The following is a 55,634-nucleotide window of genomic DNA, read 5'->3' as shown; positions in this document are numbered from 1 at the left end:
ATCGTGTCGATGAAGTCGACAGTCTTGGGGCGTTTGTACCCGGCCAGCCGCTCGGCGCAGTGGGTGAGGATCTCGGCGGCCAGCCCGTCGCCCGGGGGGTGTCCTTCGGCCGGTTCGACGACTGCCTTGACCTCCTCGCCCCAGTCGGCGTGCGGGATGCCGAAGACGGCGGCATCGGCGACCGCGGGGTGGCTGAGGAGCGCGGCCTCGATCTCGGCGGGGTAGATGTTCACCCCTCCCGAGATGATCATGTCGATCTTGCGGTCGCGGAGGAAGAGATAGCCGTCCTCGTCGAGGACGCCCAGATCACCGACGGTGAAGAAGTCCCCGATGCGGTTCTTCTCCGTCTTGGTCCGGTCCTTGTGGTAGCTGAAGCCGCCGGTGCTCATCTTCATGTAGACGGTGCCGAGCTCGCCCGGCGGGAGGCGGTTGCCGTCGTCGTCGAAGACGGCGAGTTCACTGATCGGCCAGGCCTTCCCGACCGTGCCGGGCTTCTTCAGCCAGTCCTCGGCGGTCGCGAACGCGCCGCCGCCCTCGCTGGCCGCGTAGTACTCCTCGACGCACCGGCCCCACCAGTCGATCATGGCGCGTTTGACGTGGTCGGGGCAGGGGGCCGCGCCATGGATGGCATGCCGCATCGAGGTGACGTCGTACCGCTCCTTCACCTCGTCGGGCAGGGCGAGGAGGCGGTGGAACTGGGTGGGGACCATGTGCGTGTGGGTGCAGCGGTGCGCGTCGATGACCCGCAGCATCTCCTGCGGCGCCCACTTGTCCATCAGGACGAGGCGGTGCCCGATGTGGAGGGCGGCGCCCGCGAACTGGAGCACGGCGGTGTGGTAGAGCGGCGAGCAGACCAGATGGACGTTGTCGTCGAACGGCCTGATGCCGAAGATGCCGAGGAACCCGCCGAGGTGGCTCTCCTCGGGGAGCTTGCCGGAGAGCGGGCGGCGGATACCGCGCGGGCGTCCTGTGGTGCCCGAGGTGTAGTTCATGACCCAGCCGAGGCTGCGGTCCTCGGGCGGTGCGTCGGACTGCTCCGCGAGCAGTTCCGCGTACGGGCGGAAGCCGTCGACCGCGCCGACGGCGTAGCGGTGGCTCACGGGCAGTTCCGCCTCGTCGGCGGCGGAGGTCGCCGCGTCGGTGAACCGCTCGTGCGCGATCAGCACCTTGGCGCCGGAGTCGGAGACGATCCAGGCGATCTCGGGGCCGACGAGGTGGTGGTTGACGGGGACGAGATAGAACCCTGCCTGGGAGGCGGCGAGGTACGCGGTGAAGAATTCGACGCCATTGGAGAGGACCACGGCGAACGCGTCGCCCTGACGGAGCCCGGCCGCGCGCAGCCCGTGGACCAGGCGGTTAGCCGCGGCGTGCAGCCGGCCCGCGGTCCAGGCCTCGCCGTCGGGGGCGACGAGGATCGTACGGTCGGGGTCGGCGGTGGCCTGGGCCCAGAAGCCGTTGGGCGGCTGGTTCATGCGGCGCTCCGTCCGGCGATGCGGTTGATCCGGTCCACGGCGCGTTCGAAACCGCGGGTCAGGTCGTCGAAGACGGCCTGCACGCTGCGTTCGGTGTTCATCCTTCCGACGATCTGGCCGACGGGGGTGCCCAGCAGTGCGCCGGTCTCGTACTTCTGGATACGGGAGACGGCCTCGGCGACCAGCAGTCCCTGGAGCGGCATGGGCAGGGGGCCGGGGCCGGACGGGTCGTCCCAGGCGTCGGTCCATTCGGTACGGAGCTGGCGTGCGGGTTTGCCGGTGAGGGCGCGCGAACGGACGGTGTCGCCGGAGCCCGCGGCGAGGAGCTTGCGGGTCAGTGCGCGGGAGTGGAGGTCGGCCTCCTCGGTGGTCAGCCAGAGCGAGCCGAGCCAGACGCCCTGGGCGCCGAGGGCGAGTCCGGCGGCGATCTGCTGTCCGCTGCCGATGCCTCCGGCGGCGAGGACGGGAAGAGGTCCCACGGCGTCGACGACGTCGGGGACGAGGACCATGGAGGCGATCTCTCCCGTGTGACCGCCCGCTTCGTATCCCTGGGCGACGACGATGTCGATGCCCGCGTCGGCATGGTGCCGGGCGTGTTTGGCGCTTCCGGCGAGGGCGGCCACGAGGACGTTCCGGTCGTGGGCACGTTGCACGACGTCCGCCGGGGGCGAGCCGAGGGCGTTGGCGAGGAGCCTGATGGGGTAGTCGAAGGCGACGTCGAGCTGGTTGCGGGCGACCTCCTCCATCCACCCGGTGATGCGCCAGCCGGATGCCTCGCCCTCGGCGAGTTCGGGGACGCCGTACTTGGCGAGGGTGTCCTGGACGAACTGGCGGTGTCCGGCCGGGATCATCGCCTCCACATCGGCCTCCGTCACCCCTTCCACCTTCTTCGCGGGCATGACGACGTCGAGGCCGTACGGCTTGCCGTCGGTGTGCTCCTGCATCCAGTCGAGGTCACGCGCCAAGTCGTCGGGGGTCGCGTAGCGGACAGCGCCGAGTACGCCGAATCCGCCGGCCCGGGTGATCGCCGCGGCCACCGCCGGGAAGGGCGTGAAGCCGAAGATGGCGTGTTCCACTCCCAGTTTCTTGCTCAGCTCCGTCTCCATGGGCGGCAGGATGCCGCAGTCGGACATCCGAAGGAAGAGCTTTTCTGATGCAGTGTCAGATTCTTTGTGGCGCCGGAGGGCCTCCGGGACGGCGGGGGGGACAGTAATCTCTGCGGCGGCAGGAAGTTTCATCGTAGGACTGGATGACGAAAGTTACTTTCAACCGGTAGGAAGGGGTTCCGGATGACCGAGGACGCGACCGGCAGAGGGATCAGCCGACGCAGGCTGAGTGGTGGGATGCTCGCACTGGGCGGAGCACTCGCCCTGGCACCGATTCCCTTCGCGGAGACGGCATCGGCCATGGAATCGGGGGCGGGAACGTCGGGGACGTCGGGAGCAAGCGCCGTGGACGCTTGGGATGCGGCTGCTGACGGGCAGCCGACGCTGCGGCGCGGTTCCGCCGCCCGCGCCGGACTGTTGCAGGGACCGCTGGACCAACTGGTCGCAGAGGCGGAACGGTTCCTCTCCGCGTCCCCCAAACACCCGTGGTACGCGGGCGCGGTGCTGCTCGCCGGGCGCGGTGGCACGGTGGCGCTGCACCGGCCGATCGGCAAGGCGGTGCGGTACGCGGCCTACGACGAGAAGACCGACACCGGGGTGGAATTCCCGGCCGACCAGCAGATCGCGATGGCCGAGGACACCGTCTTCGACCTGGCGTCGGTGTCGAAGCTGTTCACTTCGATCCTGGCCGTGCAGCAGATCGAGCGCGGGGCACTGGAACTGGAGGCGAAGGTCGCCTCGTATCTGCCCGACTTTGCGGGAGGCGGCAAGCAGGACGTCACGATCCGTCAGCTGCTCACGCACACCTCGGGATTCCGTGCCTGGATCCCGCTCTACAAGGAGCCGACCCGGGAGGGGAAGCTGCGGCTGCTGTGGAACGAGGTACCGGCCAATCCGCCTGGCACGGTGTATCTCTACTCCGACCTCAATCTCATCTCGCTGCAGCTGGTCTTGGAGAAAGTCACCGGACGCACCCAGGATGTGCTGCTCCGCGAGGAGATCACCGCGCCGCTCGGGATGCACCGCACTCGTTACAACCCGCCCGCCGCCTGGAAGCCGAAGATCGCGGCCACCGAGGACGCCCGGCTGCCCTGGTCCGGCCTGGACCGCGGGCTGGTCTGGGGCGAGGTGCACGACGAGAACGCGTACAGCCTGGAGGGGGTGGCGGGTCACGCCGGAGTGTTCTCCTGCGCCTGGGACCTCGCGGTCCTCGCCCGTACGCTGCTCAACGGCGGCGTCTACGGACGCGCGAGGATCCTCTCCGAGGAGTCGGTGGATCTCCTGTTCACCGACTTCAACACCGCGTTCCCCGGAGATGCCCACGGGCTCGGCTTCGAGCTCTACCAGCACTGGTACATGGGGGCGATGGCCACTCCGAGCTCAGCGGGCCATACCGGCTTCACCGGGACAAGCCTGGTCCTCGATCCGACGACCGACTCGTTCCTGATCGTGCTCGGCAACTCCGTTCATCCGGTGCGCACATGGCGCTCCGGAAGCGCACCTCGGGTCGCCACCGCGAACCAGATGGCGCGGGCGGTGGCGGTGCGCCCCGCCCGGGGCCGTACCGCCTGGTTCTCGGGCATGGCGAGCGCCACCTCTGCCACGCTCACGCTGCCCGCTCTGCGTCCGGCGTCCTCGCGTGCCGCGCTGAGCTGCGCGGTGTGGTGGGACACCGAGCCGGGCTCCGACTCCCTCTCCCTGGAGGCCTCGTCGGACGCCGGGACGACCTGGCAGCCGGTGCCCTTCACCACCGTACCGACGGCGTCCGGATCCCACCGGGCGGAGCCGGAACCGCATCCGGGGGGTTCTGTCTCCGGCTGGTCGGGCCGGGTCTGGCACCGTCTCGACGCGGACCTGGCCGCCTGGCGGGGCAAGGAAGTGCGGCTGCGGTGGCGGTACACCACCGATCGGCTGTACGTCGGGCGCGGGGCGTACGTGGACGGCATCCGGGTCGAGGACGACGGCCGGACCGTCTTCCACGACGGCAAGTCGGGCGACGCCGGGCGCATCGAGGCGAACGGGTGGACGGTGTCCGCGGACTGAGAACGGCTGCCGGCCGGTTCGGACCGGCCGGCAGCCGCTGGTTCGACGGGTTGGTTGCGCGTCAGGATGCCGGTACGAGCAGATGGACGGCGAGCGCGGTGATGAGCAGGGAGGACGCCAGGGCGGTGACGAGCCGCCCCCGGCCGCCGGTGAGTACCCGACCGAGCAGCGCTCCCCCGCCGGCCAGCAGCAACTGCCAGCCGGCGGACGCGGCGAAGGCCGCGAGGACGAACACGGCCTGTTCCGGTCGGTCCGGGGCGGCGTCGGTCGCCCGGCTGCCCAGCACCAGCGCCGTGAAGTAGACGACGGTGGTGGGGTTCAGCAGGGTCATCCCGGTCACCCCCAGATAGGCGCGCGCGGGGCTGAGCGGGGTCCGGTCGGACCCGGACACCGAATGCTGCCTGCGGTACTGGCCGATCGCAGTAGTGGCGCTCCGTAGCGCCAGGACGACGAGCACCATCGCCGAGGCCCAGCGCAGCGGCAGGGCGACCGGCTCGATGACACGGGTGAGTGAGGAACCTCCGACGACCGCGGCCAGCGCATAGAGGCCGTCGGCCGTCGCGACTCCGAGCGCGGCGGCGACACCGGTTCCGAGGGAGGTCCGGGCGGTGAGAGCCACCAGATAGGTCGCGACCGCTCCGACCGGCATGGCAATGCCGAAGCCGGCCAGCAGCCCCGCGACCAGGGCGGCGCTCACGCGGGGAGGGGAATCGGCCTCCGTGGTCGGCCGGACTGCTGCTGGACCCGCACCGGTCGAGTGGCAGGGGTCGTCGGCAGGGCGGCGGTGATCGAGTTCATGAGCAGATGGTGGGGCCGCGCGGGAGAGCGAGCAACACATTTTTTCGGGCGTGCGGCCGCATCGACATGGGATCTCCGGACTGCGATCCCGTTGATGTGGGACCGCTACCGAGCCACTACGCTCCTCGGCCATGACCGAACCCACCTACGTACGCACCACCCGGGCGTCCTACGACGCCGTCGCGGCCGACTACGCCGAGCTCTTGAGGACGGAACTCGGGCGCAGGCCGCTCGACCGGGCGATGCTCGCCGCGTTCGTCGAACTCGTGCAGGCCTCCGATGCCGGACCGGTCGCCGACATCGGATGCGGTCCCGGGCGGGTGACCGGACACCTGCAGTCCCTGGGACTGACCGCACGCGGCATCGACCTGTCGCCGGAGATGATCGCGGTGGCCCGCAAGACGTACCCGGACCTGCGTTTCGACGTGGGTTCGATGAATGCCCTGGACCTGGAGGACGGCAGTCTCGGCGGCATCGTCGCCTGGTACTCCATCATCCACACCCCGCCCGAGCTGTTGCCCGAGGTGTTCGCCGAATTCCACCGGGTGCTGGCCCCGGGCGGCCATCTGCTGCTGGCCTTCAAGGCCGGGAACGAGGTCCGGCATCTGGAGCACGCGTACGGCCATGCGCTGTCGCTCGACGTCTACTGGCTGGAACCCGAGCGTGTGGCCGAGCTCCTGAGTCGGGCCGGACTCCTCGTGGACGCCAGGCTCGTGCGCGAGGCGGGCTGGAAGGACGCAGGCCCCCAGGCGTTCCTCATGGTCCGTAGGCCAGTGCATCCGTAGTCGTCGCCCGGCCCGTCCCCCATTTCCAACCGGCGCCATGGGGATGGGCCCCCTCGCGGGGCCGACGAAGAATCTCAGCAGTACCTGTTTGTAGCCCGGCAGCGGTCAATGCGGGCCGCGCCATGGGGCGTTCCACCGCTTCGGCGGCAAGAAAAGGGGGAAGTCGGCCGTCCTGCGACTGCCCTGGACGGGCCGGCCGATCCAGGCCTCCGCTCCCCCGCCGTCCGCGCTCCAGGCGCCGGACGGTTGCTCCGACAACTGGGGACCACGGGTCACCGGCCCAGCGCCGCCATCGCGGCGTTGTGGCCGGGGACCCCGCTGACCCCGCCGCCGCGCACCGCGCCCGCCCCGCACAGCAGGACGTTGGCGTGCGCCGTCTCGACGCCCCACCGGCCGGTGGACTCCGTGGCGAACGGGAAGGCGAGGTCCCGGTGGAAGATATGGCCGCCGGGCAGCCGCAGATCCCGTTCGAGGTCGAGCGGGGTCTTCGCCTCGATGCACGGTTCACCGTTCCCGTCGACGGCCAGACAGTCGGCGATCGGCTCGTCGAGATGCGCGTCAAGTTCTGCGAGCGTGGCCTTGAGGAGGGCGGCGCGCGCCGCCTCGTTGTCCGCGGCGAAGAGCCGGGCGGGCGTATGCAGACCGAAGAGGGTGAGGGTCTGGTAGCCGCGGGCGGCGAGGTCGGGGCCGAGGATCGACGGGTCGGTCAGCGAGTGGCAGTAGATCTCCGACGGCGGGGCCGTGGGCAGCCGGCCCGCAGCCGCGTCCCGGTAGGCGCCGGCCAGCTGCCCGTACCCCTCCGCGATGTGGAACGTTCCGGCGAACGCCTGGCGAGGCTCGACGGAGCGGTCACGCAGCCGGGGCAACCGGCGCAGCAGCATGTTCACCTTCAGCTGGGCGCCCTCGGCGGGAGCCGGCGGTTCGTCGCCGAGAAGTGCGGCCAGGGCCTGGGGCGAGGCGTTCACGAGGACCCGGCGGGCGGCGACCGTCCGCTCGCCTTCGGGTGAGCAGACGGCGACCTCGGCCCGCGTCCCGTCGGTCTCGATCCGGGTCGCCTCGTGGTGGACCCGGATCTCGGCCCCCGCCGTCCGGGCAGCCTGCGCGAGGGCGTCGGTGAGCGCGCCCATGCCGCCGACGGGGACGTCCCAGTCGCCCGTGCCGCCGCCGATCACGTGGTAGAGGAAGCAGCGGTTCTGGAGCAGCGACGGGTCTTGCGCGTCGGCGAAGGTACCGATCAGTGCGTCGGTGAGCACGACGCCGCGCACGAGATCGTCGGTGAAGTTCTCCTCGATGGCCGCACCGATCGGCTCCTCGAAGAGCATGCGCCAGGCGTCCGCGTCCCCGATCCGGTCGCGGAGCGCGTCCCGGGTGGGCAGCGGTTCGGTGAGGGTCGGGAAGACCCTCTCGGCGGCCTGCTGTGTCATGCCGTAGAAGCGCTGCCAGGCCTCGTACTCGCGCTCCCCACCGGTGAGGGCGGCGAAGGACTCCCGGGTGCGGTCCCCGCCGACGAGCAGTCCGGTGGCTCGCCCGCCCCGGACGGTCGGGGTGTACGAGGAGACGGTCCGCTTCCGTACGGCGAAGTCCAGCCCGAGATCGCGGACGATCTTCTGTGGCAGCAGGGACACCAGATAGGAGTAGCGCGAAAGCCGTGCGTCGATCCCGTCGAAGGGACGTGTCGAGACGGCCGCTCCCCCGGTGGTGCCCAGGCGTTCGAGGACCAGGACGGACTGTCCGGCGCGGGCGAGGTAGGCGGCGGCGACCAGACCGTTGTGGCCGCCGCCCACGATCACTGCGTCATAGGTGTCAGGTGCGGGCATGGCCCTTGGTAACACAGGATGATCGCCGTCGGCCAGAGGCGGTGGCCCAGGATTCCCCAGTCAGTGCGGGGGCATGCCCCGCTGCTGACGCAGCGCCGCGACCCTGCGGTACAGCTCGACCGCCTCGGTGCCCCGGCCGAGCTGTTCGAGGCAGTGCGCCTCGTCGTTGCGGCTGGCGAGCGCGTCGGGGTGGTCGGCTCCGAGGACGCGTTCGCGAGCCTCCGCAACCGTCCGGTAGACGGTGAGGGCTTCGGCCCAGCGGCCGAGCCAGCCGAGGCCGACGGCGACCTCGCGGCGGCTGATGAGGGTGTCGGGGTGGTCGGGGCCAAGGGCCCGTTCCCGGATCGCGCACACGTCGCGTGCTTCGGTGAGGGCTTCCTCCCAGCGGGCCAGCCGCCCCAGGTTGACGCCGAGGCCGTGGCGGGCCCGGAGCGTCTCGGGGTCGGCGGGGCCGTTCACCCGGGTCCGGTCGGCGACGAGCGCACGGTAGAGCTCCAAGGCCTCCGCGCTGCGGCCGAGTCTGCCGAGACTGATGCCGACCTCGTAGCGGGCCGAAAGCGTGTCGGGGTGGTCGGCGCCAAGGGTTCGCGCGCGGCCCTGAGTGACTTCCCGGTAGGTCTGCAGGGCGTCCGTCCAGCGCCCCAGCCGGCCCAGGGTGTATGCGACTTCATAGAGGGTGACCAGAGTGTCGGGGTGGCTTGCGCCGAGCAACCGGGCGCGGGCGTGCGCCACGTCGCGGGCCATCCGGTACGAGTCCTCCAGGCGCCCGAGCCTGCTGAGGTTGAACGCGAGGTTGTGGCGGCAGCGGAGGGTGTCGGGATGGTCGGGGCCCATCGTCCGTTCCCGGGAGGCGAGCACCGCGGCGTACACCTGGTGGGCCTCGAAGTGGCGGCCGAGCTGGCCGAGTACGTAGGCCATTTCCTGCCGGGCGGCGAGGGTCTCCGGGTGGTCGGGGCCGAGAATGCGTTCGCGGCCCTCGGCGACGCGCCCGAATTCGCGCAGCGCGTCGGCGGCGCGCCCGGTGCGGCTGAGGGTGAACCCCACCTCGTACCGGCTGGAGAGGGTGTCGGGGTGGTCGGGGCCAAGGGCGTGCTCGCGTTCGGCGGCGACCGCGCGGTGCACCTCACCGGCCTCCTCCCAGTGACCGAGCCGTCCCAGGTTGAGGCCCGCGCTGTGCCGGTTGGCGAGGGTGGAGAGCAGCTCCGGGGACGGGGTGGGCCGCTCGGGCCGGGCGGGCGGCAGCCCGCCGGTCAGGGCCCTCAGGTCGGTGCCCGTGGTCCACTCGCCGGTCAGGCCCGCGGAGTGGTCGGGCGGGGCGAGACCGAGCTGCATGGCGCCGGATGCCTTGTGTCCGGTGGTCATGCCCCGGGTCCAGGACGGCAGCCGCGGTTCGCCGTCGGGTGGCTGCTGTCCCGGGCGTACGACGGGGACCGGCGGGGCGAGCCGGACACGCCCCGTCGGCCGTGGGGGTCCGGACGCCGGAAGATGCTGCTGTTCACCGGTGCGTCCGACGGCGATCCGCTGCCGCAGGTCGCCCGCGTCGGCGGGCCGCTCCTCCGGGGTCTTCGCCAGCAGCTCCAGGACGACGCGGTCGAAGAAGCCGGGGAGTTCGGCTCGGTGGGTACGGAGCGGTTCCGGCTGGGTGTCGCGGTGTCCGACGAGGACGGCCCAGGCGTCGTCGAGGTCGAACGGCGGAACACCTGTGGCGATCTCGTAGAGAACGCAGCCCAGCGAGTAGAGGTCGCTGCGGTGGTCGACCTGGCCGCCGCTGATCTGCTCGGGCGACATGTAGTGCGGGGTGCCCATGGCGATGCCCGTACCGGTCAGTCGGGAGGTGAAGCCGATGTCGTGGCCGAGCCGGGCGATGCCGAAGTCGCAGATCTTCACCGTGCCGTCGGCCAGCCGCATGATGTTGGCGGGCTTGAGGTCGCGGTGCACGATGCCCTGCTGGTGGGTGTAGCCGAGGGCGTCGGCGACCTGCTCGGCGATGTCGACGATGTCCGGGACCGGCAGCGGATGCTGCTTGTTGTCCTCCAGGAGCTGGCTGAGGTTGCGGCCGTCGAGGAGCTCCATCACCAGGTAGAGGACGCCTTCGTACTCGCCGAAGTCATGGACGACGGTGACACCGCGGTGCTGGAGGGCGGCGGCCACCCGTGCCTCTCGGCGGAACCGTTCGCGCAGGATCCGGGTGAACGACTGGTCGTGCTGGGGCCCTACAGGCTTGAGGCATTTGACGGCCACGTGGCGGCCCAGCGACTCGTCGCGGGCGCGCCACACCTCGCCCATGCCTCCGCGCCCGATCAGATCGAGCAGCCGGTACCGGCTCTGGATCAGCCTGGTGTCCGCCATCGCGTGCTGTCGCCCCCGTCGCCTCGCCTACTGCTGCGCCCTCCCCGGCCCGTCCAGTATGGCTGTCCGGCTACGGAGTTTGGAGGGGGTGGGGCGGCTGCCGGGACCGAGTCGTTCCATCGCCTTCACAATGTGGCGGGGCGGGAGTTGCCAGCGCAGCCGTGAGGGGATGCAGCGCAGGGCCGTGCCGGTGGCGCGCAGCCGCCGGTCGACGGTGTGCGGGGGCGGCGCGGCCCTGCCGTAGAGCTCATGGGCATAAGGGGGCAGTGACTGGTAGGCGAGTGCTGCGACACACCGCCAGAAGAGTTCGCGCGCCGGTACCAACAGCGCGGGGACGGGCGGGCGGCGGAGGAAGGAGTCGACATCGAACGCCTCGGCTCCTGCGGCGAGCTCGGGGCGCACCCGGTCGAAGTAGGCGGCGAGCTGGTCGGTGGTCGCGGGTACGCCGTCGGGGTCGAGGCCCACCAGGCGGGCGCTGGTTCGGTGTTCGTCGATGTAACGGTCGGCCTGGGCGGCGCTGATCCTCTGGCCGGAGCGTTGCTGCACCTGGAGGTAGGAGTCGACCTCGGCGCAGTGCACCCAGAGCAGCAGCTCCGGTTCGTCGACGCCGTACGTCTCGCCGGTCGCCGGGTCGGTGGCCTTGAGCAGCCGGTGGAGCCGACGGACGCGGGCGCCCGCCTTCTCGGCGGCTTCGGTGGTGCCGTAGGTGAGGGTGCCGACGAAGCCGGCGGTGCGCATCAGCCGTCCCCAGGCGTCCTTGCGGAAATCGGAGTTCTGCATGACGCCGCGGACGGCGCGCGGGTGCAGCGCCTGGAGGTAGAGGGCACGCACCCCGGCGATCCACATCATCGGGTCGCCGTGCAACTGCCAGGTGACGGATTCCGGACCGAAGAGTCCCGGGTCGGCTTCCACCATGACTGCTCGTACCTCCCCGCTCGGCCGCGTACGCAGGTATGGCGTATGCACCCACAGGATGCGCTGTGACCGGGCTCATGCTCCAGGCCCCGCTCCGGCGCTGACCCCGACTTCGGCACTCTTTTCGACCCAGTCGCCAGCTACGCCATGGTCACCGCCACCGCCTTCGCCCTTCCGCTGCTGCCCGCGACCATCCGAGCGACCACCCACGCACCCGCCGACGCCCAGCTCTCCGCCACCGTCCTCGGCCTTCTGCCGTCCGCTCTCGGCTCCGCGATCCGGGGCTATGCCGTCGCCCGCCTGCCGCCGGCCCCCGCCGCGGCCCTCTGTTCGGTGCCGCGCATGGCACCCGTGTGGCGGCGCTGTTCACCGCTGTTCACGCAGCACCGTGAGGCGGCGTTTGTACTCGTCCTCGTCGATTTCCCCGCGGGCGAACCGTTCTGCGAGCAGGTCTTCGGCTCGTCGGCTTCCCCATGCTGCCTCACCGGGGCGCGGACCGGGCTGGTAGCTGCGGCGGGTGCGGGTGAGGTAGTGGATGAGGGCGACGACCCCGACGATCAGCAGCGACCAGAAGACAACCATGATCACGGCCATGAAGAGCCATCCACCCCAGCCCCAGCGGCCGTCGTACCACATCATGCCGATCACCTTCTTTCGGACGGCCGAGCGCCAACAGGTCCAGGGTGGCGCGGCGCGGCGCCGTTGAGGAGAGGAAATATGGGCCCTGCCGGGGGCTGAACGGCCCGCACCGATCTGTACGGGGGCGGTCGCTGACGACAAGACGATCAAGGCGTGGGCGACACGTGCCTCGGCACGTGGGAGCGAGCGGCACATCGACGGCTCCCCCCACGTGGCCGGCCCGATGTGTCAACGCGTCGGCCCTGTGTGGTTCCTCGCGTCAGTCGTGGGGGACGACGGCGACCGGACAGCGCGCGTGATGAACGGCGGCCTGCGCCACGGGGCCGAGGTGTGGTGCCAGAGGGCGGCGGTGCCGGCGTCGGCCGACGACCAGCAGATCGGCACCCTCGGCGGCCCGTACGACAGCCTTGGCAGGGCTTACAAGTGCCGTGCTGTTGGTGACGTCCACCTGCGGGAACCTGTCGCGCCAGGGGTGGAGGGTCTGGCTGAGGAGCTTGTGTGCGTCCTGAACGATTCCTTCCGCCACGTCATGGTCCACGCCCCAGGGCACGTATGCGTCCACCGGCAGGCTCCGGCCGTGGGCAACCCGAAGAGGCATGCCTCGCGCAGCAGCGGTCTCGAAGGCGAATTGGAGCAGGTCGTCGCAGGGCCCGTGCAGTTTGAGCGCCACCACCACGCCGCCTGTCGCTGTTCGAGTGGGCTGTGGGCCGTCTTCGCCCGTACTGGCTCGCACCAGGACCACCGGCCGCTCGGCGTGTGCCACGACAGGCATGCTGATATCGCCGAGGAAATAGCTCTCGACGGGCGTCAGCCCCCGCGAACCGAGCACGATCATCTCGGACTCCGATGCCGCTCGCAGAAGCGCGTGCTCGGCATCGTCGGCGACCAGGCTGCCGACGACGGGGAGGCCCGGGTGGTGTGCCTGGAGCTCCGTCCGCGTGTTGCGCACGATCCGCCTCGCCCAGTAATTCTGATCCATCTCGGCGGGAATGCGGGTCGGTTCCGGCACCAGCAGAGGCCACGCGTGCAGCAGGCGCAGCGTGAGCTTGCGCCGCTCGGCTTCGTCGGCGGCCCAACGAGCAGCGGCCAGGCTCTCGGGTGACCCGTCGAGGCCAACGGTGACGCATGGCTCCATGACGACTGCCTCCGTCTCGTAAGAAGCCGGAACGAGGGTGTGGGAGCCGCATTTCCGCACTGCTGTGACCCCTGCGCCCCGGTCCAGGGCGTGGAGGACGACGGCAGGGGACCGACGGGGTGAGCACCTACGCAGGTGCCCCGGGCACGGGTTCCCTTGACGATAAGTACCCCAGATCCTCCGGTGGCGCATGCCGAACCCGGCGGGGGAAGGAACCCGGTCCGCGCGCGGCGGACACCGGATCCCCGGTGTCGTCGGCCGCCGGGATCCGCGGCGCTCGCGGGGGCTCACGCCCACACGGCCGAGAGTGGCCGACGAGATGCTGAAACCGATCCGCTCGCCGGCCTGGCTCATCGATCACGTCGTTCCGAATCTGCGCAGAGAGGCCCGTTCGGCCCTGACGCTTGACTTCGACCACGGTCTCCTCCGTAACGTCATCCCATGTCGGACGAGAAAGACTCGGGCGGGCCCGGAAAGCTGCCACGCCCGATGTACGAGCGTGAGCTGTACCGGCTCCAGACCGAGCTCGTAAAGCTCCAGGAATGGGTTCGGGCCGAAGGCGCACGGCTCGTCGTGGTGTTCGAGGGGCGTGATGCGGCGGGCAAGGGCAGCACGATCAAGCGCGTCACCGAGCTCCTCAATCCCCGGGTAGCACGAATCGTCGCGCTGCCGCAGCCCACTGAGCGCGAGCGCAGCCAGTGGTATTTCCAGCGCTACGTCGAGCATCTTCCAGCCGCAGGGGAAGTGGTCCTGCTCGACCGAAGCTGGTACAACCGCGCGGGCGTCGAGCGCGTCATGGGTTTTTGCACCATGGAGGAACACCAGCGGTTCCTTCGTCAGTGCCCGATCTTCGAGCGGATGCTGGTGGAGGACGGCATCCTGTTGCGTAAGTACTGGTTCTCGGTGAGTGACGCGGTGCAGGAGCAGCGATTCCGGCGTCGGCTGGAAGACCCCACCCGTCGGTGGAAGCTCTCGCCGCTGGACGTGGAATCGATCAGCCGCTGGGAGGCCTATTCGCGGGCGAAGGACGAGATGTTCGTCCATACGGACATCTCGGAAGCTCCCTGGTACGTGGTCGAGAGCGACAACAAGCGCCGGGCACGACTGAACATGATCGCCCATCTGCTGTCGACCGTGCCGTACGAAGAGGTCACTTGGCCGGCGATCGAACTGCCTCGACGCCCGCCGGCCACGGGATACCAACGTCCGCCGAGGGACCTTCAGACGTACGTCCCCGACCATGCGTCAGAACTGTGCGAATGAGGCGGGCACGTCTCGTACGGTCAAGTCGCCAGAGGCACGACAGCCACTGGACAGTCGGACCGGTGAAGCAGGGTACGAGCGTCCCGGCCGAGGCGGGTGCCGAGGTGACTGCGGCGACGATGCGCTCCAACGATGATCAGATCCGCAGCGGCCGAGCGCTGGGCCAGTAACCTGGAGTGTGGCCATGCTCACCGGTCGTGTCCGCGACCTACCCTCATTCCCGTCGCCGCCCGGCTCGCTCAGTCCGCGGAAGGCGTGGGACTGCCCCCGCCGAGGAGCCCATCCGGTCCGATCAAGGGACGAACGGCCCATACGCACCGGGCAACGGTCCACTCCATGCTGAAGACATCAACCATTCCCGCCTCCCCGGGAGACCCGCGATGCCAACCGAAGCGCTCGACGACACGACGCTGAACGGCCTCGTCGCTGATGCCACCGCCGCCCCGTCCATGCACAACGCCCAGCCCTGGCAGTTCCGCTACGGGCGCGGCAGCCGGACGCTCACCCTGTTGGCGGACCTCGACCGCGCGATGCCTGAGGCCGACCCCGACACCCGAGCACTGCACGTGGGCTGCGGCGCGGCCCTGCTGAATCTGCGGGTTTCCGCTGCTCACCGCAGCCTGGAGGCGGTCACCGCACTGCTGCCCGTCCCCTCGGCCCCGACCGTACTGGCTCACATCCGGCTCGACAATCACCCCGACGCCCCACGGAAGCCCGAGGGTGAAGCCCTAGCCGCTCTCCACCCCGCGATACGGGAACGGCACACCAGCCGCTACCCGTTCGACGAACAGACGATCCCCGAGGACATCCGCGGGCGCTTCGCCGACGCGGCCCGCGCCGAGGGCGCGGACTTCGCGTTCCTGACCCCGATACATCTGGAGACCGTGCTCGAACTGATCCGGGACGCCGAGGGATACGACCGCAGGGACCCGGCACGCGAAGCCGAGCAACGGCGCTGGACCCGGGACACGAACACCGAGGCGCCCATCGATGGAATCCCGGACTACGCCTTCGGCCCCCGCGACGCCGCCGAACGGGCGACCGTGCGCGATTTCGCGGGCACCGCCGTCTTCGAAGGCCGAGCCCGCGTCCTGTTCGAGAACCGGCCCCAACTCGCTCTGCTGAGCACTCCGGGCGACCGTCCCGAAGACTGGCTGCGCGCCGGTCAGGCCCTGGAACGCGTCCTGCTCACCGCCACACTCCACGCGGTGTCCACCTCCTTCGCGACACAGCCCCTCGAATGGCCGGACCTGCGATGGATCCTGCGCGACCCCGTCTTCGGCACGGGACACGCGCAGATGATCGTCCGCCTGGGATACGGCCCCACAGGACCGCGTACGCCACGTCGCCCCCTCGAACAGGTACTGACGATCGAACCGTAAGAAGGACCGCGCTCCCGATGAATCGCCTCCCAGGCAGCCTGGAGTACTCAGCGGAAGGAAGTACCTGGCCATGACCCGGCACACCAGCACCGAGAAGCCTCGCACCAAGCAGTGGAGCGTGCGCCTGGACCTCTTCGAGGAAGGTGACCTCACCAAGGTTCATGCCATCCTCGACACCGGTGACAGCACCCTTCAGAGCCGCGCCTCCGCCCAGCGCAACCCTCACGACGTACCCGTCCCCGAGATCGGCGACGAGTACGCTGCCGGCCGGGCCCTGATCGACCTCGGCAATCAGCTGCTCCTCGCCGGAAGCAGGGACACGGCGCCGAGCGACCGCGCCACCCCCGGGTGACAGGTGTCCGAGTCCTCAGCGGGGGCGTCAGCAGCCGTTTCGGGTTCGCTCGACGGTGAGGTCGAAGAAGTGGGCCGAGCATGAGATGCACGGGTCGTGATTGCGCATCGCCCGTTCGCACAGGGCGGTCAGCTCCGCATCGGTGGGGTCGCCGTCTCCCAATCGTTCCTTCACGATGCGACGGAGGTCCTCCTCACCACCTACGTGCCCGCCGAGACCACTTCCCGCCGAGCCGACGCTCGGATTCCACGAACCCGGTGGTTTCCGCACACCACGAGAAGGAAGGACCCGAACACCGGTGACTCGGCCTGCCCGACGGCAAAGGTTCCACCTTCATCCGACGGTGTAGGGCCGCATCATTTCGTTGTCCTCGTGTTCGAGCATGTGGCAGTGCCAGACATACCGGCCCGCCCGGTCGAATGTCGCCTTCAGCCTCGTCACGGCACCCGGGTAAGCGACTACCGTGTCCTTGAACCCGCTCTCCCACGGCTCGGCAGGCCGGGCGGCACGGCCGCCCTGTTGCCGGTCAAGGACCTGGAACTGGACCTCGTGGATATGGATCGGGTGGGCATCCTTCGTGAGATTGTGAATCTCCCACATCTCGGTCGCGCCCAGGGCCGGATTCTCCGTGACGGGGTCGTCCCAGCGCATCGGCACAGCGGCTCCGTTTCGGTCCAGGGTGCCGAGCAGCAGTTGTCGGGGTCCGACGTGCGGGAGTGACGTGGAGTTCTGCTCACTGAGGGAAAGCCGTCGGATGCGGCTCGCCTTCCCCAACGGCTCGAACGACGGCAGCGACAGCTGGGCGGGTGGGACGGTCGTGTCCGGTGCGGTGAGTGCTCCGACCGTGAGCTTCATGACCTGCCCGGTGGTGGCCGGGTCCGCCGGGGAGAAGTCCGTACCCGCCTTCCCGCCCTGGAATGCTTTGTCGGGGCCCTCGTTGATGAGATACAACTCGGTCCCGACCGGGAATGACGCGAAGTCGACGATCACGTCGGCGCGCTCGGCGGGAGCGATAAGCACCTGGTCGCACCGTACCGCCGCGGAGAGGAAACCCCCCTCGCTGCCAATCTGCCAGAAGGGGAGGGCAGGAGCCGCGGGCCTGTGGGCGAGTGGGCGGGTGACGATCTTCAGGATCAGGTACCGCGAATTGCATCCGTTGAGCATCCGGAACCGGTAGCGGCGCGGTTCGACGTGAAGGGCCGGCCAGGTTCTCCCGTTGGTCACCATCGTGTTGCCGAAAAATTCGGGGTTCCAGATCGGAGGGATGTCGCTGCCCGGAATGTAGGGGCCCCTGAATCCGTCGAACGCAGCGCGTCCGGCCGGGTAGAAGAGGCTGCCGTCGACGTGGAACGAGCGGTCCTGGATGGCGAGAGGGATCTCGTAATACTTCCGGCCGGGCGGATCACCGGGCCGGGGTGCGGGACCGGGCAACACTCCACCGGGAAGGTCCGCAGGTCCGCCTCGCAGAAGGTAGAACCCCGCCAGCCCGGCGTAAACATTCAGCCGCGTGACACCCAGGGCGTGATCGTGGAACCAGAAGGTCGAGGCTCTCTCCGCGTTGGCATACTGGAATACGGCGTCCCCCCGGCCCCAGGTGTCGCCGAACCCGTCTCCGAACTTTTCCTTGAACTCCTCGTAGAACGAGCCGACTTCAGCGTATCCCGCGGGAATGTCAAGCGCGTCGGGAAGATACCAGGCTTCGGTGTAGCCATCGCTCTCCTCCGAGTTCCGCCCGCCATGCAGATGCGTCACGATCGGCACCGGACCCGAGTACGGTCCGGGTGTCGAGCGGAATCCGGGACGTGCGTCCCGGGCCGACGCTCCGCCCGGAGGGTTCGCCCAGTGCAGGGTGGGGTCGACCGGCAGCAGGTGCGGCAGGTAACGGCCTGTGCGATCCCGCAGTTGGTTTTTCCACCTCACCCGCACAGGCGTTCCGAAGCGGGCCTCGACGGTGAACGCGGGGTAGTGGAAGCTGCGCGGATGCAGCGTTGAGCCGTACCCCCACACGGTCGTCGCCGGCAGGCCGGAGGGCAGCACCTGCTGCTGGAACTGTCGCACGCCGATCACGTAGTGGTCGATGCGATCAGCGACGCCGCCCCCGGCCTGCGGCATGACGGGCGGGACGACGAGCGGCGTGACGTACTTGTCCACCTTTCCGGGATCCAGAAGGCCCCCACCGGCCGGCGCCCAGAGCCGCGAAGCCCCGTAACCGGCCGGAAGGAGCGCGAGCATTCCGCCGGCCGCTGCCTGCACTACACGCCGCCTCGTGACCACCCGCACCCTCCAGCACTCGCAGGGCTGACCCCAGCCCTGCTGTCTGCTCCAGCTCTGCTCGGCGGTCAGACCGCCTATACGTACCGGGCATCATCAGGTTGCCGCAGACGGTGAATCAGCGCGTTGCTGGATTACTCCGGACGAGGTCGGCCACCGCCGACGGCAGCCGAGTCGCCACCGGCGGATCTGGACGTGCTGGGACCACAACCGCTCAGCGGCGTACGCGCGGCATCCCCAGGCCGAGCCACGAGATGATTTCCCGCTGTATCTCGTTGTTGCCACCGCCGAAAGTGAAGATGACGGCGGACCGGTATCCCCGTTCGAGTTCGCCGTGCAGGACGGCGCCCGCCGAGCCTTCCTTGAGCGGTCCGGCCGAGCCGAGGATCTGCATCAGCCAGGCGTAGGCGTCGCGGCGCGCCTCGGAGCCGTAGACCTTGACGGCGGAGGCGTCCTGCGGGGTGAGGGTGGAGCACTGGACAGCGGAGACCATCTGCCAGTTGAGGAGCTTCATGGCGTCGAGCCGGGTGTGGGTCCGGGCGAGGAGGGCGCGGACCCAGGAGATGTCGATGACCCGGCGCCCGTCGGCGAGCTCGGTGCCGGCGGCCCAGCGCTGCACGTTGTGGAGGGCGCGGATGGCCATGGTGCCGTGGGCGGCGAGGGTGACGCGCTCATGATTGAGCTGGTTGGTGATGAGCCGCCATCCCTTGTTCTCGCCGCCGACGCGGCGGGAGACGGGGACGCGGATGTTCTCGTAGTAGCTGGCGGTGGTGTCGTGCGAGGCGAGGGTGTTGATCAGGGTGCAGGAGTATCCGGGGTCGCTCGTGGGGACGAGCAGCATGGTGATGCCCTTGTGCGGCGGGGCGTCGGGATCGGTGCGGACGGCGAGCCAGACCCAGTCGGCGGTGTCGCCGTTGGTCGTCCAGATCTTCTGCCCGTTGACCACATATGTGTCACCGTCACGTACGGCGCGGGTCTTGAGGGCCGCGAGGTCGGTCCCCGCGTCGGGTTCGCTGTAGCCGATCGCGAAGTCGATCTCGCCTGACAGGATCTTCGGCAGGAAGTACGCCTTCTGTTCGTCCGTGCCGAACTGCATGATCGTCGGGCCGACGGTGTTGAGTGCCATCAGGGGCAGCGGTACGCCCGCCTGGGCCGCCTCGTCGAAGAAGATGAACTGTTCCATCGGGGACAGACCGCGTCCGCCGTACTCCGTGGGCCAGCCGACGCCGAGCCAGCCGTCGGTTCCGAGGCGCCGGATCGTCTCGCGGTAGAAGCGTTTCTGGGCGGTGGGGTCGTCGTATCTGGCATAGGCGTTGTCGGGGACGAGTCCGGCGAAGTACGTGCGCAGCTCGTCGCGCAACTGCTGCTGCTCAGGCGTGTATTCGAGGTGCACGGCCCCTCCAGGAGTCTCGCGGTCGCGTCGCCCGTGTGCGGCGGCGCACACAGTAGAACGTGTTGCAAGAATCCGGAAGGGCCGCGGAGCCGGACCCGGGCTGTCAGCGCTTGACGGCGCGTAGCACGACGAACTTCGGGTCACCGGCGACGGTGGCGCAATTGCCGAAGATCCGGCGCAGCTGCGTGTGGTACCCGAGGTGCCGGTTGCCGACGACCCACAGCTCGCCGCCCTGCCGCAGCACGGTCCGCGCCCCATGGAACATGTTCCGGGCGGTGGCGTCGGTGGTCGCCAGGTGCGAGTGGAACGGTGGGTTGTTGAGCACCAGGTCCACACTGCCCGGGGCCAGGTCCGCCGTACCGTCACCGACCAGGAAGCGGGCTTCGGCGTCGGCGCCGACATTGGCGCGGAAGGTCGCCTCGGCGGAGGCGACCGCCTGGTAGGACTCGTCGACGAAGGTGACCGCCGCTGCGGGGTTGGCGAGCGCGGCGGAGGTGCCGACGACGCCGTTGCCGCAGCCCAGGTCCACGACGTGGTCGCGGCCGGTGCGCTCGGGAAGATGGTTCAGGAAGAAGCGGGTGCCGATGTCGAGGCGCTCGGCGCAGAAGATCCCGGCGTGGTTGACCACGGTCCGGCCGGAGATGGCGCCGACGTCGCCGGGCAGCTCGTACCGGTACGGCCAGGGGCTGGGGGTGCGGGCCAGGGCCGGGTCCGGGGTGCAGAAGATCAGCCGAGCCTTCTTCACCGCGAGCGAGGTGCGGGTGGGGCCGATGATCCGCTCGAACAGTTTGAGGGTGGAGGTGTGGATCTCCTTCACCATGCCGGTGCCGATGACGACGGTTCCGGTGTGCACGGCGGGCGCGAGCCGGTGCAGCTGATCCTCCAGAAGCGCGAGGCTCTTGGGAACCCGCACGAGAAGGACATCGATCCGGTCCGGCGGGGTGTCCCTGGCCGACAGGAGACGTACGGCGTCCTCGTCGTGGCCGTTGCGGGCGAGGTTCGCCAGGGTCGCACGCTGGGCGAGGTACGAGTCGGTGATCTGTACGGGGCGGTGCCCGGCCAGCACCGTACTCAGGGCACCCCAGCGGTCGCCCACCACAACCAAAGTGCCGGTCAGCTCGACCGGGGTCGCGCCGTCGACCCCCTCCAGCTGCCGGAGCAGATATTCGTCGGCAGCGTCCCAGGCGCGAAACGGGTCGCGCGGGTGCTCGGGGTAGCGGGCGAGCTCGTAATCGCCCTTTGACGTCGTCAAACGGTTCATTGTGCCTTCAGGCTAGCCGAGCGGTGGGGAGCACCCACACACTCCCCACCGCACCGGCCGCCCGCTAAGGTAGCTGCTTTTCGATTGCCGCCCGGCCCTCTCGTGCCAGTCGGCGCTGTGCCCACTCCAGATTCTGCGGAGTCAGGTCCCGCCCGGAGGCGAGCACCAGATCCTCTGCCGAGGCGTTGTCGCTCCCGCCGGTGTGCAAGAGGCTGTCCGGGGTCACCCCCCGGGCCAGGGATACGGATACGGATTCGGGGTCTTCGCTCATACCGCCTCCTCGTCCTTGCGGCAATTCTCGCCCTGCGGCGCCAGGAGCGCATCCGAAGGCTTCACTTGACCTGCACATGATAAGTGCGCAGCGTTCACCCGCCGATCACGGTGCGTGTGGAAGGCTCCCGCTGACCGCTTACCACACGACCACCACGGCGCCGCCCCCACCCTGTGCTGGCGTCGCGGTGCCGCATGCCCCGGAGAGGACACCCCACATGTCCCGTCACCGCCTTCACTACCGGCGCCCATTGCTCGCCATCCTCGCCGCCTTCGCGGTTCTCGCCGGCACGGCCGCCGCAGCGCCGGCGACGCCGGCCGCGCCCCGGACCGCACCGGCGACCGCGACACCGCTCACCACGCTCGACGACACGTACTACCAGAGTGCAATCGGCAAGACCGGAACCCAGCTCAAGAGCGCCCTGCACTCGATCATCAGCGTCCAGTCGAAGATCTCGTACAACCAGGTCTGGGACGCGCTCAAGAACACCGACCAGGACCCCGCCAACTCCTCGAACGTGATCCTGATCTACTCCGGGCACTCCAAGCCGAAGAGCGACAACGGCGGCTCGGTCGGCCAGTGGAACCGTGAGCACGTGTGGGCCAAGTCGCACGGCGACTTCGGTACCACCACCGGACCCGGCACCGACATCCACCACCTGCGCCCGGAGGACGTCACTGTCAATTCCATCCGCGGCAACAAGGACTTCGACAACGGCGGCAGCGCGGTGAGCGGGGCGCCGGGCAACTACACCGACGGCGACTCCTTCGAGCCGCGTGATGCGGCCAAGGGTGACGTCGCGCGCATGATCCTCTACATGGCGGTGCGGTACGAGGGCGACGACGCCTTCGCCGACCTTGAACCGAACGAGAAGGTGAACAACGGCTCCGCGCCGAACATCGGCAGGCTCTCCGTGCTGAAGCGGTGGAGCCAGGAGGACCCGCCGGACACCTTCGAGAAGCGGCGCAACGACGTCATATTCGACCAGTACCAGCACAACAGGAACCCGTTCATCGACCACCCGGAATGGGTCGAATCCATCTGGTAGAACGGACTATTCGTCCAGCACGCCCCGGGCCGCACCGGCCCGTCGGCTCACCGCGCCGTGCGGCTCACGGTCAGCAGGTCGCGCAGCAGCGGCAGCAGCTCCTCGGCCTCCACCTCGGAGAGCTCGCTGAACGCCCCGCTGGAGCGGACCAGGAGCACCCCGATGAAGGCCGCCGCCGCGAGCTCGGCACGCAGCTGCGGCCGGTCCACCTGTTCGGCGGCGAACCGGTCGCGCAGCGGGTGAACCAGCCGTTCGTGGAGATAGGTGCGGGCGGCCCGCCGCGGCGACTGCCGGGCGGGTCCCGAGGGCTGCAGACAGGGGTGGCCATTGAGAGGCAGCAGTGGATACCGTGTGGCAGTTCGCGCACACGGTGCTCACTTGGGGGAAGCGGTAATGAAGGCCGGCCGGAGGCCCACGACGCCATCGTCGTGGGGTCCTGCAACTACGCGTGGGTTAGCGGCAGTTGCGGTAGCAGGTGCATTTCTTGCTTCGGCGTGCAGCAGCGGCGACACGAACACGCAGCCCATCACCCCTGCCCCTCCTACTGCTGCCGCGTCGTCCACCGCTCCTCCCGCGAATCCTGTCGCAACAGCGGACTTCGACTTCAAGACGTACTGCGCGAAGGGCGGCCCTTCGCGGCTTCTGACCGGGCAGCCGGCCTATAAGGGGAAAGGGCCGCACCCTGTGCTCGTCGTCGCCCAGGGCGAAACACAGATCGCGGCCGTCACCCAAGCCCCGATCCCGTCGGCGGACTCGTCCGCCCCGGCCCACGACACGTACCACCCCCTTCCGGAGAAGGTGCAGCTCGTCGCCTGCGTCGGTAACGACGGCACGGGCCCTCTGCTGGCGACCTGCCGCTACGGCGGCGACTACAAGCGCTACTGGAACCAGGGCAAGTACCGGGTCACCGTGTACGAGGTGAAGAGCGGGCGCAAGGTCGGCACCACACGGATCTCGGGGATCGACCACCACAAGTGCGAGCCCTCGCAGGTGTTCTTCGACTGGGAGGCGCAGACCGACTGGATCCTGACAGAACCGACCCGCGCAGAGTTTCGGAAGCTCCTGGCCCCTTGGGCGGAGGCCAACCATTGACGATGCCGGTCGCTGAGAACTCGTAGCACGATCTTGCTGGCGTGCAGCGGCTGGTCGGGGCGCTGTTGAGTAGATCGCCGCTGCCGGCGCCAGAGTCGTTCACAGGCCGCGTGGGAGTCATGCCGGGATGAAGCTCGGCCACCAGGGTGGGACGTTGTCCGGGCACAACGGGGCGGGGTAGGAGTCCGGCATGCCAAGCCATGTGACGAGAAACCAGGTGAACCACAGGGTGAGGATGAGCCCTGTCGTCAGGGCTGTCCCGCGATGACGTCTGCCGAGGGTGCTGTCCAGGATCACCCACGGAACCGCAGCGGCGATCCATATGGGAGGTGCAAGGAACAGCAAAGTCATGCCGTTGGCAGCTGCGCTGCTGCCGATGTCACAAGCAGCCCATGCCCTCCCAATCGCAGCAAGGGTCACCACCGCGGTCAACCCACCGAAAAGGACACCAAGGCCAGTTCCTCTGAACCAGCGGCTCGGAGGGCTCGACCGCTCTGCTCCCACGATCATCTCCCCCGCCTCGCCGTAGATGCGGAGAGTACCAACGTTCTGAAGCATCCCCGCTGGGGCCCTGGCCTGCCCGGACACCGGTCAGGCGTTCTTGAACTTCCGAGGCCGTCGCAAGCAGATGAGACTGCAGGCGAGGGAGACGATGGCGTCGTGGAGTTCGGTGCGGCGTTCCCAGCGCACGGCGAGGCGTTTGAAATGGTGGAGCAGGGCGAACGTCTGCTCGACGACGTAGCGGAGCTTGCCCGTGCCCTTGATGTTCGGTGATCCCTTGCGGGAGATGACCGGCAGGATCCGTCGGCGCCGCAACTCGTCGAGGCGGGTATGGGAGTCGTAGCCCTTGTCACCGAGCAGCGCTTCGGGCCTGCGGCGGGGTCGGCCGGGACGGCCCGCGACGGGCGGGATGCCGTCGACCAGGGCGAGGGTCTGGGTGACGTCGTTGACATTGGCCGCGGTCGTGATGACCTTGAGCGGGGTGCCGCGTCCGTCGCGTTGCCGAAATGCCCTAGTAGCTCCTTCCCCAAGCTCTCAGCTTCGTTCGAGCAGGGGAGACCCCATCCGAGGACCTTCCGACGCCTTGCGATCGCACGCACCGGACGCCGCGAGCTGATCGACTCCCATTTTGTGAGCTCCTCTTACGGGGTGGGGAAAATTATCCGTCCAACCGCAGCACCAGCTCGTCGATCTCCGCTCCCCGCGCGTTCGCGAAGCCCCGGTCCTCGCCGACGACCTTGAAGCCGCACTTCTCCAGGACCCGCACTGATCCGGTGTTGTCCGCCGCCGCCCGGGCGAGCAGCGGGCGTTCGGGGACCTCGGTGAGCAGCCCCCGCAGCGCCGCGGTCGCGATGCCCCGCCCCCAGTAGTAGCGATCGATGAAATACGTGACCTCCCGCTCGCCCGGCTCGCCGTACACGGCCGCGTGCCCGACCACATCGCCGTCCGCGAGCACGGTGCGGGTGACGACGTCGGGCGAGGCGAGGATGCGCTTCCAATGCGCGTCGAAGTGGGCCCGGTCCGTCGGGTCCTCGGCGGTGAAGGCGGCCATCCGATTCGACTCGGGGTCGCTCATGTGCCGGAAGAACACAGGCAGATCGCTGGGGTGCACGGGACGCAGGGAAACATCTATGGAAGCCATGGCCCGACCCTAACAACCTTGGGGGAAGGACGGGAGTGAGTCGGCCGTGACAGGGGAAGGGCTTTACGGGTTGGGCGAGTTGTGAAGCTGACCTGGGCCCGTACGGCCTGTACCCATCCTGTCCTGTCCGGGGTCTCCCGCACACATTTCGGGGAGTTGCTCGAAGAACTCGCCCCACCCTGGACGGCGGCCCGCGCGTCGGCCCTGCACGTGATGAGGGGCGGGCCCCGCAAGCGGGCCGAGGGTGCCGGACGCAAGCCGCGCCTGGTGTTTACCGACCAGCTCGCGGCCACCCCGGTCCACCTGCGGCTCGGGCTGCCACATGCCGCCCTGGCCGACTTGTACGGGGTGGACCGCTCTACCGTCTCCGCCACCATCCGCGAGGTCAGCCCCTTGCTCGCCGCGCGGGGCTTCGCCATCCCCGACCGCCCCGGTCTGCGCATCCGCACCCTGGACGACCTGTTCGTCACAGCCACTCGTCGATGGCTGCGGCTGAAAAGCCCGTCTCCCCCATTTCGGAGACATCGACAACTGGGGCACCCAGGGCAAACTTGCCCAGTTGATCTCCCCACCCCATGCGTTCCGCCCCGGGCACTGTCGCCGTGGACGCGCCGTCTAGGGTGCGGGCATGATCTCGCATAGCTATCTCTCCGAACTCTTCTCGCTGGACGGCCGGGTCGCCGTGGTGACGGGCGGCAGTTCCGGCATCGGCCAAGCCATCGCCGGGGCTCTCGCGCGAGCGGGGGCGAGTGTGGTGATCGTGGCGCGCAAGGAGTCGGAACTGGCCGCCACGGTCAACGACCTGGCGGCGGACGGCTGCCGGGCGGCCTGGGTGAGCGCCGACCTGAGCACCCGCGACGGGGTGCGCGCGGCGGCGGAGCAGGCAGCCGCGGTGTTCGGCGAGCCCGACATTCTCGTCAACAGCGCCGGGATCAACTTGCGGCCACCGATGGGCGAGCTGGACGAGAGCGTATGGGACACCACGATGGCGGTGAACCTGGAGGCGCCCTACTTGTTGGGCCGGCGGTTCGGGCCCGGCATGGCCGAGCGGGGCTTCGGGCGGATCATCCACATCACCTCCCAACAGGCGCACCGGGCGTTCGTCCAGAGCGGCGCCTACGGGGTTTCCAAAGGTGCGCTGGAGTCGCTGGCCCGCTCTCAGGCTGAGGCGTGGTCGCCACACGGCGTCACCTGCAACACGCTGGTGCCCGGCTTCGTCATGACCCCGCTCAATGCGCGGTTGTCGTCCGACCCGGAGAAGGTGGCAGCGCTGGCCGCGCGCACGATGGTCGGGCGCAACGGCCTGGCCGAGGACTTCGCCGGGGCGGCGGTGTTCCTGGCCAGCCACGCATCCAGCTACGTCACCGGGCAGGCGATCTTCGTCGACGGCGGGTTCTCCGTTCACTGAGCTCAACACCGCATGAAACCGAACGAACTGGGGGCCACTGGGTGGTGGCCCCCGGTCCAGGGCCCGTGTCATCCAGTGGGTGAGATCGTGGCCTCGGCGTGGCGACTGGATCCGCAGCCGCCCAACAGCCATGGGCCATCTGCCTCCTGACCGGTGAATCCGTCAAAAACCTCCCGCGTCCCTGGAGGTGGCGGAGCCTGGTCCTTCTGCGCGCCGGACAGCGGGCGCACAACACCTACGGCGTGTCCAGGTCATGAGCAACACATTCGACGGCCTCGTCGCGTGAGGTGAACCGCTGGGGAGCCGTCGGGGCTTCGCCGGCGGACACTGCGGCCAAGTGGCCCGCCGGGTCGACCACCGCCGTCCGCCGGCCGCCCTCCGCGAGCCGCTCCAGTCCGGACCGCAACATCGCCAGAGCCACGGTGTCGACCCCTGTCACCTGTCGCAGATCCAGCACCACGGACGCGGTCTCCTCCGTCCCCGACTCGTCGAGCGCGTGCAGCACCCGTTCCGCCGCGGTGAAGTCGAGCGCACCCTGCGCGGCGACGACGGCCACCTGCTCCCGCAGAGCACGCTCCTGCTCCCCCGTCGGGGCGGACGGCAGATCGTCGGCGGTGGTGACCAGGGTGACGGTTGAACCGGCGAGTGCCGGGTTGTGCATCAGATGCAGACTGAGCCGCTCCGAGAGCGCCCCCAGTGCTCGGCGCCCGCGCACCGAAGTGCCGGTCTGATCGAGGGGCGGACTGTACGTCGCCAGGCCGAACCGGGCCGGTCCCGCGGCGATCAGACCACCCGACACCCCGCTCTTGGCGGGCAGCCCCACCCGCAGCAGCCAGTCGCCCGAGGCGTCGTACATGCCGCACGTCGCCATCACGGCGAGCACCTGCGCGGCGACCGTTTCCTCGACGACCGCCTCACCGGTGAGCGGGTTCACCCCGCCGTGCGCGAGCGTCGCGGCCATAGCGGCGAGGTCCAGGGCCGTGACCCGCACCGCGCACTGCCGGAAGTAAGTCTCCACCGACGCCACCGGGTCGACGGGCAGCAGGCCGGTGCTGCGGATCAAATAGGCGAGGGCGCGGTTGCGGTCACCGGTGGAGACCTCGGAGGCGTACACCGCCTCGTCGACGTCCAGCTGCCGTCCGGCGAACCGGCTCAGGCAGTCCAGGATGCGGTCGAACCTCGGGGCGTCGGCGGTGTCCGGGATCAGCGCGGTGGTGACGATCGCACCGGCGTTGACCATGGCGTTGGCCGGCCGTCCGGTCGCACGTTCCAGACTGATGGCGTTGAACGCCTCGCCGCTGGGCTCGGCGTTCACCCAGCGGCACACCTCGTCGAGTCCGAGGACGGACAGCGCGAGGGCATAGACGAATGGCTTCGAAACGGATTGCATGGTGAACGGGACATCGGCCTCACCGGTGCTGTAGCGGTGGCCGTCCATACTGATCAGCGCCAAACCGAAGGCGTCAGGGTTGGCCAGCGCCAACTGGGGGATGTAGTCGATGAGTTCCCCGACCCGCTCCCCCGCGAAGCGGCTGCGCAGATCGCGCAGAACGTCCGTCACTGCATCGGCGGCGGCGCACACCTCGCCCCCCGTCGTCAGCTGCGCTCGGCCTGGGCGATCCGGGGGAACGACTTGACGCCCGCTGCCTTACGGCTGTTCGCGTGCTGGCTGACCGTCCTGCCGGGCGGGGCGTCCGCGAAGCCGAGCACCACGGAATCGAGGACCTTGCCCGACGCATCGACGAACTCCACGCGGACCGCGTAGAACGCCGGCTTGTCGGTGGGGTTGGTGACGCGGACCAGGGCGCTTCGAAACTGCTCGGACTTCGCGACCGGCAGCCCGGTCACCGACACGTCCTTCACGGCGTTGCCCTGCCCCTGGACTCCTGCCAGCTGCTTGGTCGCCCGCTGCCTGTTGCGTTCGACCTCGGCGGAGACCGAGGCCGCGAATGACTCGTGGGTACGCGGCGAGGCGCTTGCGGACGGCGACTCGGACGGCCCCGGGGACACCGTACGGGTGCTCCTGGCCGTGCCCGGCGCGGTGGTGGAGCCGCCGCAGGCGGCGGTGCCGGCGACGATCATCGCGGCCAGCAGGGCGGGGGTCAGGCGGCGGGCGGTGCGGCCGCCGAGGGTGCGCCGCAGGGGGCGGGACTGGTTCACGGACACTCCGGGTCTGCTCGGGAAAGTGGGTCGACGGCAAACGGCAGGACGGGGGACGCATCGGACGAACCCAATCCGTCGGGCTCCTCCACTCGGGTCACTCGGCGTCGTCGCCGAAGACCTCGCGGAGCCGCGCCTCGCTGAGGGTGTCCAGGTTGCTGTGGAGGAGCTCGGCCCCGCCACCGGGGAGCGCGCCGCTGATCCGGTCCGGAACTTCGTCCGTGGTCAGCAGGAAAAGCGCCGAAGTGCCGGGCGTCACCTGCTTCTTGACCTCGGCGATGAAGTCGTCGTCGATGCCGACGTCGGCCAGCTTGCCACCCAGCGCCCCGGCCGCCGCGCCGATGGCCGCGCCCAGCAGCGGCATCAGGAAAATCAGCCCGAAGAGCATCCCCCAGAACGTGCCGCTCAGGGCGCCCGCGCCGACCAGGTTGAGAAGCTGTTTGGTCTTCGGCTTGGCCTTGTCGGCCGGCCAGCTGACCACCGCAGCGTCCAGGATCCTGATCAGCCCCTCCTTCTGCAGGGACTTGAGCATGGTCTCCACCTCCTCCGCGCCCTCGGCCGACTGGAACTTCCACACGGTGAGTGTGGACATCGCACATCCCTCCTGAGGCAAGGTCAAGCAATTCGCTCATATTAGGATCAAAAGGTATGAATTGACTCGTCGAAATCACCCGCTCTGCACGGGAGTGGGCGCAATCCCCCGGAGGGAACTATGGATACGGACGCCCTGACCGCCGGCCTGCTGCGGGAGCTGCGAGCACCCAAGCCCTATCCGGCTGTGTCCCTGACCATGCCGACGCACCGACAGGCTCCGGACAACGCCCAGGACGCCGTACGGCTGCGCAACCTGCTCTCCGAAGCCGAACGGCGGCTCGATGCCGATCCCGCGGTGTCCCGGGAGGCCAGGGCGGCCATCAAGACGCAGCTCTCCCGCGCGGTCGACGAGGTGGATACGCGCCGCAGGCTCGACGGTCTGGTCATCCTGGCCACGGCGGACGAACATCAGATCTGGCTGCTCCCCCGTACGGCGCCCGAACGGGTGATCCTGAGCGACACCTATCTGACCCGGAACCTGGTGGCCGCGAAGGCCCTGGCGGAACCGTACTGGGCACTGACCGTCGCAGCCGACCACGCGACGCTATGGAGCGGAACGGTCGGCTCCGTGCGCCAGGAACAGACCGGCGGGTTCCCGCTGACGATTCCGCAGGAGAAGCCGAACCCGCAGCGCGAGGAGCAGATCGGCGACACGCCGAGCACGTTCTCCGACGAGGAGACGCGCATCTTCCTGCGCTCCGTCGACGAGAAGCTGCGTGCCGTCCTGGCCGCCGATCCGCGACCGATGTACCTGGTCGGTCTCGCCCCGGCCCTCGCCCTGCTGGACGAGGTCGGCGGGACCACCAAGCCGGCAATCGGCCGGGTCACGAAGGGGGTGCCGGCCGATGTGTCGCCGAGCGACTTCCTCAAGGAGCTCGCACCCGCTCTCGACAAACGCCGGGCGGAGGTGGCCGCGGAGGTCGCAGCCAGGCTCGACGACGCCCGCAGCCGCCGTGCCTACGCAGGTGGTCTCGACGAGGTGTGGGCAGCCGTGCGGGAGGGGCGTGCCGCTCTCGTCGCGGTGGAGGAGCAGTTCCAGCAGACCGTACGGGTCACGGACGAGCACCTGGAGCCGATGCCCGCGGACGCCGTGGGCACAGCCGACGGGACGATCCGCGAGGACATCGTCGACGAACTCGTCGAGGCGGCGCTGGACAGCGGCGCCGATGTGGTGTTCCTCGCCGACGACTCGCTGGCGGAGCACGGGCGGATCACGGCAGCTCTGCGCTACTGAGCAGGAGTCGCCGAGCAGGGCAAGAACCCCCGGGTGAACAGGCCCGGTGCGGGCGCGGCGGTACGCGGGACGGCGGACAGCCTCCGGTCGGCGGGCCGCAGCGCCCGCGCCGCTTCGAGGGCGGAGAAGGCCGGGAGGCCACCCGCGGCGCGCCCAGCGACGCCGCCCCGTCGGCCCCTGACGGCGCAGACCAGGCCCCGGTGGGCGGCTGGGCTGCGATCGCGGCGCCGCACGGCTGGGTGGACGAGGACACGCGCCGCTGCGCGGCTGCCCGGGCGGCCGCAAGGCCCCCCGTACCGGGGCGATCCGATGCGTGCCCCAGGAGCCGCTGGGACACTGGAGGGGGCGCCCCTGGCCCCCGTCCCGCAGAAGACACAGCACCCGGGAGAGGAAGTGACCGCACCATGCCACCCGGATCCAGTGCCAAACATGCGCGGCAGTACGAACACATCAAGGAGAGTGCGCAGGAGCGCGGAGTGAGTGAGGAGCGGGCCGAGGAGATCGCGGCGCGCACGGTACACAAGGAGAGTGCCCGCTCCGGCGAGTCGAGGACCGCGAGCGATCTGTTCGTCCATGACCTCTCGTCCGCGCGGCGCGGCAGTCCGGGCTCCCCCAGCACTGTCGAAGGCCCTACCCGCGACGAGCTCTACGAAGAGGCCAGGAAGAAGAACGTCAAGGGACGCTCGCACATGACGAAGTCCCAACTGGCCAGGGCGGTCGGCCGCTGAGCGCTCGCCCCTGTCCTTCGGCATCCGCCTCGCGGTCCGTCCGGCCAGGGCGTCGTCGGCCGTCCCAGGTCCAGTCGGCCCCAGGTCCATGTACGGGCCGGCCGTCACAGCGCAGCTATGCGGACCGGCTGCCGTCCGCCTCGGGGCCGTACCAGACCGTCGTGGCATTGCAGAACTCGCGAATCCCGTGCCCGGAGAGCTCCCGTCCGTAGCCGGAGCGCTTCACTCCGCCGAAGGGCAGCGCGGGGTGGGAGGCCGTCATGCCGTTGAAGAAGACACCGCCCGCCTGCAGATCACGCACGCACTGACGGCTGTCGTCGGCGTCACGTGTCCATACGTTGGAACTGAGACCGAAGGGGGTGTCGTTGGCCAGGGCCACGGCCTCGTCCAGGTCGGCGGCCCGGTACAGCGTGGCGACGGGACCGAAGGTCTCCTCGCGGTGGATCCGCATGGCCGGGGTGATCGCGCTGAGGACGGTGGGGGCGTAGAACCAGCCGCGGTCCAGCCTCGCGCCCAGGCCGGTGGGCCGACTGCCACCGCAGAGCACCGTCGCGCCCTGCCGTACGGCGTCGTCCACCAACTCCTCGATGTCGGTGCGGCCCTGTTCGCTGGCGAGGGGGCCGATGTCGGTGGACTCCTGCTGCGGGTCGCCGACCTTCAGAGCGCGCATTCCCGCGGTGAACTCCGCAGCGAACTCGTCGTACACATCGGTGTGCACAATAAACCGTTTGGCGGCGATGCAGGACTGGCCGTTGTTCTGCACGCGGGCGGTCACCGCTGTACGGGCGGCCTGCCGCACGTCGGCCGAGGGAAGGACGAGAAAGGGGTCGCTGCCGCCCAGTTCCAGCACGGTGTGCTTCACCTCGTCGCCCGCGATCGCCGCGACCGCGCGGCCGGCCGGCTCGCTCCCGGTGAGGGTGGCGGCGACGACCCGGGGGTCACGCAGGATGGACTCGACCGCCCCGGACCCGACCAGCAGCGTCTGGAAGCAGCCTGCCGGGAAACCCGCCCGGCGGAACAGGTCTTCCAGGTACAGCGCGGTCTGCGGGACGTTCGACGCGTGCTTGAGCAGGCCGACGTTGCCCGCCATGAGCGCGGGGGCCGCGAACCGTACGACCTGCCAGAGCGGGAAGTTCCAGGGCATCACGGCGAGGACGGGGCCCAGCGGACGGTAGTGGACATAGGCCCGGGAGGCTCCGGCGTCGGTCACATCGCCGGCCGGCGGGTGCTCGTCCGCGAGAAGTCGCTCTGCGTTGGCCGCATACCAGCGCATGGCCTTCGCACATTTCGCGGCCTCCGCACGGGCCGCCTTGACGGGCTTGCCCATTTCGGTGGTCATGGTGCGGGCGATGTTCTGCTGGTCCTCGTCGAGGAGGTCGGCGGCCCGGTTCAACAGGCGGGCCCGTTCGCCGAACCCGGTCGTGCGGTACTCCCGGAACGTGGTGTCCGAGGTCGCGAGCCTGCGTTCGATCTCCGCGGCTCCCAGTGCGTCGAACGTTTTGAGGGTCTCGCCGTTCGCGGGGTTGACCGTCGCGATGGGCATGACTGTGCCTCCTTGCCTCGGTACTTCGACCGTGCCGCGCCACGCTCCGTCGCGCAACGCGGGCGCCGGTGCGAGTAACCCGACCGGCGCGGACTGTGCGTGCTGTGAGCACGTCATCCGCGCCGGTAGGCAGGGCAGACTTCTTCGCGTACGGACCCGCGAACCGGTCCGGGTGGGGGTGCGCGCTGCCCGTTTCGTGGGGCCGGCAGCGGCGGCCGCGTCAGACGAGGGCGGGCTCGGAGACAGGCGGCAGCAGGAACTCGCCTACGCCGGGCAGCGGCGTGCGCGGCACCAGATCGGTATTGCGCGGCGCCTCGGCGTAACGGGTGAACCAGACGACCTTGCCGTCGAGTGTCCGGCAGGTGCCCCAGCTATGGCTCAGGGCCATCACGCGGCTGAGACCACCGCCGCCGGTGCTGAGCAGCCGCGGCATCTCCGAGCTGTTGTCTGCGACGGAGACCGTGAGGTGCCGTCCGGACCAGCGGAGTTCGACGACGCAATGGTTGTCGTCACCGACGTGCCGGTGGACGTTGGTCAGCAGCTCCTCCACGCCCCGGCACACCGGCCGGACGTGGAGTTCGAGGCTCCAGTGGCGCAGATGCGCGGCGACGATCCGTCGCACCTGGGTAACGCGCTCTGCCGATACCTGGAGTTCGACCAGATAGTGCCGGTCGAGTGGAACGGTCATCGTCGAGGCTCCTCACATCGAGGCCCACCTGCTTCGCCCGCTGAACCAACGACCCCCCACATACGAAGAGTGAGCAGATGTCACTGTTAGGTCACTCCTTAGGGTGACCCGGTAGGACCGGTTGCGCAACACGTCGGCCGACGGGCCGCAGCGACGGGACGGGGAAGCCTTCCCGAAAGCCCTGCTCAGCGCGGACAGGGCTGAGCAGGGCTTGCGCGCCGAGCAGTGTCATGCCCATGAGCTCACCGGCGATGTGCCACGCTTCACCGGGGGGGCAGGGCAGATACGGCAGCAGCTTGTCCGGAGTGAGCGGGAGATTGCGCAGCCGGGCTCCGGTGGCGTGCCGCACCGCGTTGTCGTTGGCGGCCGCGGCCCCGACGATGCCGATCTCGCCGATGCCCTTGCTGCCCATCAAGTTGAGATGCGGGTCGTCCTCGTCGATCCAGTGCGCCTCGATCTCCGGGACGTCGGCGCAGACCGGCACATGGTAAGAGGCGAGATCGTTCTGCGTGAAGTGGCTGAAGACGGGGTCGATCGTACTGCCCTCGGTCAGCGTCATGGCGAGCCCCATGATCATGTCGCCGATGAACTGGCATCGTACGGTACGGGAGTTGAGGACCTGTCCGGCGGCGAAGACGCCGATCATGCGGCGCACCCGGACCTCACCGGTGCGGCTGTCGACGGCGACTTCGGCAAAGTGCGCGCCGAACGCATGCCGTGCGTAAGGGGATTGCGCAGCCATCTCCTCCCCGGTGTCGGCGGTGACCGTGAGGCCGTCGTCGGGCAGGGGTCCGGTGCGATCGCGCAGGTGTCGTGCCAGGGCGGTGGACGCCTCGTGCACGGACCAGCCCCGGGAGGCCGTACCCGCGGAACCGCCGGCCAGGGGCACTTCGGGCAGCGCGCTGCTGCCGATGTCGATCCGGACGCCGGCCACGGGGCGTCCAGCTCGGGGGCGGTGAGCCGCGCCGGGGCGGAGCCGCCCTCGCCGTCCTCGGCGGCGTGGAAGGAAAGCCGTCCGCCGCTTCACCGAGCATGCCGACGGCCGAGCAGATCTGACCGGATGTGCAGGAGCCGCACCGCAGGGCGTCCCTGGCCAGGAATGCCTCCTGGACCTGATGCGGCCGGTCACCGTCGGCAAGTCCCTCGACGGTCATGGTGCGGGCCCCGTCGTGTGCGACGGCGAGCAAGCCCACAGCTGTTGGCGTGCCGGCCGTTGACGATGACGGTGCGCGCCCCGCACTGGCCGTGGTCACAGCCCTTCTTGGTGCCGGTGAGGCCGAGGTGTTCGTGCAGCGCGTCCAGGACGGTCGCACGGTGATCGAGTGTCAGGGTCCGTGCCGTGCCGTTGATGTGCAGCGCCGGGTGGATCGGTGACGGGTCTCCCCCAGCTGTCCGGAACTGTCCTCCCGCTCGCTGGTGGGATCCACTCGCCCGCACCGCTCATCACTGCGATTTTTTTCATGCCTTGTACCAGATGTGCACCAGTTTTCCGGTTCGTTGCCCCGCGCCGGTTCGGTTCTGCGCCCTACCGGCTTTCCAGCCGCAGGCGAACCTCCTCCTCCTGGTCACCGGAGACCGTTCCGACGACCTGCACCGTGAAGGCGTCGGCAAGGTGCCTCCTGAGCTCCTCGACCGCCCAGTAACCGCCCTGCACATCGACCTTCACGGGCTTGCCCAGCGCGACGGGAACCGAGACCACCCGCGCCTCGGACACGTCGACGGTCACGGTCCATACCGTGGGGCGCTTTCCCGCCAGGTCCTGCGGCACGTCCGTCAGGGCCCGGTCAGTGGCGAAGGCGGCCCGCAGGACGTCGAAGACCGTTCGTGCGTCATCCTTCGCGCATCCGCTGATGGCGACCGACACCTCCTTTCCGTGCCAGCTCTCCTCCGTCTGCGACTGTGTGCCGTTCACCGGGGTTCCTTCCGCTCGGAGTTCTGCCGTACGTCCCCACGTTGGGGACCGACGGTGTGGACCGGATCCTCGGCGGACGCGACGATCCCGAATCGTGTGCGGGGTGAATCTGCGAGCAGCGCCAGTCCGGCGCCGACGGCGGACGCCCGGCGGTTTCCGAGCGCGGCTGCCCCTCGCGGCGCCGGCCGCGGTGAGCGGGCGGGCGGAGCGAAGCAGTGTCCCGGCCCGCCCCTCGTGGTACATCTCGGCGGCGACCCCGGGTGTGCGCGGGCCGCAGGGAATCCGTCGTGTCCCGCTTCCGTGTCCTGCGCCGGCTCTCGCTCTCCCGGTCGCCGACCATGTCCCTGGCCGTCTCCAGGTCGAGCGGCCCCCCGTTCGTCGCGTGCGGGCACCGGTGCAGCACCTGCTGGCGGCGCGAGGGCCCTCGGGGTCGTCCCCGACCTGTAGGACCCGGTCGTCCTCGACATACACCTGCCGGCCGCGGCCGACCGCGCAGTAGGGGCGGACGGGCCGCACCACCCATCCGGAGGCCGCGGTCCGCGACCGGATGCCCTCCGTACGCCGCGACATCGCCGTACGCCCTCTGCCCAGCGGATCGCCGCTGGTCAGCTGTCGGCGGACCGGCCAACCGCCGATCGGATTCGGCACTGCCATCGCATCCCTCCGGCGATTCGGGAACCCTCTCCAGGCTCACCCCACGGCTGGGTGTCGGCGACACGAAGGGGACGGCGGCGGATGGGCCCGGCGGCGAAACCCCTGCCGCCCGATCCGACGGGGGCTCCGTCCGGGCAGGCCGCTCTGCCAGGGGAAGGAGCTGCGTGTCCACCGCTCGGTCATCGAGGCCGCTGAGCAATGAAACACTTTTCGCCTTATATCCACTTAAAACATGAATTGACAGCTATTGTCGAGTGACGACCGTATGCCGGGGTATCCGGCATGCATGGACGTTTCGAACGGAGCCCTCAATTCCTTGGCCCTGCCCCTCGCAGTCGGGCGGGACACGACCGAGGTGGTGATGCCGATTGTCGGAGTGGTCCTGGTGGCCGTGCTGATCGGTGCTGTCTGGCTGGGAAAGCGGCGCCGGGCCGAGGAACTGCCGCCGCCGCGACCGGACGAGCAGCCGCCGCGGCCGGACCACCGGACGCACCTGGAAGAACGCGACATCCACGGCGACGACAGCTTCCCGGCCGACGGACGGGGACTCTGGCCCTACGAACTCGGTGACCACGGGAACGAGCCCATCCGCCGGGACACCGACGAGCCACGCGACTGAACCGGAATCCCAGGAGTGGCCGCAGGCCGACCACGTCTTCCCCGACATCACACCTGCGCCCCCGCCGGGCCGAGTGTGACCTGCTCGCCCGCGGCAGCGGGACCGCTCCGGCGCGTGTTGCGGGAGTTGCCGACCGAAGTGAGGCTGGTAGAGGCGCGACGGCCACCGGCACACGCATGCCGCAGACCCGACGAAGGCAGTGGGACCATGACCGGAAGCAAACCCAGGACGGTGTCCGCGCCGGCTGCGCTCACAGGGTCGGCTGCTCCCTGCTGGGTCAACCTCATGACCCGCGACCTGGAATCGGCGCAGGCGTTCTACAGCGCCGTACTGGGCTGGACCTTCCGTGCGGGCCAGCTGGGCCAGGAGTTCTCCGTGGCGCGCCGCGACGAGGTGCCCGTGGCCGGCATCGCGGCGGTAGCGACGGCCTATCAGGTCGCCGTCGCCTGGACGCCCTACTTCTCCGTCCGGGACGCGGACGTGACCGCCGCACGCATCCGCGAGCGCAGCGGAACGGTCGCGGTGGGTCCGCTGGCCCTCGGCAAGGGGCGCGGGGCGCTGGCAGCGGATCGCGACGGCGCCGTGTTCGGATTCTGGGAGCGCACCGCGCCGGCGACCTCTCCCCCGGCGCCGGACAACTACTCCCACGCCTGGCTCCGGCTGCGCACCAGGAGCGCCTTCGAGGCGGCGATCTTCTATGGCGAGGTCCTCGACTGGGCGACCGGACGCCCCGGCTGCTGCGAGGTGTCCTACGCGAAGGACGAGGTCATCGTGGAGTGCGGCGGCAAGCAGCTCGCCCGCATCAGCTCCGGGGCGGTCGAGGCGGCACCCGATCCGATGATCCGTCCGCACTGGCAGGTCCACTTCCCGGTGGACGATGTGGCGGCGGCGGTGGCGGCGGCGCGCGAGCACGGGGGGTCGGTCGTCGAGGAGCGGTCGACGAGCGAGGGCAGCGAGGCCACGCTGCTGGATCCGGACGGTGGACTGTTCACCGTCACGGACGTCCGGAACCCGGCCGCGGACGTCGTGGAGGTCACGGAGGCTCCGGAGGACACGTAGACCGGCTGGGAAGGAATGATTCCGTATCCCCTTCCCCGTACTCACTCGACGGCCCGGCACCGACTCGCCTACGATCTTGGGTACGGCATCGCGCGTCGGTCACCGGCCGGGTGAGGCGTGGAGGTGCCCGTGAGATGCCCGTTGGAGGCATTCCACAGTGTCAGTCGAGTTGAATCACACCATCATTCACGCCCGGGACAAGCGGGAGTCCGCCGAATTCCTGGCGAACATCCTCGGTCTGGAAATCGGCGCGGAATGGGGTCCGTTCATCGCGGTCGCCACCGCGAACGGGGTCACGCTGGATTTCGCGACCATCCCCGCCGAATCGATCACCAGGCAGCACTACGCCTTCCTTGCGTCGGAAGCGGAGTTCGACGCCGCATACGCCCGCATCAAGGAACTCGGGATCACCTACTGGGCCGATCCACACCAGAAGCATCCGGGCGAGATCAACCACAATGACGGCGGCCGGGGTATCTACTTCCTCGATCCCGCCGGCCATGCCATGGAGATCATCACGCGTCCCTACGGCGGCTTCGCCTCGTAGCGGGGCCCGGCACACGAGGGGTTCGGCCGGGACCGGGTATCCGGGTCCCGGCGGGGCCTTCTGCGGTCCGTCAGCCGACCGGGAGCATCAACTCGGGCCGGTCCCACATCACGGCCGGCGGCCGGGCGGTCTCGGTGCCGGTCCGCCGAGCGCCCACACTGCGGTAAAAGCCTTCGGCAGGCGGATGCGAGACGACGCGGACGCCGGTGAGGCCGGCATTCCGCGCCTCGCCGCGCAGATGCTGGATGAGCAGGCGGCCGATCCCGAGGCCCTGAGCATCGTCGGCGACGAACATCAGGTCCAGTTCCGGCGGGTCGAGGATCAGCGAGTAGAACCCGAGCAGCCGACCGGAACCGGACTCCGCCGACTCGACGGCCGCGAAGACCCGATGGGTCTCGATGTAGTCGGCTCCCACCCGGTATCCGGCGACCATGGGCGCGTAGGGCCCCTCGTAGGCGCGGGAGTTCCTGACCAGCCGGGTGAGACGCTTCGCGTCGCCCGCCGTCGCCCGCCGGACCCGCACCGCGCCGCGGCCCACCTCGCCACTCGACGACGTAACACTCGATCTCATAGAGGGAGTATTACGCATCAGTGGACGGGCCGCCGCCCTGGCCCGAGCCGCGTCCGTCACGCCACTCCCCGACCACCGCGTCGATGTCGAACGGGCGCAGATTCAGCAGCGGCCCCGGGGGCGGCCGCCGGATCGCCGCCTCGATCTTCTCGTTGACCTCGGTGAGCATCCGGCGCACCTCGGCCTCCGAACGGGCTCCGGGCACCGCCTCGCGCACGTCCTCCGCCTCCTTGCGCAGGGCCAGGGCCGGCGGGAGCATCGACACGCCTTCGCGCTGCATCTTCGCCTTGATCCACCAGGCTTCGTCGTACGGGCGGTCGATATCGGGCAGCGGCTTGCCGAAACCCGGCAGTTGGGAGAAGTCGCCACGCTCCTCGGAGTCGCGGATCTGCTTGTCGACCCATGATTCGAAGCTGACGCCCGGGGGTTTGCGCTCGGTCACCGTACGCCCCTCTCGGAGAACCCATGATCCCGTCCCCCACGATACCGAGGACCGGCCCCTCAGTGCTGGTGCCCGCTGCTCGCCTCGGTCCGGGCGCTCACCGAGGGCTTCACCTCGACCGTGAAGGCGGCGGTGCGGACCTTCCCCTCGTGCTGGAAGTCGAGGAACAGGCGGTAGGTCCCCGCGCTGGGCGCCGTAGCCGTGAAGGAGACCACCGGTCCGGGACCGCCGTCGTTCGGGTGGACGTGCAGATAGGCGAGGTCCCCCGAGCGCAGGGCGACAAGGTGCCCGTAGGCGCCGAGATAGGGCTGCAGATCGGTGACCGGCTTTCCGTTGCGGCTGATGGTCATTTCGAGTTCGCTCTCCCGGCCGGCCCGGAGTTCGCCACCGAGGGCGACCCGGTAGCCCTCAACCTCGGCGGTGCTGCGGGCGGCCGGTGGAGCGGCGGGGCGATAGGCGCCGGAGACCGGGAGGTCCGCGCCCAGCGTGACGTTCCTGGCACCTTCGGCGGCCGGGGTGAAGTCCGCAAATGCCCGGTAGTCACCGGCTCTCGGCAGATCGACGGAGGTCGACCAGGTGCCGTCGGCCGCGCGGACGGGGTGCAGATGCCGGTACTCGGTGAGGTCGCGCGAGGCAAGGATGAAATGCAGTTCCTTGCCGTGCTCACGCCGGAAGGCAGTGACCTTGCGGCCGGCGTCGTCCTCGATCGCGAACCGGATCACGGTCCGGCCGCCCACGGCGACCTCGGGTGAGTCGAGCGCCAGCGTGTAGCCGTCCTCGGATATCTGCAGTCCGCCGGGCCCGTGCTCGGCCGCGCCGTCCCGTCCGGTGGCGCCATGACCGCCGTGCCGCTGCGGCGCGTGAGCGCCGGTGGAGACCATCGGGTCGACCCCCTTTCCGACGCCGTACGCCGCCCCGAAGGTCGCAGCAAGCGCGGCGGCAAAGACGGTGATCTTCAGTCCGTTGTTCATGACGGCCTCCATCGACAGGGAAGCGGGCGCTTCCGGCAGGCCAACAACATACCCCCTAGGGGTATGTTGTCAACCCAGGGATGCCCTGTCGACGGCCGGTTCCGGGATCAGGCGGAGACCACGAGCCGGCTCCGCAGCCGCTCCACAACGGGCTCGGGGATCCGCAGCCCGTTGCGCACATATCCGTCGAGCCCACCCCACCGCTCGTCCATGGCATCCAGGGCGACATCGAGATAGCGGGGGCGGACCTCGATGATCGCGGCGGCGATCTCCGGGTCGCCACCTGCGTCCAGAAAGCCCTGAACATACGGGCGGAAGGCAGCCCGCACCACCGGATTCACGGCAAGGAACTCCGCACGTACGACCTCGCGCGAGGCCCCGACCATCAGCAGGAGCAACGCGGTGGCCCAGCCGGTTCGGTCCTTGCCCGCGGTGCAGTGGAAGAGCACCGGACGGGCCCCGTCGTCCGCGGCCGTCTCGACGAAGGCCCGGTACGCGGCCGAGGCACCCGGCGACAGCACCATCTGCCGGTATGTCTGCGCGAACAGCCCCTCGGCCTTTCCGCCGCCGAGCAGTTCGTCCGCGGCCACCCGGTCGGCGAGCAGCGCGCGCAGCCGGGCGGGTGCCACGCCCGGGTTGTCACCAAGGACGTCGGCGACGAACAGCCGGGCTCCCGGAGGCAGCCGGTCCGGAGCCGCCATGCGCTCATCTGCGGTCCGCAGGTCGACGACCGTACGGATACCGAGGGCGGTCACCGCCGGATCGCGCACCGTGTCGAGCTCACTGAGCTGACCGGAGCGCACTACCGCACCGGGCCGGACACGGCGGTCAGGACCCAGCGAAATGCCGCCCAGGTCGCGCATATTGATGACGGTGGCTGCCGGAACGGGCCTGGCGGTCTGCACGATGATCTTCCCCTCATTCCGGACACAGCTGATCAGTTGATTCGGCTCGGCCGAATCAACTCGCAGGCTGCCGGGAGATCGACAATAGGAAACGCCGGGAACGGGGCAGTGGGCGGCGGCCGGGTCAGCCTGCCAGAATCTTCGCCTTCTGCGCCTCGAACTCGGCTTCGGTCAGAACGCCTTGCTTCTTCAGCTCGGCCAGCCGTTCCAGTCGGTCGAGGAGGTCGTCCGCCGCAGGCGCGGACGGCGCCACCTGCTGCTGCATGGCCTGTTGCTGCTGTACGGCCCGCTGTTCCTCCACCTGTTGCTGTGCGACAGCTTCCTGGGCTCCCCACTTCTCCTGCTGATGCCTCTGGACCCGTCCACCGACCGCCGATGCGGTTCCGGCGACGACGGCTGTGCGCGCCACGGCGCCCAGCAGTCCCGGTCCGCGGCGGTTCATGCCCGGTCCTCGGAAAATCGGCATGATGTACGCCCCTTCCAGTGCGATGCGGCGATGACGACGGTCGGCGGGCGGGGCGGGTTCAGCCGGCGGAACCGGCGGCGGCCACGGCCGCTTCCGCGACGTCGGCCGGGATCCGCTCATGGGCCACCAACTGGCCGCCCGAGGCGCGAACGGCCTCCGTGAGCGGTACCGCCCACAGGTCCTCCCACACGATCAGCGCGGCGGAGCTGCCCCGGGGCACACTCTCCCCGAGGGCGCGGATGTCCTCGCTGTTCAGCAGGCCGCTGACCACTCCCTCGACCGGCTCGAAGGACACCAGGTCATCAGGGTCGAGGTCCTCCAGTTCGACCATGTCGAGCGTGCCGTCCTCGGCGCGGTACACAAACGTGAGGTCGAGGATTCGCACCGCCTTCGAGGCGACCACCTCCGCCAGCGCCGGCGCGATGGCCCCGGTGAAATGACTGCCGGGGAATGCGACGACGACGTACTCCACTGGTCCCACAGCCACGGGCGTTTCCTCTCCTGAAGGATGGAATGTCAGCAGCATAACTTCGGTCATTTAGTGCCGCACTGTGACAATCTGCCCCTGGCGGCGACCTCTTCGGCCGCCACGGGCAGAGAACGACGGGGGCTACCCCGGTCGCCTTGACGCCGATCCACGCGGCCGTACCTGCGGTGAGCCCCCGTTCGGCGGCTGTTCCGGGGGTGAGGGGGTGACCTCGGCGACCGGATCCGATGTCTCGGCGGAGACCATCAGCCGCCCGTCGCGGCGGGTTGTATCGGGCAAGCCCCCGGCAGGCGTGCACCGCCCACCCGATCACGTAGGACCGTATGTGCGACAAGATATTCGGAATTATCTTGCACATGCAATGCAGGCAGCAGATCCATGGAGCACATGCCAGCAGGGGTCGAGGAAACACCAAGGTCTTGACGGAACCCGACTACGCCACTGTCCGTACCGGATCAAGCGCGTTGGGAGAGGGCAAGGTCACAGGCGGTCCCCCTGCTGCTCATCTGAGCCTTCGCCTAGCATCCAAGCATGACGGTCCTGCCTGCTGACGGGCTTTCGTTGGCCGCCGAGTTCCCTGATCCAGCCCATGAACAGTGGCAGAGCCTGGTCGAAGGTGTGCTGCGCAGGTCGGGCAAGGATGTTGCGGGTTCGGCCGCCGAGGAAGCGCTGTCCACCACGGTGGAGGACGGGCTCATCACCCGCCCTCTCTACACCTCGCGCGATGACGCGCCCGATGCCGGATATCCGGGCTTCGCCCCCTTCACCCGCGGCAGCAAGGCCGCGGGGAACGCGGTGAGCGGCTGGGACGTAAGGCAGTGGCACAGCCTGACGGATCCGGCCCGGCTCAACGAGGCCGTGCTCACGGATCTGGAGAACGGTGTCACGTCGCTGTGGCTGACCGTCGGCGGTACCGCGGGTGTACCGGTGTCCGGTCTGGCGCGGGCACTGGACGGTGTCTACCTCGATCTGGCTCCCCTCGCGCTCGACGCGGGCGGTGAACTCGACGCCGCGGCAACAGAACTGCTCCGGCTGTATCAGGCGCGCGGGGTTGCCGCGGCATCGGTGCGCGGCAGTCTCGGCGCGGATCCGCTGGGGCAGGCGGCCCGCAGCGGCGTTGCTCCGGATCTGACCTCCGCCGTGCACTGGGCGGAGCGGTGCGCGAAGGAGTACCCCGGGCTGCGGGCCCTCACGGTGGACGCGCTGCCATACCACGAGGCCGGTGGCTCGGCCGCCCAGGAACTGGGCAGTTCGCTGGCCACGGGTGTGGCCTATCTGCGGGCGCTGACCAGGGCGGGGCTCTCCGTCGAGGCGGCCTGCGCGCAGGTGGAGTTCCGGTACGCCGCGACGGCCGACCAGTTCCTGACCATCGCCAAGCTGCGGGCGGCACGCCGGCTGTGGGCGCGGGTGGCCGAGGTGTGCGGGGCTTCGGGCGCCGGTGCGCAACATCAGCACGCGGTGACGTCGCCGGTGATGATGACGCGTCGCGATCCGTGGGTGAACATGCTGCGGACGACGCTGGCGTGCCTGGGCGCGGGAGTCGGCGGGGCCGACTCCGTCACCGTGCTGCCGTTCGATCACGCGCTGGGTCTGCCGGACGCGTTCGCCCGGCGCATCGCCCGCAATACATCGACGATCCTGCTGGAGGAGTCGCATCTGGCCCGGGTCATCGACCCGGCGGGCGGCTCCTGGTACGTGGAGCGACTGACCACCGAACTCGCCGGCGCGGCCTGGGCGTTCTTCCAGGAGATCGAGCGGGCGGGCGGCCAGGCCGCGGCGCTGGCCTCCGGCCTGGTCGGTGAGCGGCTGGCCGCCACCTGGGCGGCGCGCAGCAAGGATCTGGCGCGGCGCAAGGAGCCGATCACCGGGGTCAGCGAGTTCCCGCAGCTGACGGAGCGTCCGGTGGAGCGCGAGACCGCTCCCGGCACCGGTGCCACGCCGGCCGGCCTGCCAGTGGTCCGTCGTGACGAGGCGTTCGAGGCGCTGCGCGCGCGGTCGGACGCCCATCTGGCGGCGACGGGCAGCCGCCCACGGGTGTTCCTCGCCGCACTCGGACCCGCGTCGGCGCACACCGCGCGGGCCACGTTCGCCGCCAACCTGTTCCAGGCGGGCGGGATCGAGCCCGTGCACGACCCGGTGTCGGTGGACGCGTCGACGGCCGTCGGAGCCTTCGCCGCCAGTGGGGCCGGTGTGGCGGTGCTGTGTTCCAGCGACGCGCTCTACGCGGAGCAGGCCGGTGCCGTGGCCTCGGCGCTGCGCGCGGCCGGTGCGCAGCGGGTGTTCCTCGCGGGCCGGCCCGCCGAGTATCCCGATGTCGACGCGTACGTCTTCGCGGGCTGCGATGTGGTGGCCGTGCTCTCCTCCGTTCTCGACCGTATGGGTGTGGCGTAATGCGGATCCCCGACTTCTCCGACATCGAACTCGGGCCGGGCACCGGCGCCGAGGGGTCCGAGGACCAGTGGCGCACAGCGGTGAAGAAGTCCACCGGCGACCCCGACGGCGATCTGCTGTGGGAGACGCCGGAGGGCATCTCGGTCAAGCCGCTGTACACCGGGCGTGACCTGGAAGGACTCGACTTCCTCGGCACGTACCCGGGTCTGGCCCCGTATCTGCGCGGTCCCTACCCGACGATGTACGTCAACCAGCCCTGGACGATCCGCCAGTACGCGGGCTTCTCCACGGCCGAGGAGTCCAACGCCTTCTACCGCCGCAATCTCGCGGCCGGGCAGAAGGGACTCTCCGTCGCCTTCGACCTGCCGACCCACCGCGGCTACGACAGCGACCACCCGCGGGTGACCGGCGATGTCGGCATGGCAGGCGTGGCGATCGACTCGATCTACGACATGCGCCAGCTGTTCGACGGCATTCCGCTGGACCGCATGACGGTGTCGATGACGATGAACGGCGCGGTGCTCCCCGTACTCGCGCTGTACATCGTGGCCGCCGAGGAGCAGGGCGTACCGCCCGAGAAGCTGGCCGGGACCATTCAGAACGACATCCTCAAGGAGTTCATGGTCCGTAACACCTACATCTATCCGCCGAAGCCCTCGATGCGGATCATCTCCGACATCTTCGCGTACACCTCGCAGAAGATGCCGCGCTACAACTCGATCTCCATCTCCGGCTATCACATCCAGGAAGCGGGTGCGACGGCCGATCTGGAGCTGGCATACACCCTCGCGGACGGGGTGGAGTATCTGCGGGCCGGGCGGGACGCCGGTCTCGATGTCGACGCGTTCGCACCGCGGCTGTCCTTCTTCTGGGCCATCGGCATGAACTTCTTCATGGAGATCGCGAAGCTGCGGGCGGCCCGGCTGCTCTGGGCGAAGCTGGTCAAGGAGTTCGAGCCGAAGAACGCCAAGTCCCTTTCGCTGCGCACCCATTCGCAGACATCGGGATGGTCGCTCACCGCGCAGGACGTGTTCAACAACGTCACGCGGACCTGTGTGGAGGCGATGGCCGCCACTCAGGGGCACACCCAGTCGCTGCACACCAACGCCCTCGACGAGGCCCTGGCGCTGCCGACGGACTTCTCGGCGCGAATCGCCCGGAACACCCAGCTGCTGCTGCAGCAGGAGTCCGGTACCGGCCGGGTCATCGACCCGTGGGGTGGCAGCGCGTACGTGGAGAAGCTGACGTACGACCTGGCGCGTCGGGCCTGGCAGCACATCGAGGAGGTCGAGGCGGCGGGCGGGATGGCGCAGGCCATCGACGCGGGCATCCCGAAGCTCCGGGTGGAGGAGGCTGCGGCCCGTACGCAGGCCCGGATCGACTCCGGGCGGCAGCCCGTGATCGGGGTCAACAAGTACCGGGTGGAGACCGATGAGCAGATCGATGTGCTCAAGGTCGACAACTCCTCGGTGCGATCGCAACAGATCGAGAAGCTACGGCGGCTGCGCGCGGAGCGCGACGAGGGCACCTGCCAGGCGTCGCTGCGAGCACTGACGGCGGCTGCCGAGCGCGGTCCCGGCCCAGGCCTCGACGGCAATCTGCTGGCGCTCGCGGTCGACGCGGCCCGCGCGATGGCCACGGTCGGCGAGATCTCGGACGCACTGGAGAAGGTGTACGGGAGGCACGCGGGCCAGATCCGTACGATCTCCGGTGTGTACCGCAACGAGGCTGGGGAGTCACCTTCCGTGGACCGTACCCGGACGCTGGTCGACCGGTTCGAGGAGGCGGAGGGGCGCCGTCCGCGCATCCTGGTCGCCAAGATGGGCCAGGACGGCCATGACCGGGGTCAGAAGGTGATCTCCACGGCCTTCGCCGACCTGGGCTTCGACGTCGACGTCGGCCCGCTGTTCCAGACGCCGGCGGAGGTGGCGCGGCAGGCGGTCGAGGCCGACGTTCACATCGTGGGTGTCTCCTCGCTGGCGGCCGGGCACCTCACTCTCGTGCCGGCGCTCCGTGCGGAGCTGGCCGCCGAGGGCCGTGACGACATCATGATCGTCGTGGGTGGGGTGATCCCGCCGCAGGACGTCGAGGCGCTGCACGAGGCGGGTGCGACCGCCGTGTTCCCGCCCGGCACGGTGATCCCCGACGCCGCCTTCGATCTGGTGACGCGGCTCGGTGCCGCGCTCGGCCATGAGCTGTGAGCCGCTGACCCGATGGCTCCGACAATCGATATCGACAGCTATGTGAAGGGAGTGCTCGACGGGAAGCGGGCGCACATCGCGCGCGCCATCACTCTCGTCGAGTCCACCCGCCCCGATCACCGGGCGCTGGCCCAGCAGTTGCTCCGCGAGCTGCTGCCGCAGTCCGGTAACGCCCGGCGCATCGGCATCAGCGGGGTGCCCGGGGTCGGGAAGTCCACTTTCATCGACGCGCTCGGCACGATGCTCACCGGGCTCGGGCACCGGGTCGCGGTGCTGGCGGTCGATCCGTCCTCCAGCCGCACCGGCGGCTCCATCCTGGGCGACAAGACCAGGATGGAAAGGCTCGCAGTCGATCCGGCGGCGTTCGTACGCCCCTCCCCCACCGCCGGGACGCTGGGCGGGGTGGCCAAGGCGACCCGGGAGTCCATCGTGGTGATGGAAGCCGCAGGTTACGACGTGGTGCTGGTGGAGACGGTCGGCGTGGGCCAGTCCGAGACGGCCGTGGCCCAGATGGTCGACACGTTTCTGCTGCTCACGCTGGCCCGTACCGGCGATCAGCTGCAGGGCATCAAGAAGGGGGTCCTGGAGCTGGCGGACGCCATCGCGGTGAACAAGGCCGACGGTCCGCACGAGCGGGACGCGCGTGCGGCGGCCCGTGAACTGGCGGGCGCCCTGCGGCTGATGCACCCGGCCGACGCGGCGTGGAATCCCCCGGTGCTGACGTGCAGCGCCCGTGAATCGACCGGTCTCGACACGTTGTGGGAGCGGCTGGAGCAGCACCATGCACTGCTGGACTCGACGGGGCGGCTGGCCGCGAAACGGCGCGAGCAGCAGGTCGACTGGACCTGGACGATGGTGCGGGACGAGCTGCTGGACAGTCTGCGCAGCCATCCGGACGTCCGCACCCTCGCGCCGGCTCTCGAACAGCGCGTGCGCGACGGCGAGTTGACGGCGACACTCGCCGCCGAGGAGATCCTCGCCGCGTTCCGGGGCAAGGCGCGCAACGGCTGATCCGCGATTCTCCGGCCCTCACCCCGCCGTGCGGTGCATGGTGAGGGCCAGGTGGACCTGGAGCTTTTGGTCGCCGTGGCGCCACTGCGGGCCGAGGTGCGCGGAGATCCGGTCGATGCGCTGGTACAGCGTGTCGCGGCGGCGGTGGGCGGCGAGCCGGGACCGTATCTCCAGGGCTTCGCCGACCAGTTCCGGTTCGGCGCCGACCGCGCGGAACGCCGCCTCGTCGGCTTCCTCGTCCCCGCTGCCTGAACCTTCCCGGCAAAGCAGAACGCCTCGGCATAGCATGACGTGTTCACGTATCAGCACAGGGAGAGCAGGCACATGGAATTCCGCCGACTCGGCCGCAGCGGTCTGACGATCAGTGAGATCGCCTACGGAAATTGGATCACCCACGGCTCCCAGGTGGAGGAGGACGCGGCCGTCGCCTGCATCCGCGCCGCCCTGGACGCCGGAATCACCACCTTCGACACGGCGGACGTCTACGCCGAGACCCGCGCCGAGGCCGTCCTCGGCCGGGCACTCAAGGACCAGCGCCGCGAGAGCATCGAGGTGTTCACCAAGGTCTACTTCCCGACCGGCCCGGGGCAGAACGACCGCGGCCTGGGCCGCAAGCACATCCTCGAATCGATCGACAACTCCCTGCGCCGGCTGCAGACCGACTACGTGGACCTGTACCAGGCCCACCGTTACGACCACTCCACGCCGCTGGAGGAGACCATGGAGGCGTTCGCCGACGTGGTCCGCTCCGGTAAAGCCCTCTACATCGGCGTCTCCGAGTGGACGGCCGACCAGCTGCGCGCCGGACACCGGCTGGCCCGCGAGCTGAACGTTCCGTTCATCTCCAACCAACCGCAGTACTCGGCGCTGTGGCGGGTCATCGAGGCCGAAGTGGTGCCCGCCTCCGAGGAACTCGGCATCGGTCAGATCGTCTGGTCGCCGATCGCCCAGGGTGTGCTGACCGGCAAGTACAAGCCGGGGGCCCAGCCTCCGGCCGGCTCTCGGGCGACCGATGAGAAGGGCGGTGCGGACTTCGTCGCCGGGTGGCTCCGCGACGACGTCCTGGAGCGCGTCCAGCAGCTGCGGCCGCTCGCCGACGAAGCCGGTCTGAGCCTTGCCCAGCTGGCCGTCGCCTGGGTGCTGCAGAACTCCAACGTCTCCGCCGCGATCATCGGCGCCTCCCGGCCCGAGCAGGTCACGGAGAACGCCAAGGCGGCGGGCGTGACGTTCGACGCGGATCTGCTCAAGGCCATCGACGACGTACTGGAGCCGGTGGTGGAACGCAACCCGGCGCTGACCGCGGGCCACGGGGGCAACGACTGAGTCGACCGGTCACCCGCGACGGGGAGGGGCCGCCGCTCCGTCGGAGCAGCGGCCCCAGGTCCTGTCGCCGAACCGCCGTCGGCGCACGCTGACAGCGGTTTGTCGACTGGACCTCGCAACTCAGGCGGGCTGAATGAGGCCGATCGCATTGCCGTCCGCGTCCTTCAGCGAGGCGGTGAGCTTGCCTCCGCCGACGTCCTGGATCGCCTGCACGGTCTCCGCACCCGCTTCGAGGAGCCCGGCCTCGATGTCGTCGACGTGCCAGTAGGCGAGCGGACCGGTCATTCCCTTGCTGTGGCCGTGGGGATCCGGACCGATGTCCTGGCCGGCGACCCGGTAGCCGACGTAGTACGGCTCGTCCCTCACGGGCTCCGTCCCCAGCAAGGTGATGAACAGGGACTTTGCCCCGGCCAGGTCCTTGACGGGGTAGATGATCGTCTTGATGCCTGCGGTCATTACGTGCTCCTCGTGTCGCGCGTCCTGCAGCCTGTCACTGCGGCGGAACTCCGTCCGTCAGTGCTATGACACGCGCCGTCGGAGCAATGTGACCGGACCCGCTGAGGAAATCCGGAGTCAGCCGCGGGCGGTCATCGACGCCGTGTGCTCACGGACCTGTGCAGGTGTGAGGTAGGCGTTTGTGTACTCGAAGTCGCGCAACGTGGCGGGATGCCTGGCCTGGAATCCGGTGCGTACGAAGTCGTCACCGGCGATCGCGTTGAGCATCCAGTTGGTCATGACGCGGGCCTTGGCCACATTGGTGCGCAGCGCCGACCAGTGATAGCCACGGGCCACGGCCTGCGCGGCGATGCCGTGCATCTCGATGCCGAGCGGCTTGGAGACCGCGTCCTTGCCGCCGAGGTCCACGACGAGCCCGAGGTCTCTGTGGACGTACGGCTTCAGCGGCTGGTGCCGCAGAGTCGCGATCAGGTTGTCGGCGAGCCTGCGTCCCTGACGCATGGCGTGCTGCGCGGTGGGCGGGCAGACCGCGCCATCGCCTTTGACCAGGTCCGGCACAGCGGCGGCGTCGCCGAGCGCGAAGACGCCGTCGAACCCCGGCAGGGTCATCTCGGGTGTTACTGCCAGCCGTCCTCGTACCGTTTCGGCGTCGAAGGTGGCGACCAGCGGGCTCGCGGCGACGCCGGCCGTCCAGATCAGTGTGCGGCAGGGCAGTACGCGGCCGTCGGTGAGCGTCACCATGTCCGGTCCGGCTTCGGCGACGGAGACGCCGAGCGACACTTCGATGCCTCGCTCGCGCAGGACTGCCAGGGCGCTGAGTCCGAGCTTGTCCCCCAGCTCGGGCATCAGCTTCGGGGCGATGTCGATCAGGTGCCACTTGATGAGCTTCGGGTCGAGCCGGGGGTATTGCCCGACGGCGTTCATGGTGAGCCGCTGCAGACACGCCGCGGTCTCGGTGCCCGCGTAGCCGCCGCCGACCACCACGAACTGCAGCCGGGAGGCCCGTTCGTCCTCGTCGTGGCTGGCGTCCGCCAGGTCGAGCTGGGCGATCACATGGTCGCGTACGTACGCGGCCTCGGCCAGTGTCTTCATGCCGCGGGCGTTGTCGAGCAGCCCCGGGATGTCGAACGTACGGGTGACGCTGCCGGGGGCGAGGACAATGTAGTCGTACGGTTCGTCGACGATCTCGTCGGTGATCTTGCGGATGACGCAGACCTTCGCCTTCGGGTCCACGCCGATCGCTCCGCCCGGAATGATCCGGGTGCGGTACCGGCGGCTGCGGCGCAGCGACAGCGCGACGGACTGTGGGGTGAGGACGCCCGCGGCCACCTGGGGCAGCAGCGGCAGGTAGAGCTGGTAAGAGAACGGGGCGACGAGCGCGATGTCCGCCTCGCCGAGGTTGAGTCCGCGCTCCAGACGGCGTACGCACTCGACCCCGGCAAATCCGGCACCGACGACGAGGATCCTGGGTCGTGCCACGGTGTTCGTCCCTTCTCGGGTCTGCGCGGTGGCCCGTACTCCTGCCCGGTCACACGCGCCCATCACCCCACATCCTCACGAACCACGTCCGACTTCGCCCGCTGAGGGCGGCGGAACGGACGACGGCGGGGAGTCAGCGGGTCAGCAGGGTGAGGGCTGTGCACGTGCCGCTGACCGCACCTGCGGTGACGACAGCGGTCACGACGCAGCGTGCTCTGAGCGCGGCATAGCGGTCGTTGTACTCACCACGCAGTTCGATGGCGCGGTCCGCGATCCGGGACAGCATCGCCCGGGATGCGGCAACCCGGTCCGCCGTGTAGACGCGTTCCACTTCCTCACACTGGGCGGTGGTGAGCCAGGGCAGCTCGCCGGTGAACCGGGCAGCCCGTCTGCGCGCCTCCTCGACCTCGGCGTTCCACAGCAGGTAGCCCTCCATCTGTGCCAGGCCGCGGGCGGCGCTGTCCTTGTCGTCGTCCATTCGTCCTCCTTTCGCCGGGGCTCCGTCACGCCGGGTTCGGCCCCGGACCCCCGGGGGTGGTGTGCGGGCGGTTCTGCGCCTTGTCGAGGGTGCGTACGGCGGGGTGGTGCAGGTCGAACGCCGGGGATTCGGAGCGGATCCGCGGCAGGGTGAGGAAGTTGTGCCGCGGCGGCGGGCAGGAGGTCGCCCACTCCAGCGAACGGCCGTAGCCCCACGGGTCGTCGACCTCGACCGGCTTTCCGTACTTGGCGGTCTTCCACACGTTGTAGAAGAACGGCAGCAGCGACAGTCCGAGGAGGAACGAGGAGATCGTCGAGATCGTGTTCAGCGCGGTGAATCCGTCGGCGGCGAGGTAGTCCGCGTAACGGCGCGGCATGCCCTCCGCGCCGAGCCAGTGCTGCACCAGGAACGTGCCGTGGAAGCCCACGAACAGCGTCCAGAACGACATCTTGCCGAGCCGCTCGTCCAGCATCTTGCCGGTGAACTTCGGCCACCAGAAATGGAATCCGGCGAACATCGCGAAGACCACCGTGCCGAAGACGACGTAGTGGAAGTGCGCGACGACGAAGTACGAGTCCGAGACATGGAAGTCCAGCGGGGGCGACGCCAGGATGACGCCGGTCAGACCACCGAAGAGGAACGTCACCAGAAAACCGATGGCCCAGAGCATCGGTGTCTCGAAGGACAGCGATCCCTTCCACATCGTGCCGATCCAGTTGAAGAACTTCACACCGGTCGGCACCGCGATCAAGAACGTCACGAACGAGAAGAACGGCAACAGCACGCCACCGGTGACGAACATGTGGTGCGCCCACACGGTCACGGACAGGCCCGCGATGGAGATGGTGGCGCTGATCAGACCGATGTAGCCGAAGACCGGTTTACGGCTGAAGACCGGGATGATCTCGGTGACGATGCCGAAGAACGGCAGAGCGATGATGTACACCTCCGGGTGGCCGAAGAACCAGAAGAGGTGCTGCCAGAGCAGTGCGCCGCCATTGGCCGCCTCGAAGACCCGCGCCCCGAACTTGCGGTCCGCCTCCAACACCAGAAGGGCCGCTGCCAGCACCGGGAAGGCCAGCAGGACCAGCACGGCGGTCAGCAGGACGTTCCACACGAAGATCGGCATCCGGAACATCGTCATGCCCGGTGCGCGCAGGCAGATGATCGTGGTGATGAAGTTGACCGAACCGAGGATCGTACCGAAGCCGGAGAAGGCCAGACCCATGATCCACAGGTCGCTGCCGATGGAGGGCGAATGGACCGCGTCGGTCAGCGGGGAGTAAGCGAACCAGCCGAAGTCCGCCGCCCCCGCCGGAGTCAGGAAGCCGGCCACCGCGATGATCGAGCCGAAAAGATACAGCCAGTAGGCGAACATGTTCAGCCGCGGGAACGCCACGTCGGGCGCGCCGATCTGCAACGGCATGATCCAGTTCGTGAACCCGGCGAACAGCGGCGTCGCGAACATCAGCAGCATGATCGTGCCGTGCATCGTGAACAACTGGTTGAACTGCTCGCTCGAGATGAGCTGCATGCCGGGGCGGGCCAGCTCGGCGCGCATGATGAGTGCCATCACGCCGCCGACGACGAAGAAAGCGAACGAGGTGACCAGGTACAACGTTCCGATCGTCTTGTGATCGGTGGTGGTCATCCACTTGATGACGACATTGCCCGGTTCCTTGCTCCGTACCGGCAGTTCGTTCGCGTACGACTCGTCTGCCTCGTCCGCCCCAGCTGTGCCCATCGTCGCCACAACGACGCTCCTTCGGTCGGTCCTTCGCGGGCGGACTCGGCACCCGGCGGGGCGCCGCTCCCACCGGGGCGGCCGGCAGGTCCCCCCGGCGCGTCGCGCCAGTTTCCTGGTGCAGCAAACCAGCCACGGGACCGACGTGGGCTGCCCGGCGCCCGCCATGGCGTGACATTCACCCATCAGGGTGTGCTGACCCGCCGCGGTGTCCGGTCCGGATCAGCCATGGGCTCGGCGGTACCAAGGGGCGGCCGGGGCGTTCGCTGCCGTGCGTGCTCCGGCCTCCGGCGGCACGAGCGTCACCGTCGGCGGGGCAACCGGTGCCGTCGATGTCACGCCTCCCCAACTCCGCTTCCGTGAGCATCCTTTGCGGTACACATGGTCCCGTGAACCACCGTGCTCACTCCGCTCCCGGGTGGCCCTCGTCGAGAAATAGCGCTGTACCGAGATCCGTGAGGCGGGCCGCCATGTCCGTCCGCTCGCCGATGCGCCCCGTGCGTGGCACGTTGTCGACCATGGTGAACATGGCGTTCACGACGATCTTCACCTCCGCCGCATCGAGACCCGGCCGGACCTCATCGAGCCGGCGGACCCACAGGGCCGGACAGTCCCGCTGCGCCTGACGCGCCGCCTCGCGCTCCTTCTCCGGGAGCCGACCCGGCTCCCCGACCAGCACACCGATCAAGTGACCCTGGTTCAGGGTGAATTCGATACACGAGCGGAGCAGCCCGTTCAGGCTCCCGTGCGGGCCGGTGGCGTTCGCGAGCGCCTGTGCGGAAGCAGCCCTCGGCGCCGTACGGGTCCGGGGCATCCGGTTGCCTCGGGGACCGGTCTACTGCCATTCGGCATACACACCGGGGTCGCAGAGTTCGAGGACGATCTCCCCCGTCTCCGGGGCAACTTCTGCCACGGGGCGCACCCGCGCACCGACGTGCACCAGGTGCGGCGCGGCGCCCACGACGCGGCACCGGAACACGAAGCCTTCGGGCAGCCGGACGAGCGACTCGTTGCGTGCTGCCTCTGTGTAGCGGTGCACCACGCTGGTCCGCACGACGACACCGAGGCCGTCACTGCGTACGGATTCCAGATCGCTCGACGCGCACACAGGGCACAGAAGCCGCCTGAAGGACGCGGTGCCGCACCAGCGGCAGTGCTGATAGATCAGTCCGGTTTGACCCTGCGCCGTCGGTGCGGCATCGATCGCTGAAACGGAATGGGACACGTCTCGACCCCCTGAACTCGGCTCGGTGCGTCAGCGTCGTGGCTCGACACAGACGCAGGCGCACCATATGGCACTGAGTGCCGAGACGTAAAGGTACCGAGTTCCTTCTCTGCGATGAGTGCCGTGACCGGCAATGTTTGCCCGCCGGGGCAAAGCTTGCCGGGAGGGGCATTACGGCCTCCCCCCGCGATGGGGAGTGGATCAGCGAGCGGCGTCGTGCGGCTTCGATGGCAAGGCGGAGGACGGAGCCGACGCGGAGGGGGCACCTCTCACGCCCTCAAGGCTGTGGGGGAGTCGGTGACCGACGACAACGCCGGAGGGGGCCCCTCCCTGCTCGAGCGAAGCCGAGAGCTTGAGGGAGAAGTCGCAGGGCGCCGGGAGCCCACTCTCTTTCACGGGGGAGGCCGTCAGTCCTCGGCGAGAGCCGACTCGACCCTCTGCACAACACGCCACATCGGCGTGCCCTTGGAGGCGACCACCACGACGACCTCCTCGCCGTCCGCGGTCGGCCCTGCGGGGCCCGCGACCTTCGCCCCCCAGACTTCCTGTACGACACCGAGGGCGTGGTCCACCGCGGCCTCGGCATCACCCTCACCACCCGAACGCAGCCACGAGCGCAGGCCGTTGTTGTGCGCGGCAACCACGGCAGCGGCGATCACCTCGGCATGCAGCGGGCCGTCCGGCGTGCCGGCGTAGCGGCCCCGCAGATATTCGGCCATCGTCCGTTCGTAGCGGCGCACCACGGACAACTCGTAGGTGCGCAGGCCGGGAACCTCCCGAGTGAGGTGGTAGCGCTGGACCGAGAACTCCGGATTCGCCGCATACATCCGCAGGACGAGCCGGGCCGCATCGCACACCGTGCTCACCGGGTCGCCCTCGTCGGCCGCCTCCAGGAGCGCGGTCATGTCGGCGAGGCAGCGCTCGTGGTCGGGGAAGACCACGTCCTCCTTGGAGGGGAAGTACCGGAAGAACGAACGCCGCCCGACCCCGGCCCGCGCAACGATGTCGTCCACGGTGGTCCGCTCGAAGCCCCGTTCCAGGAAGAGCTGGAACGCCGCTTCGGCGAGCACCTCCCGCATGGGGGGTTTCTTCACTGGTCTGCGTGCCTCGGTCATGCCGGGAACCTAACACCAATACCGACCGTTCGACACTACGTACCTTTACAGAGGGTACTGAGTTCCATAAGGTCGTCTCAGGACCCACACCCAGGTAGGAGAGCCGGCGTGAGCTTGAGGATCGTTGTCTGTGTGAAGTATGTGCCCGACGCCACGGGTGACCGGCACTTCGCCGATGACCTGACGCTG

Annotated in this window: 54 protein-coding genes and 4 pseudogenes (1 of these 58 running past the window's edge); 20 read left to right on the top strand and 38 right to left on the bottom strand. The window is 69.4% G+C overall.

The features are described 5' to 3' along the window. Together AB0915_RS13300 and AB0915_RS13295 are read right to left on the bottom strand one after the other, a co-directional pair. Positions 1-1,472: the 5' portion of an acyl-CoA synthetase gene (locus AB0915_RS13300; protein WP_366691179.1), read on the bottom strand. 79 nt of this gene lie to the left of the window's left edge; only the first 1,472 of its 1,551 coding nucleotides appear in the window; the start codon lies at positions 1,470-1,472; the stop codon falls past the left edge of the window. Next, the gene (locus AB0915_RS13295) at positions 1,469-2,578 is read right to left on the bottom strand and encodes a nitronate monooxygenase (protein ID WP_366691178.1); all 1,110 of its coding nucleotides are present in this window, start codon (positions 2,576-2,578) and stop codon (positions 1,469-1,471) included. The genes AB0915_RS13300 and AB0915_RS13295 overlap by 4 nt, the downstream gene beginning before the upstream one ends. A gap of 183 nt (positions 2,579-2,761) precedes the next feature. Here AB0915_RS13295 and AB0915_RS13290 point away from each other — a divergent pair, with 183 nt between their 5' ends. Beyond that, on the top strand, positions 2,762-4,621 hold the full coding sequence (locus tag AB0915_RS13290) for a serine hydrolase (RefSeq protein ID WP_366691177.1): 1,860 nt from the start codon (positions 2,762-2,764) through the stop codon (positions 4,619-4,621). A gap of 61 nt (positions 4,622-4,682) precedes the next feature. Here AB0915_RS13290 and AB0915_RS13285 read toward each other — a convergent pair whose 3' ends face one another. Further along, the gene (locus AB0915_RS13285; protein ID WP_366691176.1) at positions 4,683-5,318 is read right to left on the bottom strand and encodes a LysE family transporter; all 636 of its coding nucleotides are present in this window, start codon (positions 5,316-5,318) and stop codon (positions 4,683-4,685) included. A gap of 232 nt (positions 5,319-5,550) precedes the next feature. On the opposite strand from AB0915_RS13285, the gene AB0915_RS13280 reads away from it, so the two are divergent. Continuing rightward, positions 5,551-6,204 carry a class I SAM-dependent methyltransferase gene (locus AB0915_RS13280; protein WP_366691175.1) on the top strand — a complete coding sequence of 218 codons (654 nt, stop codon included), beginning with the start codon at positions 5,551-5,553 and terminating at the stop codon, positions 6,202-6,204. Positions 6,205-6,476: 272 nt separating this feature from the next. Here the strand turns inward: AB0915_RS13280 and AB0915_RS13275 are convergent, their stop codons facing one another. The 5 genes from AB0915_RS13275 to AB0915_RS13255 all read right to left on the bottom strand — a co-directional run bounded on the left by AB0915_RS13275 (position 6,477) and on the right by AB0915_RS13255 (position 13,059). Beyond that, positions 6,477-8,021, bottom strand: coding sequence for an NAD(P)/FAD-dependent oxidoreductase (locus AB0915_RS13275; RefSeq protein ID WP_366691174.1), 1,545 nt, complete (start codon positions 8,019-8,021; stop codon positions 6,477-6,479). A 60-nt stretch (positions 8,022-8,081) separates the two neighbouring features. Next, the gene (locus AB0915_RS13270) at positions 8,082-10,370 is read right to left on the bottom strand and encodes a tetratricopeptide repeat protein (protein WP_366691173.1); all 2,289 of its coding nucleotides are present in this window, start codon (positions 10,368-10,370) and stop codon (positions 8,082-8,084) included. A 27-nt stretch (positions 10,371-10,397) separates the two neighbouring features. Further along, the gene (locus AB0915_RS13265) at positions 10,398-11,285 is read right to left on the bottom strand and encodes an oxygenase MpaB family protein (protein WP_366691172.1); all 888 of its coding nucleotides are present in this window, start codon (positions 11,283-11,285) and stop codon (positions 10,398-10,400) included. A gap of 366 nt (positions 11,286-11,651) precedes the next feature. Continuing rightward, positions 11,652-11,924, bottom strand: coding sequence for an SHOCT domain-containing protein (locus AB0915_RS13260; protein WP_366691171.1), 273 nt, complete (start codon positions 11,922-11,924; stop codon positions 11,652-11,654). Positions 11,925-12,183: 259 nt separating this feature from the next. Then, a complete protein-coding gene (locus AB0915_RS13255) occupies positions 12,184-13,059 on the bottom strand; it encodes a universal stress protein (RefSeq protein ID WP_366691170.1) in 876 nt (291 codons plus the stop codon). A gap of 441 nt (positions 13,060-13,500) precedes the next feature. On the opposite strand from AB0915_RS13255, the gene ppk2 reads away from it, so the two are divergent. After that, on the top strand, positions 13,501-14,322 hold the full coding sequence (gene ppk2, locus AB0915_RS13250) for a polyphosphate kinase 2 (protein WP_366691169.1): 822 nt from the start codon (positions 13,501-13,503) through the stop codon (positions 14,320-14,322). Positions 14,323-14,342: 20 nt separating this feature from the next. Here ppk2 and AB0915_RS13245 read toward each other — a convergent pair whose 3' ends face one another. Beyond that, on the bottom strand, positions 14,343-14,456 hold the full coding sequence (locus AB0915_RS13245) for a hypothetical protein (protein WP_366691195.1): 114 nt from the start codon (positions 14,454-14,456) through the stop codon (positions 14,343-14,345). Between the two features lie 246 nt (positions 14,457-14,702). On the opposite strand from AB0915_RS13245, the gene AB0915_RS13240 reads away from it, so the two are divergent. Continuing rightward, the gene (locus AB0915_RS13240) at positions 14,703-15,704 is read left to right on the top strand and encodes a nitroreductase (protein WP_366691168.1); all 1,002 of its coding nucleotides are present in this window, start codon (positions 14,703-14,705) and stop codon (positions 15,702-15,704) included. Between the two features lie 70 nt (positions 15,705-15,774). Next, positions 15,775-16,056: a dsRBD fold-containing protein gene (locus tag AB0915_RS13235; RefSeq protein WP_366691167.1), complete on the top strand. Its 282-nt coding sequence runs from the start codon at positions 15,775-15,777 to the stop codon at positions 16,054-16,056. A gap of 27 nt (positions 16,057-16,083) precedes the next feature. Here the strand turns inward: AB0915_RS13235 and AB0915_RS13230 are convergent, their stop codons facing one another. From AB0915_RS13230 to AB0915_RS13210, 5 genes are all read right to left on the bottom strand, one after another. After that, a complete protein-coding gene (locus AB0915_RS13230) occupies positions 16,084-16,230 on the bottom strand; it encodes a hypothetical protein (RefSeq protein ID WP_366691166.1) in 147 nt (48 codons plus the stop codon). 159 nt (positions 16,231-16,389) lie between these two features. Next, on the bottom strand, positions 16,390-18,207 hold the full coding sequence (locus AB0915_RS13225) for a multicopper oxidase (protein WP_366691165.1): 1,818 nt from the start codon (positions 18,205-18,207) through the stop codon (positions 16,390-16,392). Positions 18,208-18,541: 334 nt separating this feature from the next. Then, the gene (locus tag AB0915_RS13220) at positions 18,542-19,720 is read right to left on the bottom strand and encodes an acyl-CoA dehydrogenase family protein (RefSeq protein WP_366691164.1); all 1,179 of its coding nucleotides are present in this window, start codon (positions 19,718-19,720) and stop codon (positions 18,542-18,544) included. A gap of 103 nt (positions 19,721-19,823) precedes the next feature. Next, a complete protein-coding gene (locus AB0915_RS13215) occupies positions 19,824-20,981 on the bottom strand; it encodes a methyltransferase (RefSeq protein ID WP_366691163.1) in 1,158 nt (385 codons plus the stop codon). Between the two features lie 64 nt (positions 20,982-21,045). Further along, positions 21,046-21,252 carry a hypothetical protein gene (locus tag AB0915_RS13210; protein ID WP_358861364.1) on the bottom strand — a complete coding sequence of 69 codons (207 nt, stop codon included), beginning with the start codon at positions 21,250-21,252 and terminating at the stop codon, positions 21,046-21,048. A 217-nt stretch (positions 21,253-21,469) separates the two neighbouring features. Here AB0915_RS13210 and AB0915_RS13205 point away from each other — a divergent pair, with 217 nt between their 5' ends. Further along, positions 21,470-22,300 (top strand): endonuclease, encoded by an 831-nt coding sequence (locus tag AB0915_RS13205; RefSeq protein WP_366691162.1) that lies wholly within the window; start codon positions 21,470-21,472, stop codon positions 22,298-22,300. 47 nt (positions 22,301-22,347) lie between these two features. On the opposite strand, the gene AB0915_RS13200 is transcribed toward AB0915_RS13205, so the two are convergent. Further along, positions 22,348-22,614, bottom strand: a complete 267-nt coding sequence (locus tag AB0915_RS13200; protein ID WP_366691194.1) for a hypothetical protein — start codon at positions 22,612-22,614, stop codon at positions 22,348-22,350. Between the two features lie 370 nt (positions 22,615-22,984). Between AB0915_RS13200 and AB0915_RS13195 the strand changes: the two genes are divergently transcribed. Beyond that, entirely contained in the window at positions 22,985-23,392 is a 408-nt protein-coding gene (locus AB0915_RS13195) for a hypothetical protein (protein ID WP_366691161.1), read from the top strand. A gap of 591 nt (positions 23,393-23,983) precedes the next feature. On the opposite strand, the pseudogene AB0915_RS13190 reads toward AB0915_RS13195, so the two are convergent. Together AB0915_RS13190 and AB0915_RS13185 are read right to left on the bottom strand one after the other, a co-directional pair. Next, a pseudogene (locus AB0915_RS13190) lies at positions 23,984-24,376 on the bottom strand (transposase); the annotation flags it as partial. A gap of 175 nt (positions 24,377-24,551) precedes the next feature. After that, on the bottom strand, positions 24,552-25,025 hold the full coding sequence (locus tag AB0915_RS13185) for a GNAT family N-acetyltransferase (RefSeq protein WP_366691193.1): 474 nt from the start codon (positions 25,023-25,025) through the stop codon (positions 24,552-24,554). Between the two features lie 222 nt (positions 25,026-25,247). Here AB0915_RS13185 and AB0915_RS13180 point away from each other — a divergent pair, with 222 nt between their 5' ends. Both AB0915_RS13180 and AB0915_RS13175 read left to right on the top strand, forming a co-directional pair. After that, positions 25,248-25,676 (top strand): transposase family protein, encoded by a 429-nt coding sequence (locus AB0915_RS13180; protein WP_366691192.1) that lies wholly within the window; start codon positions 25,248-25,250, stop codon positions 25,674-25,676. After that, positions 25,663-26,442 (top strand): SDR family oxidoreductase, encoded by a 780-nt coding sequence (locus AB0915_RS13175; RefSeq protein ID WP_366691160.1) that lies wholly within the window; start codon positions 25,663-25,665, stop codon positions 26,440-26,442. The genes AB0915_RS13180 and AB0915_RS13175 overlap by 14 nt, the downstream gene beginning before the upstream one ends. Before the next feature lie 235 nt (positions 26,443-26,677). On the opposite strand, the gene glsA is transcribed toward AB0915_RS13175, so the two are convergent. From glsA to AB0915_RS13160, 3 genes are all read right to left on the bottom strand, one after another. After that, positions 26,678-28,003 carry a glutaminase A gene (glsA, locus tag AB0915_RS13170; protein ID WP_366691159.1) on the bottom strand — a complete coding sequence of 442 codons (1,326 nt, stop codon included), beginning with the start codon at positions 28,001-28,003 and terminating at the stop codon, positions 26,678-26,680. A 35-nt stretch (positions 28,004-28,038) separates the two neighbouring features. Beyond that, complete coding sequence (locus AB0915_RS13165) at positions 28,039-28,602, bottom strand: hypothetical protein (RefSeq protein WP_366691158.1); 564 nt, start codon at positions 28,600-28,602, stop codon at positions 28,039-28,041. Between the two features lie 97 nt (positions 28,603-28,699). Then, positions 28,700-29,194 (bottom strand): DUF1269 domain-containing protein, encoded by a 495-nt coding sequence (locus AB0915_RS13160; protein WP_366691157.1) that lies wholly within the window; start codon positions 29,192-29,194, stop codon positions 28,700-28,702. A gap of 120 nt (positions 29,195-29,314) precedes the next feature. On the opposite strand from AB0915_RS13160, the gene AB0915_RS13155 reads away from it, so the two are divergent. Continuing rightward, positions 29,315-30,430: a chemotaxis protein gene (locus AB0915_RS13155; protein WP_366691156.1), complete on the top strand. Its 1,116-nt coding sequence runs from the start codon at positions 29,315-29,317 to the stop codon at positions 30,428-30,430. Between the two features lie 404 nt (positions 30,431-30,834). After that, positions 30,835-31,158 carry a plasmid stabilization protein gene (locus AB0915_RS13150; protein ID WP_366691155.1) on the top strand — a complete coding sequence of 108 codons (324 nt, stop codon included), beginning with the start codon at positions 30,835-30,837 and terminating at the stop codon, positions 31,156-31,158. A 115-nt stretch (positions 31,159-31,273) separates the two neighbouring features. On the opposite strand, the gene AB0915_RS13145 is transcribed toward AB0915_RS13150, so the two are convergent. The 5 genes and pseudogenes from AB0915_RS13145 to AB0915_RS13125 form a co-directional block, all read right to left on the bottom strand. Beyond that, a complete protein-coding gene (locus tag AB0915_RS13145; protein ID WP_366691154.1) occupies positions 31,274-32,701 on the bottom strand; it encodes an NADP-dependent succinic semialdehyde dehydrogenase in 1,428 nt (475 codons plus the stop codon). Positions 32,702-32,921: 220 nt separating this feature from the next. Further along, a complete protein-coding gene (locus tag AB0915_RS13140; protein WP_366691153.1) occupies positions 32,922-33,389 on the bottom strand; it encodes an ATP-binding protein in 468 nt (155 codons plus the stop codon). Between the two features lie 280 nt (positions 33,390-33,669). Next, positions 33,670-34,314, bottom strand: a pseudogene (locus AB0915_RS13135) (molybdopterin cofactor-binding domain-containing protein); the annotation flags it as partial. Between the two features lie 76 nt (positions 34,315-34,390). Continuing rightward, positions 34,391-34,757 (bottom strand): annotated as a pseudogene (locus AB0915_RS13130) (2Fe-2S iron-sulfur cluster-binding protein); the annotation flags it as partial. A 157-nt stretch (positions 34,758-34,914) separates the two neighbouring features. Further along, positions 34,915-35,301 (bottom strand): hypothetical protein, encoded by a 387-nt coding sequence (locus AB0915_RS13125; protein WP_366691152.1) that lies wholly within the window; start codon positions 35,299-35,301, stop codon positions 34,915-34,917. Between the two features lie 940 nt (positions 35,302-36,241). Here AB0915_RS13125 and AB0915_RS13120 point away from each other — a divergent pair. The 3 genes from AB0915_RS13120 (at position 36,242) to AB0915_RS13110 (ending at position 38,180) form a co-directional block, all read left to right on the top strand. Continuing rightward, complete coding sequence (locus AB0915_RS13120; protein ID WP_366691151.1) at positions 36,242-36,574, top strand: DUF6479 family protein; 333 nt, start codon at positions 36,242-36,244, stop codon at positions 36,572-36,574. Between the two features lie 207 nt (positions 36,575-36,781). Continuing rightward, positions 36,782-37,633, top strand: a complete 852-nt coding sequence (locus AB0915_RS13115) for a VOC family protein (protein ID WP_366691150.1) — start codon at positions 36,782-36,784, stop codon at positions 37,631-37,633. A gap of 157 nt (positions 37,634-37,790) precedes the next feature. Beyond that, positions 37,791-38,180 carry a VOC family protein gene (locus AB0915_RS13110; protein WP_366691149.1) on the top strand — a complete coding sequence of 130 codons (390 nt, stop codon included), beginning with the start codon at positions 37,791-37,793 and terminating at the stop codon, positions 38,178-38,180. Positions 38,181-38,250: 70 nt separating this feature from the next. On the opposite strand, the gene AB0915_RS13105 is transcribed toward AB0915_RS13110, so the two are convergent. From AB0915_RS13105 to AB0915_RS13080, 6 genes are all read right to left on the bottom strand, one after another. Beyond that, positions 38,251-38,751: a GNAT family N-acetyltransferase gene (locus tag AB0915_RS13105; RefSeq protein WP_366691148.1), complete on the bottom strand. Its 501-nt coding sequence runs from the start codon at positions 38,749-38,751 to the stop codon at positions 38,251-38,253. Between the two features lie 10 nt (positions 38,752-38,761). Beyond that, entirely contained in the window at positions 38,762-39,193 is a 432-nt protein-coding gene (locus AB0915_RS13100) for a DUF1992 domain-containing protein (protein ID WP_366691147.1), read from the bottom strand. A 59-nt stretch (positions 39,194-39,252) separates the two neighbouring features. Then, on the bottom strand, positions 39,253-40,164 hold the full coding sequence (locus AB0915_RS13095; protein WP_366691146.1) for a hypothetical protein: 912 nt from the start codon (positions 40,162-40,164) through the stop codon (positions 39,253-39,255). A 107-nt stretch (positions 40,165-40,271) separates the two neighbouring features. Next, positions 40,272-41,069 (bottom strand): tyrosine-protein phosphatase, encoded by a 798-nt coding sequence (locus AB0915_RS13090; RefSeq protein ID WP_366691145.1) that lies wholly within the window; start codon positions 41,067-41,069, stop codon positions 40,272-40,274. Positions 41,070-41,193: 124 nt separating this feature from the next. Next, positions 41,194-41,535 carry an SHOCT domain-containing protein gene (locus AB0915_RS13085; RefSeq protein WP_366691144.1) on the bottom strand — a complete coding sequence of 114 codons (342 nt, stop codon included), beginning with the start codon at positions 41,533-41,535 and terminating at the stop codon, positions 41,194-41,196. Positions 41,536-41,593: 58 nt separating this feature from the next. Next, a complete protein-coding gene (locus AB0915_RS13080) occupies positions 41,594-42,022 on the bottom strand; it encodes a DUF6325 family protein (protein WP_366691143.1) in 429 nt (142 codons plus the stop codon). A gap of 531 nt (positions 42,023-42,553) precedes the next feature. Here AB0915_RS13080 and mutA point away from each other — a divergent pair. The 5 genes from mutA (at position 42,554) to AB0915_RS13055 (ending at position 48,948) form a co-directional block, all read left to right on the top strand. After that, on the top strand, positions 42,554-44,413 hold the full coding sequence (gene mutA, locus AB0915_RS13075; RefSeq protein ID WP_366691142.1) for a methylmalonyl-CoA mutase small subunit: 1,860 nt from the start codon (positions 42,554-42,556) through the stop codon (positions 44,411-44,413). Next, positions 44,413-46,614, top strand: coding sequence for a methylmalonyl-CoA mutase (gene scpA / locus AB0915_RS13070; protein ID WP_366691141.1), 2,202 nt, complete (start codon positions 44,413-44,415; stop codon positions 46,612-46,614). The genes mutA and scpA overlap by 1 nt, the downstream gene beginning before the upstream one ends. 12 nt (positions 46,615-46,626) lie before the next feature. Further along, entirely contained in the window at positions 46,627-47,625 is a 999-nt protein-coding gene (meaB, locus tag AB0915_RS13065) for a methylmalonyl Co-A mutase-associated GTPase MeaB (protein WP_366691140.1), read from the top strand. 51 nt (positions 47,626-47,676) lie between these two features. Next, positions 47,677-47,877, top strand: a complete 201-nt coding sequence (locus AB0915_RS13060) for a hypothetical protein (RefSeq protein WP_366691139.1) — start codon at positions 47,677-47,679, stop codon at positions 47,875-47,877. Positions 47,878-47,949: 72 nt separating this feature from the next. Further along, positions 47,950-48,948 (top strand): aldo/keto reductase family protein, encoded by a 999-nt coding sequence (locus tag AB0915_RS13055; protein WP_366691138.1) that lies wholly within the window; start codon positions 47,950-47,952, stop codon positions 48,946-48,948. A gap of 120 nt (positions 48,949-49,068) precedes the next feature. On the opposite strand, the gene AB0915_RS13050 is transcribed toward AB0915_RS13055, so the two are convergent. The 7 genes from AB0915_RS13050 to AB0915_RS13020 form a co-directional block, all read right to left on the bottom strand. Continuing rightward, complete coding sequence (locus tag AB0915_RS13050) at positions 49,069-49,404, bottom strand: glyoxalase (protein WP_366691137.1); 336 nt, start codon at positions 49,402-49,404, stop codon at positions 49,069-49,071. Between the two features lie 117 nt (positions 49,405-49,521). After that, positions 49,522-50,883 (bottom strand): FAD-dependent oxidoreductase, encoded by a 1,362-nt coding sequence (locus AB0915_RS13045; protein ID WP_366691136.1) that lies wholly within the window; start codon positions 50,881-50,883, stop codon positions 49,522-49,524. Between the two features lie 133 nt (positions 50,884-51,016). Next, complete coding sequence (locus tag AB0915_RS13040; protein ID WP_366691135.1) at positions 51,017-51,361, bottom strand: hypothetical protein; 345 nt, start codon at positions 51,359-51,361, stop codon at positions 51,017-51,019. A gap of 25 nt (positions 51,362-51,386) precedes the next feature. Next, positions 51,387-53,105 carry a cytochrome c oxidase subunit I gene (gene ctaD / locus AB0915_RS13035; RefSeq protein ID WP_366691191.1) on the bottom strand — a complete coding sequence of 573 codons (1,719 nt, stop codon included), beginning with the start codon at positions 53,103-53,105 and terminating at the stop codon, positions 51,387-51,389. 403 nt (positions 53,106-53,508) lie between these two features. Next, positions 53,509-53,919 carry a hypothetical protein gene (locus tag AB0915_RS13030; RefSeq protein WP_366691134.1) on the bottom strand — a complete coding sequence of 137 codons (411 nt, stop codon included), beginning with the start codon at positions 53,917-53,919 and terminating at the stop codon, positions 53,509-53,511. A 21-nt stretch (positions 53,920-53,940) separates the two neighbouring features. Beyond that, positions 53,941-54,309 (bottom strand): zinc ribbon domain-containing protein, encoded by a 369-nt coding sequence (locus tag AB0915_RS13025; RefSeq protein WP_366691190.1) that lies wholly within the window; start codon positions 54,307-54,309, stop codon positions 53,941-53,943. A gap of 428 nt (positions 54,310-54,737) precedes the next feature. Then, entirely contained in the window at positions 54,738-55,445 is a 708-nt protein-coding gene (locus tag AB0915_RS13020; protein WP_366691133.1) for a TetR family transcriptional regulator, read from the bottom strand. 108 nt (positions 55,446-55,553) lie between these two features. On the opposite strand from AB0915_RS13020, the pseudogene AB0915_RS13015 reads away from it, so the two are divergent. Beyond that, positions 55,554-55,634: pseudogene (locus AB0915_RS13015) on the top strand (electron transfer flavoprotein subunit beta); the annotation flags it as partial.

It is taken from the genome of Streptomyces sp. NPDC048411 (genome assembly GCF_040704695.1).
Lineage (GTDB): Bacteria > Actinomycetota > Actinomycetes > Streptomycetales > Streptomycetaceae > Streptomyces.
The sequence above is the reverse complement of the archived record's forward strand: the minus strand, read 5'-3'. Positions and strand labels throughout refer to the sequence as shown.

Excerpts from the sequence above, each read along its gene's own strand:
- AB0915_RS13265 (WP_366691172.1), bottom strand. The coding sequence starts at position 11,285 with ATGGTGGAAGCCGACCCGGGACTCTTCGGTCCGGAATCCGTCACCTGG.
- ctaD (WP_366691191.1), bottom strand. The coding sequence starts at position 53,105 with ATGGGCACAGCTGGGGCGGACGAGGCAGACGAGTCGTACGCGAACGAA.
- AB0915_RS13235 (WP_366691167.1), top strand. The coding sequence starts at position 15,775 with ATGACCCGGCACACCAGCACCGAGAAGCCTCGCACCAAGCAGTGGAGC.
- AB0915_RS13030 (WP_366691134.1), bottom strand. The coding sequence starts at position 53,919 with ATGCCCCGGACCCGTACGGCGCCGAGGGCTGCTTCCGCACAGGCGCTC.
- AB0915_RS13205 (WP_366691162.1), top strand. The coding sequence starts at position 21,470 with ATGTCCCGTCACCGCCTTCACTACCGGCGCCCATTGCTCGCCATCCTC.
- AB0915_RS13290 (WP_366691177.1), top strand. The coding sequence starts at position 2,762 with ATGACCGAGGACGCGACCGGCAGAGGGATCAGCCGACGCAGGCTGAGT.
- AB0915_RS13255 (WP_366691170.1), bottom strand. The coding sequence starts at position 13,059 with ATGGAGCCATGCGTCACCGTTGGCCTCGACGGGTCACCCGAGAGCCTG.
- AB0915_RS13260 (WP_366691171.1), bottom strand. The coding sequence starts at position 11,924 with ATGATGTGGTACGACGGCCGCTGGGGCTGGGGTGGATGGCTCTTCATG.
- AB0915_RS13150 (WP_366691155.1), top strand. The coding sequence starts at position 30,835 with ATGCCACCCGGATCCAGTGCCAAACATGCGCGGCAGTACGAACACATC.
- AB0915_RS13085 (WP_366691144.1), bottom strand. The coding sequence starts at position 41,535 with ATGCCGATTTTCCGAGGACCGGGCATGAACCGCCGCGGACCGGGACTG.
- AB0915_RS13240 (WP_366691168.1), top strand. The coding sequence starts at position 14,703 with ATGCCAACCGAAGCGCTCGACGACACGACGCTGAACGGCCTCGTCGCT.
- AB0915_RS13050 (WP_366691137.1), bottom strand. The coding sequence starts at position 49,404 with ATGACCGCAGGCATCAAGACGATCATCTACCCCGTCAAGGACCTGGCC.
- AB0915_RS13180 (WP_366691192.1), top strand. The coding sequence starts at position 25,248 with ATGAGGGGCGGGCCCCGCAAGCGGGCCGAGGGTGCCGGACGCAAGCCG.
- AB0915_RS13095 (WP_366691146.1), bottom strand. The coding sequence starts at position 40,164 with ATGAACAACGGACTGAAGATCACCGTCTTTGCCGCCGCGCTTGCTGCG.
- scpA (WP_366691141.1), top strand. The coding sequence starts at position 44,413 with ATGCGGATCCCCGACTTCTCCGACATCGAACTCGGGCCGGGCACCGGC.
- AB0915_RS13055 (WP_366691138.1), top strand. The coding sequence starts at position 47,950 with ATGGAATTCCGCCGACTCGGCCGCAGCGGTCTGACGATCAGTGAGATC.
- AB0915_RS13140 (WP_366691153.1), bottom strand. The coding sequence starts at position 33,389 with ATGACCGTTCCACTCGACCGGCACTATCTGGTCGAACTCCAGGTATCG.
- AB0915_RS13270 (WP_366691173.1), bottom strand. The coding sequence starts at position 10,370 with ATGGCGGACACCAGGCTGATCCAGAGCCGGTACCGGCTGCTCGATCTG.
- AB0915_RS13115 (WP_366691150.1), top strand. The coding sequence starts at position 36,782 with ATGACCGGAAGCAAACCCAGGACGGTGTCCGCGCCGGCTGCGCTCACA.
- mutA (WP_366691142.1), top strand. The coding sequence starts at position 42,554 with ATGACGGTCCTGCCTGCTGACGGGCTTTCGTTGGCCGCCGAGTTCCCT.
- AB0915_RS13040 (WP_366691135.1), bottom strand. The coding sequence starts at position 51,361 with ATGGACGACGACAAGGACAGCGCCGCCCGCGGCCTGGCACAGATGGAG.
- ppk2 (WP_366691169.1), top strand. The coding sequence starts at position 13,501 with ATGTCGGACGAGAAAGACTCGGGCGGGCCCGGAAAGCTGCCACGCCCG.
- AB0915_RS13105 (WP_366691148.1), bottom strand. The coding sequence starts at position 38,751 with ATGAGATCGAGTGTTACGTCGTCGAGTGGCGAGGTGGGCCGCGGCGCG.
- AB0915_RS13215 (WP_366691163.1), bottom strand. The coding sequence starts at position 20,981 with ATGAACCGTTTGACGACGTCAAAGGGCGATTACGAGCTCGCCCGCTAC.
- AB0915_RS13020 (WP_366691133.1), bottom strand. The coding sequence starts at position 55,445 with ATGACCGAGGCACGCAGACCAGTGAAGAAACCCCCCATGCGGGAGGTG.
- AB0915_RS13280 (WP_366691175.1), top strand. The coding sequence starts at position 5,551 with ATGACCGAACCCACCTACGTACGCACCACCCGGGCGTCCTACGACGCC.
- AB0915_RS13275 (WP_366691174.1), bottom strand. The coding sequence starts at position 8,021 with ATGCCCGCACCTGACACCTATGACGCAGTGATCGTGGGCGGCGGCCAC.
- AB0915_RS13175 (WP_366691160.1), top strand. The coding sequence starts at position 25,663 with ATGATCTCGCATAGCTATCTCTCCGAACTCTTCTCGCTGGACGGCCGG.
- AB0915_RS13145 (WP_366691154.1), bottom strand. The coding sequence starts at position 32,701 with ATGCCCATCGCGACGGTCAACCCCGCGAACGGCGAGACCCTCAAAACG.
- AB0915_RS13120 (WP_366691151.1), top strand. The coding sequence starts at position 36,242 with ATGGACGTTTCGAACGGAGCCCTCAATTCCTTGGCCCTGCCCCTCGCA.
- AB0915_RS13160 (WP_366691157.1), bottom strand. The coding sequence starts at position 29,194 with ATGTCCACACTCACCGTGTGGAAGTTCCAGTCGGCCGAGGGCGCGGAG.
- meaB (WP_366691140.1), top strand. The coding sequence starts at position 46,627 with ATGGCTCCGACAATCGATATCGACAGCTATGTGAAGGGAGTGCTCGAC.
- AB0915_RS13155 (WP_366691156.1), top strand. The coding sequence starts at position 29,315 with ATGGATACGGACGCCCTGACCGCCGGCCTGCTGCGGGAGCTGCGAGCA.
- AB0915_RS13210 (WP_358861364.1), bottom strand. The coding sequence starts at position 21,252 with ATGAGCGAAGACCCCGAATCCGTATCCGTATCCCTGGCCCGGGGGGTG.
- AB0915_RS13295 (WP_366691178.1), bottom strand. The coding sequence starts at position 2,578 with ATGGAGACGGAGCTGAGCAAGAAACTGGGAGTGGAACACGCCATCTTC.